Source organism: Allomuricauda sp. NFXS6 (genome assembly GCF_040148835.1).
Taxonomy (GTDB): domain Bacteria; phylum Bacteroidota; class Bacteroidia; order Flavobacteriales; family Flavobacteriaceae; genus Flagellimonas.
The window spans coordinates 229,518-287,188 of record NZ_JAGEMG010000001.1; the positions used below are offsets into that span (position 1 = coordinate 229,518).

Sequence of the window (57,671 nt, forward strand, 5' to 3'; positions counted from 1 at the left end):
CAACAGCCAACATTAGAAGTAAAACTAGAATAGAAGAAGATTTTAGCGGTAAATTGGAAGATTGCCCAACGTGGTCTTTTGACGGTTCATCTACAAAACAAGCCGAAGGAGGTTCCTCTGACTGCCTATTGAAGCCCGTTGCCATTTATCCAGACCCCGCAAGAAGAGATGGTTATTTGGTTATGACCGAGGTATTGAATCCTGATGGAACGCCACACGTGAGCAATTCCAGAGCTACCATTGATGACGAGGATGATGACTTCTGGTTTGGATTTGAGCAGGAATACTTTATTATGGACACTGCTACAGGACTGCCATTAGGATTCCCCGTTGGTGGTTATCCTGGCCCTCAAGGGCTTTACTATTGTTCCGTTGGAGGAAGAAACACCTGGGGAAGAGATCTTGTTGAAGAGCATGCCGATCTTTGTCTGGATGCTGGACTGCAGTTCGAGGGCATCAACCAAGAGGTGGCTGCCGGACAGTGGGAATTCCAATTGTTCGCCAAAGGAGCCAAAAAAGCAGGTGATGAGATTTGGGTAGCTCGTTATATGTTGCAAAGATTGACCGAGAGCTACGGATACTATATTGAGTACCATCCAAAACCTATTAAAGGAGACTGGAACGGTTCCGGTATGCACGCCAATTTCTCCAACACTTTGTTGAGAACATGTGGTTCCAAAGAAGTTTATGAAAAAGTTTGTGAGGCTTTCCGTCCTGTAACCAAAGAGCACATCTCAGTTTACGGTGAGTACAATGATGAAAGATTGACAGGGAAACACGAAACTGCTTCCATTACAGATTTCAGCTATGGTGTTTCCGATAGAGGGGCATCCATCAGAATTCCGATCCTTACCGTGGAAAAAGGATGGAAAGGATGGTTAGAAGACAGAAGACCTGCCTCTAACGCCGACCCATACAAAGTTGCGGCCGTAATCGTAAAAACGGTAAAATCCGCCGAAGTATAAAACACGTATCTAAATTAGTTGTTGATTATAGATGAAAACCGTCCCGTTCTTTGGGGCGGTTTTTATTTTACGGTAAAGTAGATGAACATCGCGTAGAAAGCCAAAAGAATCAATCCATCCCGCCAACCCAATCGCAATCCTTTTGGAAAAAATACCAAGGGTAGAATAAGAAAGGATATTCCCAGCATCCAAAAAATATCGTTGGTCAGCAAGCCTTGGTCCATAACCGTAATCGGAGTAATTATGGATGTGATTCCCAATACGGCCAACAGATTAAAAATATTGGAACCAATCAGATTTCCAAGAGAAATCGCCTTCTCTTTTTTTAACACCGCAATCACCGAAGCTGCCAATTCCGGTATACTGGTCCCTACGGATACAATGGTGATACCAATTACACGGTCACTAACGCCAAAAGATGAGGCCATGCCCACGGCACCATCAATCAAAAGTTCCGAGCCACCCCACAATGCCGTGCCCCCGATCCCCAAAAACAGGACAATTTTATATAGTGGCAGAGGGATGTCGTCTTCGGGCATTTCATCAACCACCGCCGTTTTTTGAAACCTTAACAGGTAAACCAAAAACACAAATAACAAGGACACGAGGATAATCCCTTCGTTTTGCTGAAGTTCTCCATCAAAATAAATGAAACCACAAAACAATAATGATGCAACAATCATTACCGGCCAATCCGTAGTGTAGAAACTTTTTCTAACATCAATACTGCCCAAGATTACGGTAATGGCCAAAACCAGCCCCAAATTGGCAATATTAGAACCAACCACATTGCCCAATGCCAAATCTGGAAACCCATCCAAAGCGGCTTTGATACTAACAATAAGTTCTGGAGCGGAAGTCGCGAAGGAAACAACCGTCATACCCACCACAATTTTGGGGATGTTTAATCGTAGGGACAAGGCTACCGCTGATTTTAGCAACCAATTTCCCCCGGCAATCAGAAGAATCAATCCCAAAACGATAAAAAGTAGATTTCCCAAAAAAAGTAAAATTTTGCGCAAAGATAAGGGAAGAATCACTCATCAAAGAAGGTTCCATCAAAAAGAAAAACTAAATAATTAGTTAATAAACTATAAAAATAGTTGTTTAACTAAAACAATAGTATTATGTTTGAATCAGCTAATAACAACATCATGCAAAAATTGACCAATAAGGAAGAGGAAATCATGAAAATCCTCTGGGAGCTGAAAAAAGCTTTTGTTAAGGAAATTCTGGAAGAAATCGAGGGCGAAAAACCACATTACAACACCTTGTCCACCATTGTAAGGAATCTTCAGGAAAAAGGGTTCGTAGATCATGAGGCCTTTGGCAATACCCACAGGTATTTCCCGGTGGTGAGCAAGGAACAGTACCGTAAAAAATATGTTAATGCGGCTATTGCCGATTACTATAATGATTCCTTTAAAAGTTTGGTCTCCCACTTTGCACAGGAGGAAAAAATATCCATAACGGAACTGAAAGAGATTATTGACCTAATTGAAAAGAAGAAATAATGGAACCGATATTCTTATACTTTTTGCAATCGGCACTTATATCGGGTGCATTTTTAGCGGTGTACCATATATTTTTAAAGCGTGACACCCTTTTTAAAGAGAACAGACTGTTCCTATTGTCGGGATTGGTGCTTGCTTTTGTTTTTCCATTGATCAAGATTCAAAAAACAATTGTTGTTTCACAAGCTACGCTCGTTCAAGCAGTAGAAACGAGTGAACAAATTCCCCTAAATACGACGAACCAAAGTATTTACACCCTCGAAAACATACTTTTGTCCATTTATATTGTTGTGAGTCTTTTTCTGTTTATTAGGTTTATCAGCAAGTTGGTTTCTTTGAAAAAGTTGGCCAAAAATGCTCGTAAAAGAAGGGAAACACCTTTTTTGCATATGGAAACGGAGAAGCCGATATCTCCATTTTCTTTCTTTAATTATCTTTTTTACAACCCCCGACTTTTTGAATCCAACGAACTGCATTCGGTTTTGGAACACGAAAAAGTCCATGCTCGGCAACTCCATACGTTGGATATCTTGTTGCTGGAACTGTTAAAAATCTTTTTCTGGTTCAATCCAGTATTGTGGATATATAAAAGTGCAGTAAGGCAAAACTTGGAGTATTTGGCCGATCACTTTGCCATAGCACAAGCAAAAGACAAAAAATCCTACCAATACCTGATGCTAAAGCAGGTGGTAGATACACAAGAACACACTTTAGCGAGTTCATTTTATAATTCATTAATCAAAAAACGAATAGTCATGTTAAATCAAAATCAATCAAAAAAAGTCAATGTGCTCAAAACCTTGGTGATGCTTCCTTTGTTGGGCTTGTTTTTGGCAAGTTTCAGTATTGAGGAAACGTATCTGTACAAGGATTCCGATAGCGTAGAGAGTTTAATGACCGAAGAAAATTCAGATGATAACAAAACAGTTGAGTTGACCATTGATAAAAACACTACTGATGTCGAACTGGACAAAATCAAAAAGGATTTGGGCAAGGACGACATAGATTTTAGCTACACCACCGTGAGGAACGATGACAAGGAAATTATTGAAATTTCCCTGCAATTGAGCGGAAAAAACTCCGAAGGAAAATCGTTCAGCGGTAACTACAATAGCAATTCTGACGGACCCATTGGCCCCATTACCGTGTTTTACGACGATGCAAACAATGCGGTTTCTTTTTGGAATGCTGGCAAGAGCCAAAACGTTCAAATCCATCAAATAAAGGGCAAAAGCTCTTGGACAACCGATGATAATACTGAAATCATTATTAAAGAAGGTGATGAAGAGAAAGAGGTCATCGTCAATGGAAAGCGACTGACCGAGAAAGAAATGGAAGATATCGATTTAGATAACGTTGCTTCCATTTTTGTAACAAAGGACGAGGAAGACGAAAACATTAGGCATGTGACCATCAAAAAAGTGGGGGAGAAAAAACACAAGAATGTTGTGATGATCAAAACGGATGATGAAAAAGAAATCGAAGTAAAAGAGAGTAAAAATGTTATGGTCATTAGAGATTCTGATGACGACGAAGACATTGAAGTTATTAGTGGCGATGATGACGCCAGTTACTTTTTTATAGATAATGACGGAAAGGGTGAGCCACTCTACTATATTGATGGTAAAAAATCCAAATCAAAGGACCTTAAAAAAATATCGCCCAACGATATTGAAAGCGTTAACGTATTTAAAGGTGACAAAGCGATAGAGAAATACGGAAAAAAAGCTAAAGATGGGGTTATCGAAATCACCACAAAGAAGAATGAATAATTGTAAAATTATCATTTTTGAATGGTCAATGGAACCGCCCCGAAAGGAGCGGTTCTTTTTTTCTGCAGCAACGAAAACGTCAAAATTGACCCTTTTTTAAACGAAACCTCCCTTGGTTTTCAAAAAACACTTCAAAACACCTCTATGATTCTAACATTTATATAAGTAAAAATGATTTTAATATTACAGTTTATAACTTTTTACAAGATATAAGGTTTCAGTTGAAGGAGCAATCTATTTTTTAAGATACAATCTCGTATGCAATTGCATTGTTTTTGACCTAATTAGTTGGAAGCATGACTTTTATCATTATATATTCGAAGAAACAACAAAGAGATAACAGTTTTTTCAAACCTAAAATCAATCAAAAAATGATAGCAATTGTAAAGTTCTTCATCACACTTCTTGTGCAACTCTTAACGGTTATATTTATTTAAAACCGTAAAGGGTTGCTACATTGCTATTGAGCTTAAAAGCTTGTAAACAGCTTTACCTATATTTGTACAAAAGAATGTAGTTATATGTTTTACAAGATATTGGCAAAAATCAACAAGGCGGTTCTTCCGTCGTATTCCAAAAAGGGTTTGGATTTGGCCAAAGCTTCCAAACTGCAAATGGCCATTATAGGCTGGCGCTACTACGTTACCAAAAATGCCTTGGATTAATATTGCAGCAATACCTCTTTTTGGTATTGTTTAATTTTTTCCGCCCCTTGCAAAAAGGTAAGTTCAATTAAAAAATTACATTGCACCACTTCTCCCCCAAGTTTTTCAACCAGTTTACAAACGGCCTGGGCCGTACCGCCAGTTGCCAGAACATCATCATGTACCAAAACCTTGTCGCCTTTTTCTATGGCATCTGAATGCATTTCCAAAATTCCGGTACCGTATTCCAAATCATAGGATTCAGAAACTGTATGGAAAGGCAGTTTGCCGGATTTACGAACGGTTACAAATCCTGCACCCAATTTTTCGGCCATCATCGGGGCAAAAATAAAGCCTCTACTATCCACTCCAACAACCTTATCTATTTTCATATTAGCGGTTAAACCCAACAATGCTTCGCCCGCTTTTTGGAAAGCTTTTGGATCCTTTAGCAAAGGGGTGATGTCCTTAAAAACGACCCCTGGCTTGGGGAAGTCCTCAATATCACGAATGTAGGGTGCAAAATCCATTTTTTTGTGTGCTAGGGTTTTGTGGTAAAGTTAAAAAGAAATATATTTGCAGCCCTTAAATAAGGCCGCGTGGCGCAACTGAATAGCGCATCTGATTACGGCTCAGAAGGTTGCAGGTTTGAATCCTGCCGCGGTCACTGGGCAGCAATGCCAAACAAACGGAAAACCTTACAGAATCTATAACTGTAAGGTTTTCAGCATTTTTAGAGTATCATTTAATTTGTTTTGATTTCATATCAATCGGTAACAAATCGGTCAACAAAATCCAATCGTCAATACTGTTGACCGAATGAAGCTCTAAGACACTGGTACATAGTTGATTTGACTTTCATCTTAACGTTTAACCCTACGATGACAACTATGAAAACATCATACACCTTTTCAATCCTATTTCTGTATCAACAAATCATGAGCTATCAATAATAAAGCGGAAATCTTTGTAAGAGTGACCGTAAATGGTGTAGCCTTCCCTAAAAACGATTAGATCGAGTTAGGAATCTTTTTGTTTTTTTCCGAAGTTAGTATAAAGCCCAAAGCAATAACTACGAGCAATAGCATACTCCATGGATGCCAAATCTTTTGCTTATGATGTTATTTTAGGTTTTTATCCAGTTTAGAAGGTTGTTAAATTATAGGCATCCTATCGTTTTTATGAACTTTAAAGATGCTCAACAAAATTCATGCGTTTGCCCAACACCCTGACAATAAAAATTTCCTCAACACTATCAAATTGGTAGAAAATAACATGAGCTTTATCGCTGTAATATTTTAAAGGACCGGAAATGGGCGATGCGTCTTTGGCCAATTCTGGACGTTCGGACAGTTCCTCTAGTTTTAAACTGTTCGGATTAACGGGAGGAGGTCAGTTAGTCAACTATCGTTTATTTGAACCTTTGAAACGTTTAGTACAAATAACGTTTTTAATGCCTTTGTACTATGTTATCAGCTTTTCTGCCTTTTTAGAATTTTAAAAATTCTATTATTTATGATTTCTGACAAGTTCCAATTGTAAAGTTTGGAATCAGTTGTACTGTAAAACTCGATGGTAACTGCATCAATGTCTTTGTGATATTTTGCAAAACTTTGATACCCTGGAACCCAACCTCCATGTTCGTATTCATAAATAGAAGCATATATTTCCTGTTCTCCTGGTGCAAACAATGAACCGTCGTTCAGTGCCCTCAGGAAAGTGCCCACGTCTTCAGCTGTGGCCAACATGCCATGTTCATCTTCCTTCAAATCATAAGGATGTCCTACATGGTAACCACTCATTACATCATCCATATTCACCTCACTTAATGATCCATAGGTATTATTTAGATGTAGAGGCTCTAAAATTTCTTCGCGTATAAATTGAAAATTGGGATACCCCAAAACATCATCCATTATCTTGTTGATCAGAAGGTAATTTGTATTGCAATATTCATAGTCCTCACCGGGTTCAAAGTTGGCAGGCTTGTCCAAAATCAATGCAAGACTCTCTTCATAGGATTGTGTTGGAGCTGCCCAAAAATTCGGAGCATCTGTGAAGTTGGGTATTCCACTTCTATGTTGAATCATCAACCTCAACGTAATTTTCTCTGCGTTTTCGATTTTTCCCACGAGTTCAGGTAAATAATCAGCGATGGTTTTATCTAGGGAAAGCCGTCCATCACTTACCAGTTTAGTAACGGCCACAGCATCATGTAGCTTGCTGATACTGGCAATTTTAAACAATGCGTCGGGTTTGGCGGGAATCTTGGATTCTCGGTCGTGCCAGCCTGCAGCATAAAACTGAGGTGGTTTGCCAGTTTGGTCTATATAGACAATTATTCCGTCAAACCCATGATCGATAGCTTCATCTGCTTGTTCCTGAATCGTATCAGGCAGCGGAAGTATCCATGCTTTTACCAATAGCCATGGCACAAAATAAAGTGAAATTAAGGTTCCAACCAGTAGCAAAACGCGCACCGTCCATTTGGCATTTTTATTTTTTATCATTTTTTATTCCTGAGTTACTATATCTATTTCTCTAATAATTTCATGTCCTAGTGCTGTTAATTGATTGTATTGGTCAATCATTGTATCGAATTGCCATGCTGCTAGACTAATGACATTTCTATAAGCTGGTTTGGATGTGTATTCTATGAATGCTCTGTCATATTCTGATTGAGGAGTTGCTTTTGCGTCTAAAGAATCTTTTGACATAAATGCAGAAGCTAAAATTAGTGATCTATCGAATTGAGTATCTAGATAATTCTCTTGATACACCGTGGATTCATTGTAACTTTTCTCGTTTTCAGCTATAATATCCACTAAACCGTGATATTTTGCCAAAAGCGAATCGAGTCCGGTATTGTTTATTTTACCATAATATTCTGAACTTTTTAAGGATTCGTATCCGCCAACATTCGGTTTGAAATAAAAATCGGCAAAAGCCGCACCACTTACCTTGAATAAAAAAAGATTTTCATTTTCGGTCTTATTTAAAATGCTATTCCGTGCTTTTTTACAGATATCACCAATTTGCTTTCTTCCTTTTTTCAATTCCTCTAACTGTTCGATATCTTCCGATGTATGTGTTTTTATTTTAGTCAAATATTCATTTAAAGAATCTTTATCCTTAATTGACTGATTCCAATTATTTATCTGTAACGCAATCAAAATTCCGATTACAACCAATATAATTTCTCCTAGAGCATACTTAAGGTATTGAGTTTTTTTATTGTCCAATAACAACTTATGCCTAGTTTTTCTAAATAACTTCATAGGAAGGATTCAAAATTAGCAATAACAGTTAGGTTTTTGACTCGTTGGCGGATAGTGGCCCACCATTCTTCCAAATCAATTGAAAGATAGTGAATTGCAATTAATACCAATCAGGAATTCAGTGACATTGAGTTCTACATCTTGTATTCGATTTTTCACGCGAGCGTGAAAACCTAAATCCCTTTCTTTAGTGTATAGAGTATCAATTAACTAAGTGGCTGCTGTTTCCTTGGAGCTGTTAATGGAACTTATCTTTCCGAACACTAGAAAAACCGATAGGACAAGCGTAAAAGTTGAGGTTAAGACTTGGGGTTTCAAAACTGACCAATGACTTATCAGTATTCTAATCATTTCAAAATGGACCAATTCTTGTTTGAAGTGATTTCAAACATTTAAAATTATTATCTGTATTTTGAAAGTTGAATCATCGAGAATTACTGCCAAATTAAAAGACAGTAATTCGGTCAACAGATTTGTAAGATCTTAAAATCCTTTAAATATAAGGCTTGCGGAGCGAGGTTTGAATCCTGCCTCGGTCACGAACAAACAATTCCATAAAAAAACGCCTAAGCAGTGCTTGGCGTTTTTTTATTGGGATATTTTTGTATAGAAAGAATTCAAAACTCAATACGTCAAGGTGTTATACCCCTTGGCCTGCAGTTGCAGGATTCTAACCGACCAGGTGGGTATAGGTTCCAAACCATCGAACAATTTGTCCTTTGATACCCCCAATTTTTCCATGGCCACACTGCAAATGCTTACACGTACCTTGCCCTTGTATTTTTGAAAAAAGGTTTCCAGTTCGGAACCCTTGACCAAATCGGCGACTACCTTGCCCTTAACAACAACTTCGTAATCCTCGATTTCAACTCCACTTTCAACCAAAAAATCATACATACCCAACGCTCCTTTAAAATGGCGCTCATCACTTACTCCAATGGCGAATTGTTTGGTGTTTTTTAAATCGTTCACCGTTTCGGCATTCAATTGTTCCTGCCCAATGGCATCCAGGTTGGAAAATGTAGCTACGGCAAAAAATATGATTAATGTACGTAAGGCTCTCATTATGTCAAGTTTTTTTATAATAATTCTTTAAAAGTACAACTATTGACTCGCATCTTTTACGATAATTGTTTTATACATGCTTATTGGTTTGCCATAAGTGGTAAATCCGTCCAGAACCACTTCGAATTCACCCGTAAGGTCAGAGGTGTAGAACTCAAATTGCAAATCAGGATCCTCTACCTCAACATGCGGTTCCCAAAGCAGAATTCTTCTATAATCGGGAATCTGTTGATTATCCTCATTTTCCATGATATAATCCTGTTTGAAATAGTTCTTTTTTAGCATCGGTTTTTCTATGGGCACATTAATGCCATGGGCTGGAGCATAGTCTTCAAAAAAATCGCCATCTATGGTCTTGACCAACATCATTCCCTGGTATTGCTCACCCGCCATTCTAAATTGATCTCGCACCAAACTGATGGATGCTATTTTTCTGGCATCAAATTCCTTTATTTTTTCATGATTCGGGATAAAAACACCGTCAATCAAAACTATGGCCGGAAAAACGTTGGCTTCTTCATTAAAGGTTTCAAAATCTTGGGCAATACGGATGTAATCGCTACCTGATCTGTTATTTCTATACCCTGCATAATTAAGGATTTCCACAAGCGTCTCCTGAAAGGTGGGGAAGCGGGTAAAATCGTTCAAATAGAGTGTCTCTGCCATCCCCCCTTCAAACGGGTCTATCGGGTCACCCAAAAGAACGGAGTCCGGTTTTACGGAGAAGAATTGATTTTCCAACTGGTTATGGATGCTGCGCCGTTCTATGGCATCCGTGTATTCCGGCTTTAGGTAAAATTGACCAAAGGCCAATCCAGAGACATCCAGATGAGGCACTTTTCCCAGTGAGACCTCTAAATTAGATGCATCTTCATTTATCTGTATCACGGCCCTGTCCTCCTTATAATCTTTTCTCAAATAGGTATAAAAGTTTCCGTTACTGTCGGTGGTGGCAAATTTTAACAGAAATTCCTCACTCGGTACAGAAACCACTACGTCGGCACCCTCCACCGGAGTTCCGCTGCCATCGGTCACTTTTCCAAACAATAACTCCCCACGCTGTTCCGGTAAAAATATACTGTCTCCCACCGTTTTGTCCGTATCTCCTTTTACATCCAGATAATTAGTTGCGTAGGCCATGGCATTCATCGCTGGTTGCACTTCCATTTCACTTTTCTTTTGGACTTTGATGGTATAATTGCCGTGGCCCAACTGCCCTTTGTAGTTTTTAAGGTTCACCACCACCTTCGCCCTTGTTCCAAAAACCTCTCTTTCCATTTTTAGCTGCACCACAGATGAGTCTACGGGTTGAGCAACGGACACATCTTGATTCGACACCATGGCTTCTGAATCATCGGGCAACAAGGAGGACTGATCGACCTGATAGGGGTTGATGATGACCAGATCATCTTGGAAGACCTGCTCCAGCCCATTGTTTTTCATCCATTGGGTATAACCGAGCAATTTATAGTTTCCTGAAGGCACATCGGTATTGATAAAGAAATCGCCTTGTGATTTCCCTTCTTCAAGTCGCGCCTTTTGCTCCACAATATATTCCCCTTGCTGATCGACCAAGGCCACATAACCCACAAAACTCACATTGCTTGCCCGATTGGTGCGTGCGTTGAAGCAATAAAACGCATAGTGCAAATATTCTCCCGTGAACATCAATGGGCCGGTATGGTGCAAATACACCTTTTCTTGCGGAAGGGCCTTTAGGTTTTCCAATTCCTCAAGATTGCTTATCACATATTGCGCATGGGCGTTCAAAACCGATGCTGCAAAAACCAAAAGTATTATCCATTGTTTTTTCATGAGCTGTGTTTTTTAATCTATCCAGAAATCGGGTTTTACATTGGATCCCACTACATTGCAATCCCCGCATATGGTGGGGACCACCAAATATGGACCATTACATGCAGCTAGACCCGAATTATCCTGATAGTATTCCACTAAACCTAACTTTATACGTTCAATTAACGGCTGAGGGCATGCATCGCCCCCTGATGGCGGTAATGGTCCGTCCCTTTCTGGATTTCCAAGGAGCGGGGCTACGGGATTCTCGCAATTGACGATTCCAAAATAAGGGGGAAGCGACTGATCGGGGAACAAATCATCAAAATTAAAGTACAAGCGTTGACTCACCTCTGTGCTTACGTCAAAAAAGCCCACCACAGGGACATTGCCGCTCGTGCTGTAAACGTTTCCTTCCAAACTGCCCGGTTGTACTTGACTAAAAAGCGATTCACTTTGTGAAAATGCCACTAGCTTTTCATAAAAATCAAAGGCCTGCCTGGATACGCCCCTTTGTTTGACCAAAATACTGTATCTATGGGATATGATCGGATTATCAACGCCAATAAAGCGGACCATGGTCCTTTCCGCCCTATTTCCACCAAGTCTGTTCCCGTTCAACAACACTTCTCCCGTGGAAAGGTCGGTCCTAAAACACACCTGCTCTTCCCTGGCCCTGGGCACCAATCGTACGTCGGGATACAAAATCTCCTCGATATTGCCAAGATCATCATAAATAACCTCCGTTTGATCCCGTATGATTTCAAAATCAAAAGGGGTCCAATAAGGTGCAATTATTTTATAGGTTTCCTCGTAGGCATACCTTAAAAGCTTGTCGCCATCGGTCGGGAAGGTGGAGTCCACAAAAATACCGACACCTTCGAGTCCGGAGTCGCTGACCGTTCGCTCGGCATATATATTTTCAATGGTAGAGGTCTGCGGAAGCAGCATCGCATCGGACTCATATGCTTCCCCATTGGAGGTGGACACGAACAATTGATAGGAAACATTGGGCATTGCCGCAAATGGGGCCAAGGATTCGTAGGTGCCGTCTTCGGTTTCTTCAAAGTCGTAAACCGTACCATTGCCTGCACGAATTTCGACATCTGCGCCGCTTTCGAATTGGGGTCCAAGACCGCGCTCTATTATAATGGGCGTGTTCACGTTAAAAAGTCGTTCTTCCTCCACATTTACCGTACTGTCACTTTCCACCCGTTGCATTCGGCTCAAGAAAACCTTTTGTGTGGTCTCCATATCGGTAATATTTGCCTCTACCACCAATGCGCCCACCATACTGGTATCCGAAAGTATGTCGGAGGTGGCATCAAAAGGTTCTACACAAGCAAAAGCCATCAATAAAGCGACCCAACCGTATATGTTTGTTCTGCAGCTCATTCTTCCACCCAAAAATCAGGTTCAACATTATCGCCCAACAGCGTACAGTCTCCACAAATTCTTGGAACAACTATGTAAGGACCCGGACAAGTGGCATTGGGTGCCAAGTCTTCATCATAGGGTGAATAATAAGATATGGTACCTATATTTACCCTTTCTATTACAGATTCCGGACAAGGGTTCGGTTCAGGAAATTGGGAACAATAGGATGGATGTGACTCCGGAATTGAGGTTAAATTGCAGTCGAAAGGAAAAGGTGGCAGTTCTTCCTCGGAAAAAAAATCTTCAAAATTGAAGAACAATCGCCTATCCGATACACCAACGGCATCCACATACCCCAAAACATCTTCGCTTGTACCGTCTTTTCTTTGAACGTTGGCATAAAGAGGCCCAGGTTGAATCTGGGAAAACACATTGTCCGATTGCGAAAAATCATCCAGGGTCTCGTAGAAGGAATAGGCATCGGCAGACTGCACCTGTTGTTGTACCAGAATACTGTATCGTTCTGAAATGATGAAATTGTCCTTGCCAATAAAGCGCACCATATGCTTGGAAATGTTACTCCCAGATGCACCGGAAGTACTCAATTGTTCTATTGAAGTTGATGGAACGGTATTGTAACACACCCTGTTCTCCACTTCTTTTTCCACTACCTGTAAATCGTATGTTGGCACCGGGAGGGCACAAGGGTCGTAATTGGTCAGTACAAACTCTCTGCTCGACCAGTTGGGAGAAACTATTTTATAGGTTTCTTCAAAAGTATAGCGATAAAATTGAGGGTTTCCTTGTGTTGGCTCACTGTCCACATATATGGCAACTCCTTCCACTCCGGTATCACTGACAGCTTTTTCAGCATACACATTGGTCAATTGCGACTTTCCTTGCACGCTCAATGGGTCGGAAACATATTCCCGTCCATTGCCCGTCTCGATCTCCAAGGTATAGTTTACCCCCATCTCCAAGGCAAAGGGTTGATTGGAAAGATAAGTGCCCTCATCGCCTTCGGTGAAATTGAATTCCACACCGTTGTCGCCCAGGACTCGAACCGTGGCTCCCCCTTCCATATCAACGGAATCCACAGGTCGGCTACCCAAAGGAATATAAGGGTTATACACCGTGTCCGTCTCCAAATCCAACCGCAGACTGCTCCTGCTCAAATACACTTTTTGTGTGATGAGCTCATCGGTCAGCACAGCTTCCACCACCAGGGCCGGCTCTTCTTCTTCATTGCCCAAGGTTTGAATATCCAATTCGTCCAAACATGCACCAAGAGATGTCAGGAAGATGATTCCCAAAATTAGGCGATATGTAACTTTAAGAAATTTCATCAAAACTTAAAATTATAGGTAATGGAAGGAATGGGCACCGCAAAAATGGAACTCTGCAATGCTTTGACCTCCCCATCCTCCGTTACAAAAAAGACCGAGTAAGGGTTGTTCCTGCCCAAGACATTGTACACTTGGATGGTGATAAAGCTATGGGCCAGTTTGTTCTTTTTGTGGTTTCCCTCAATATTGATTCCAAGGTCCAAGCGATAATAATCGGGTATCCTGAATTTGTTCCGATCGCTAAAGACAACGTAATCCGAATTGTTGAACCTAAAGGTTCCCACCGGATAGGTGATCGGTCTTCCGGTTTGATAGGCGAAGTTCATGGATACGCTGTACCGCCTGGTAAACTTGTAATTGGCGATGACACTCAAATCGTGCGGCTTGTCAAAATTGGATGGGAAAAACTCCCCATTGTTGATGCGTTCCTCACTGGTCTCACCGTCAAATTTATATAGGGAACGGGAATAGGTATAACTCAGCCATCCGTTCAGGTCGCCTTTGTTTTTCTTTAGAAGAAATTCCACCCCGTAGGCCTTCCCTTGTCCCTGAAGCACTTCGGTCTCCACATTTTCATTGAGCAACAGGTCGGCACCCGTCTTAAAATCGAGCACATCATCCATACGTTTGTAGTAGCCCTCCAAGCTCAATTCGAACATATTGTCATTGAGGTTTTTAAAGAAACCCAAAGTGGCCTGATAGCCTTTTTGCGGCCTGATGTTCAAATCCGAGAGCTTCCAGGTATCAATGGGCGACACCGTGGTGTTGTTGGAAAGGGTATGGATAAATTGATACGAATTGTTGAAGCTGGCCTTTACCGAAAAATCGGGGGCGAGCAAATATCTGGCAGAAATTCGTGCCTCCGGGCCTCCGTATGTTTTGATGAATTCGCCGCTGTCATAGCTTATGGTGTCCTGAACCGTGGATTCACTCTTTGGCGCCCCTTCCTGATAGGTATTCTGGGTTCCCGGGCCCATTGCGGCATAAAAAGCATAGCGTGCGCCCACATTGAGCAAAAGCTTGTCGGAAACCTTGAATTCGTCCCCGATGAACAAGGCTCCTTCCAAAGCTTGCTCACGATCTATGGAAATGGGTTCCACATTGGATGCACTTCCTTTGGGCTCAATGCTTCCCGGGTCCACCGAATAATATTTTCCGGACAGACCGTAATCAAGTGTATGGGCATCGTTCAAACGGGTGCGCAACCGGTATCTCAGTTCCGATTCATTTATGGCATAGTTCAAATCAAAATCACTGTTCCCCTCGTCATCAAAGTCAATTCCAAAATTGTAGTTGCTATTGCTTCCCGTGAGCACCCCGGTACTTTTCTCGCTCAGCTTGTGTGCCCAACGTACAGAGCCCAATCTGTTGCTGTAATTGTACAGCGAATCGGAAGTGATGCTAAAATTGTCCTTGCTGTAATAGGCCGTACCTCGGATTTCACTGTTTTCGTTGAACCTATGGTGGTATTTTATGATCCCGTCAAAGAATGAAGCTTCGCTGTTGCTCAAGGATTCCTCGTCCAGAATCTTCAATATCCAATCGGCATAGGCGCCACGTGCACCAAATATGATGGATGAGGTGTCCTTTTTTATGGGGATCTCGAGCTCCAAATTTCCCGTGACCGGGCCTATGGAGCCCTCCCCCTTGATTTTTTGGGTATCCCCATTTTTGGTTTCGATATCGAGTACCGAGGAAAGCCGCCCACCAAATTCCACGGGGGGCGCACCTTTGTAAATGTTTACTTTTTCTGTGGTAAAAGGGTTCAAGGCCTGGAAAATCCCGAAGAAATGGGTCGGGTTATAAATTACCGCATCGTCCAGCAACACCAAATTTTGGTCCGTTTTTCCACCACGAACATTGAGTCCCGTGGCTCCTTCGCCAGCCGAGGAAATTCCGGGCAAGGCCTTGGCCACCTCTAAAATATTTCGCTCGCCCAATACCAGGGGGATGTCCTTGGATTCTTCAGAGGTTATCTCTTCGTTGCCGGAAATGGCATCTTCCACATTGCGAACTGCATCTGCCTCGACTACCACTTCTTCCAATTGCTCCAAACTCTCCTGCAATTGAAGATTCAAGGTTCCATCGTTGTACATGATGACCTCACGATCCGTGTCTTGAATTCCCATGGCACTTGTTGAAAGGATGTTGTATCCCGCCGGCAGTTCCAGTTCATATGCGCCCTGCTCGTTGGTGACGGCAACACGGCCGCCAACCCTTATGGCCAAATCGGGTATGGGGGCACCTGTTTGGGCATTCACAAGGCGCCCCGACAATGTATAGGTCGGTCTCAGATTTTGCTCGTCCGCCCTTCCTATCCGCACCACGGGAAATTTTTGAGTGGTTTGGGACACTTCGTCATTATAAAATGTTGGGGGAGGCATATTTCCTTGAACTTGTACAGCATTTGTGCTTTCCAAAGTGTCTTTTGTTTGATAAAAACTAGGGGGGAGTTCATCATAGATAATCGTGTTTTGTAATAAAAACACCCGTTTCTCTTCTTCAAGAATGTAAAAATTAAATGGGGTATCGGAAAGAACGACATCCAAAATTTCGGAAACGGTAGTATCTTGAAAATTCTGTTCTACCTCAATATTTTCAATCCAATCATCGAGGTAGAAAAAAGAATAACCGGATTTGGCCTGCAATTCCTGGAAGAATTCAGCAGGAGTTTTTGAATCTGCCGAAATGCTTATCGGCGCATTTTGTGAGAATGTAAACTGTGCCATCAAAAAAAAGGCAAATAAACTTCCCTTCTTGAGAAAACAATGAAATCTTTTAAAAAGTGTCAATGGTTTATTGAATTAGCGTGTAACAATTTAACAATAATTCAATAGGTTGCTTAAATTAGCGTACTAAATATTCGTTTTTTAAACTAAAAAAAGAGAAACACTAAATTTTCGTCAACAAGAATATTAGATTGCAAAAAGAATTGTCTTTAATACAAAAACCAACTAAACCAATCTCATGAAGACGCCAAAAACCAAGACTATTTTATTTGTTGCACTGCTTTGGGGCATCTGTTCCTTCGCCCAAATAGAAAAAGCACCTCCAAGGGCCGAAGGTGATGGGCCCTGGTCGCAATTGATCATACGCGGTGTTACCGTAATCGATGGAACCCTATCTCCCCCTATCGGCCCCGTGGACATTGTAGTGGAAAACAACAGAATCGCTTCTGTGGAAGTGGTTGGTTTCCCAGGAATGGACATCAATCCGGAGCGAAGACCAAAGCTAAAACCCGGCGGAAAAGAGCTCAATGCTGAAGGTATGTACTTGCTTCCAGGATTTGTGGACACCCATGCGCACATTGGCGGCAGTTCTCAAGGCACTCCAGCAGAGTATGTGTACAAATTATGGTTGGGCCATGGCATTACCACCATTTGCGACCCAGGTTCGGGCAATGGCATCGATTGGGTACTGGACCAGAAAGAAAAAAGCAACAAAAACGAAATTACGGCTCCAAGAATACAAGCTTACACTTGGTTTGGAAGCAATTTGAACGGCGAGCGCGGAAGAGGAGATATTACCACTCCCGAAGCTGCCCGTGAATGGGTAAGGGACAATGCCAAAAAAGGTGCGGATGGCATCAAGTTTGGTGGAGGCCTACCAGAAGTGATGACAGCCGCATTGGACGAAAACAAAAAAATGGGACTGCGCTCCAAAACCCATCACGCCCAATTGTATGTAGGTAGATGGAACGTATTGCACAGTGCAAGAGCTGGACTAACCTCCATGGAGCACTGGTACGGATTGCCCGAAGCTATGTTCGATGACAGGACGGTTCAGGATTATTCTTTGGACTACAACTACCAAAATGAACAAGACCGTTTCGGCGAAGCAGGACAATTGTGGAAACAAGCCGCCAAACCATTTTCCGAAAAATGGAACGAAGTAATGGATGAACTAATTTCCCTAGATTTCTCCCTTTCACCAACAATGGTTATTTACGAGGCCAATAGAGACTTGCAAAGAGCGAGACGGGCCGAATGGCACGAAGAATACACCCTGCCTTCGCTTTGGGAATTTTACGCTCCCAGCAGACAATCGCATGGTTCCTACTGGCATTATTGGGGCACCGAACAAGAAATTGACTGGAAGGAAAACTATAAGCTTTGGATGACTTTTTTAAATGAATATAAGAATAGAGGTGGTAGAGTTACTATTGGCACAGATGCTGGGTTTATTTATCAATTGTATGGTTTTGCTTACCCAAGAGAACTGGAATTGATGCGCGAAGCAGGCTTTCATCCGTTGGAAGTGATCAAAGCGGCCACATTGAACGGAGCTGAAGCGCTTGGCCTGGATGATAAAATTGGCACCATTAAGGTAGGTAAATTGGCCGATTTTGTGATTACCGAAGAAAACCCGTTGGAAAACTTTAAATCACTATATGGGACAGGGGCAATTCAGCTTCAAAAAGACAATACTATTGAACGCGTTGGCGGTGTTAAGTACACCATTAAGGATGGTATTATTTATGATGCCAAGCAATTATTGGAAGATGTAAAGAAAATTGTAGAGGAAGCTAAGACTGAATCCAATTATGAAATTGTTCAGCCAGGAATGAAACCTTAGCAATCCATATATTGTCAATGAATCAAAATAGAGCGGCAACGTTAAAGTTGTCGCTTTTTTTAACCTGCTATTGCTCCAAGGAATCCAAAACACGTAGTGCCTCCTTCAATTCCAATTGTAGCCTTTCGTTCTCCAAAATATACTGTTCTTGCAATTGGTTCAATTTTCGCTCGAATTCATCCGCGGGAACATATTCTGGTTTCAAAAGGGTCTCATTCAAAATACTGATCAATGTGAACAAAAAACTGACCGCTACTGCTACAATAAGCCCTACAAGCATCAGTTTTTCGCGTTTTACATCAGGGGTGTTCCGCTTCAGTTGCTTCTTTTCCTCCTTGGTCATTTTTGGTGTACCCGACAATTGCCCTAAAAATGCATCCCACTTTTCCTCTTCTTTTACATAAAGATTCATAAACCCTCCCTCATCCAAGAAATCTTCTGTACTTGGCGTAGAAGCCAGCATAAAGATATCCATTCCGTTTCCACTCATTACATCCAGTAAATTGGGGTCGTACGCTTGAATTTCCTCCACCAGTTTCTGAACGTATTCCAAACTATAGTTAGGTCTCAAAAATTCATCGTAAAGGGTTTGGATCTCAAAGTAGTCGCTTCGATCCAAAGCATATTCCAAAAAACGATCTTTTAGTTCAGCCTTAAAAAATTCACTCATTTTTCAGAATGGGTGGTTAGTGGGTTGCTTTTTTGATTGTCGCGGCTAAAGTTAAAGAATTGGGGGAGGCAGATGATTCTATTCAAGGTAAAGAATTCATAAACTTTATTTTTAAAGTTTTTGGAAACAGTTTTTCCAAGGCTAATCCATGGTTAAGGTCAGCAAGCTAAACGATTTCTGCACTAAGACCCGCTTGTAATAATTTGCTGCATTTTGGCTTTAGGGCAGCATACTCACCTGTCTTTACTGTACACTTGCCTTTGTAATGCACGATCAACGAACATTGTTCCGCTTGTTCGGGGGTATGTTCACATACATGAATCAAGGTTTCTATTACGTGGTCAAAAGTGTTGACATCGTCATTAAAAAGAACTATTTCGTGCTCATTTATGTTCTCCTCTTCCAAGAGAACATCTTCCAACTCTTTTTCTTTAGTACCCATATCAAACCAAGTTTACTATATTCTAATTTACATATTTTGCCGCAATCCAGTTATTCTTCTCCAAATTTTTTACAAATTCCAAACCGTAGGCGCCACATTTTGAAGAAATTGTATCTAAATCGTCTAAATAGAATCCACTTAAAAATAAGGTTCCTCCTTTTTTAAGGCAATTGGCGTATACAGGAATATCCTCCAAAAGAATGTTTCTGTTGATATTGGCCAGAATTATATCAAACTTTTTACCCTTGAGCAAACCGCTATCACCCTGAAAGACTTTTATATCGCCGCAGTCATTTCGTTCCACATTTTCCTGGGTATTTAAAAAACACCATTCATCAATATCGATGGCTTCTGTATAGCCTGACCCCCGTTTTTTTGCCAAAATGGCCAACACGCCCGTTCCGCAGCCCATATCCAAGACCGATTTTCCTTCAAAATCATTATCCAAAATATGCTGTAGCATCATATGGGTGGTTTCGTGATGCCCTGTTCCAAAGCTCATTTTGGGTTCTATCACAATATCGTAATCTACATCGACAGCTTTATGAAATGGTGCTCGGACCATGCATTTTTCACCCACCAAAATAGGGTGGAAATTCCTTTCCCATTCCGCATTCCAGTTTTGTTGTTCAATCGCTTTGCTGGTCCAGCTTATTTCAAAATTTGGATTTTGAAACACAAAGAGGTCCTCCAAGACATCTTCTTTCCATTCGGATTTTAGGATATAGGCCAATAGCCCCGTTTCATTTTCTACAAAACTCTCAAAACCCAATTCCCCCAACTCCGCAATCAAAATGTCGGTTGCGGGTTGTAGCGGGGTTATTTTAAAATCGTATTCGAGATAAACCAAGGACATTATTAAATTGCCTTGATGATATCCGTAAAGTCGTCTGCCTTCAATGAAGCACCACCGATCAAACCACCATCAACATCAGGTTTTGAAAAAATCTCGGCTGCGTTGGCAGGTTTTACACTTCCCCCATAAAGTATGGAAACCTCATCAGCAATGGATGAATTAAATCCTTCGGCAATTGTTTTTCTAATGAACGCGTGCATTTCCTGGGCCTGCTCTGGACTTGCAGTTTCTCCTGTACCAATGGCCCAAACTGGTTCGTAGGCAAGTACTATTTTGCTCCAAGCGCTGGCATCCAATTCAAAAAGTGCATTTTTTAATTGGCTTTCCACAACGGCAAAGTGGTTGTCGGATTTTCTATCTTCCAATTCTTCACCAAAACAGAATATAATTTTCATATCCTTTTCGATGGCTGTTTTTACTTTTTTGGCCAATAATTCATCGTCTTCACCAAAGTACGCGCGTCTTTCGGAATGACCTAGTATTACAACATCCACACCCAAGCTAAGCAACATATCGGCTGAAATTTCTCCTGTGAAAGCGCCACTTTCCGCAAAATGCATGTTCTGCGCAGCAACTTGTATTTTGGAATCTTGAAGTGCCAACTTTGCGGCTTGAAGGTTCACAAACGTAGGCGCTACAATTACATCGGCATCGGTATCTGGCAGTTTGGCGGAAAGCTCGGCCAATAACTCCTCCGTTTCCTTGATGTTCTTGTTCATTTTCCAGTTTCCCGCTACAATCTTTGTTCTCATGTTCTTTGTTATTATGTTATACTGTTTGGTGTTCGGTGTTCGGTGTTTGGTGTTTGGTGTTTGGAGTAAAACATTAATCCTTTACTCTTTTGTTGAATTTTTGCCCCCTTACTTTGGTGTTTCGAAGGTAATACATAAATGCCCCTATTTGATTGGCGCAATGTTCTGTCAACTCTATAGCTCTCTGATAATCCTCATTAGATATTAACTTTTTATCAAACGAGCGATAAAATTGAGATTTTAGTTCGGCACATGAACCTTTTGAAAAACTCAAGAAATTATGAAACTCTTTATTACCTCCCCTTCCAAAGCCTTCCGCAATATTATCCATAACCGAACCGGAACTCCTCTCCACCTGATTGCGCAATGCATAGTTGCTTCCCAATTCTGTTGTCTGAAAAAAATTTTCAACCAGTTGACATAGTTCCCTGGAAATTTTCCATACTTCCAATTCTTCAAACCTATCTATCCTTCCCATATCACATTAAAACATTTTAACTGAAAAACAACAAACATCAAAACTTAAGTTCGTCAAAATCGTTATAGTGCACCTTTTGTTGGATAGTGCCTTTGTTCAGCACCAGAATAGCTGGATTGGAACGAACTATGGTCTTTAAGGTGGTCTCATCGGTAAAATAAAACTCGAAATCCAAGCCGTAGGTATTTATCAAATTACTGGCCATATCACTACTCGAAGCGGACATGCCAATGACTTTGTACCCTTTCTGTTTTGCTTCGGCGGTAACTTTGGCAACTTCCTCAAAAGCTTCGTAGTTACTTTTTGCCATGTCATAAGCTATCACCATTACCAACTTATCTTCCTCCAGTAATTCAGATGCATAGTCCTGGCCTTCTTGTTCAACGGTGAAATCGTGGATGGGAGGTTCATATCCTTCTTGGATCTCGGTTGTCTCCACATCAATAAACTCGCCATCTACCGTTGGGTAATTACCTTGCGTAATGTAAATCTGCTCCTCTCCATTCACATTGAAACGCCACGCATACTCGTAAATAGGCTGCGGCGCATTTTCGGGAACAGACATTCCTTCTTGAATATTAGTGCCAATTTTATAGGGCCTAAAATCCACCGAAGGTAAATGGGCCAAGACATGATTTGCAAACAGCATACAGGCCAACAGGGCCACGCCGCCAACAATCCAGTTGGTCTTGGGGTTGAACAGTGGGGTAATATATTTTCTACCAAAGAAAAGAATCAAAATAAATACCAACAGAATAACATCTTTGGTATAGGATTCCCACGGTGTTAGTTTGATGGCATCCCCAAAACACCCGCAATCCGTTACTTTATTAAAGTAGGCCGAATAAAAGGTAAGAAAGGTGAAGAAGACAATCATGAGCAAAAGGCTCCAAACTGTAAATTTTGGTTTAAAGCCTACAAGTAACAATACGCCCAAAATCACTTCAACAATTACTACAAAAATGGATATCCCCAGTGCCAATGGCGTTAAAAAAGTCAAATCAAGAACGCTGGGGCTAAAATATTCTTCCAGTTTAAAAGAAAATCCCATGGGGTCGTTCAATTTTATCAATCCACTGATAATGAACAGCACCCCTACTATAATTCTTGATATCCAAACTAAATATTTCATATACTATCAAAATAATTTTTTCAAGAAACAAAAAACGCCGACCTGACACGGATTCCACCAATTTTCACCAATGTATAGGAAGCCATAGACACAATATGTGATTGATGATAAACCCAACCATCTTCTTTTGTCTTTGCTCTTGTCTCTTTTCTCCTATATCCACATTGCTCTGTCATGCGCTATTATTTGGATTTTGGTGCTTGGATTTTGGAATTTTCGCTCAAATGTATGAGCGCAAAAACCGCATAATTAACCATATCCTGATAGTTGGCGTCCACACCTTCGCTCACCAAGGTAGCGCCTTGATTGTCCTCAATCTGTTTTACACGCAACAACTTTTGTAAAATTAAGTCCGTAAGTGAACTTACCCGCATATCGCGCCAAGCTTCACCATAGTCGTGATTTTTGTCCTCCATCAATTTTTTGGTGATAGCGACTTCCTCATCATAAAGGACAATGGCTTCGTCGGCATTAAGGTCTGGCTGCTCCACTACCCCTTTTTTGATTTGGATAAGTGCCATTATGGAATAGTTGATAATTCCGATAAACTCGGAACGCTCATCCTCATCCACTTTCCTCACCTCGTTCTGCTGAAGACTTCGAATGCGCTGTGCCTTTATAAAAATTTGGTCTGTTAAGGATGGTAACCGTAAGATTCGCCAAGCGGTGCCATAATCCTTTGCTTTTTTTAAAAACAATTCCCGGCAAGTCTGTATCACCGCATCGTATTGTTGGGAAGTATGGTGCATGTATTGTTGCTAATTTGCGTAAATTTCGTCCAACTTGTTTGTGCCCGAAAGCACTTTGCCAAAGATAATGAAACCCAACAAAGCAGATATTTTTTATGACCATAAACTGCAAAGGTGAACTCGTAGACCTAACATCGCCCAAAGTAATGGGCATTCTCAACCTTACTCCCGACTCTTTTTTTGATGGTGGAAAGTATAAGGATGAAAGCTCCATACTCACGCAAGTGGAATATATGCTCGACCAGGGCGCCGCTTTTATTGACATGGGTGCTTATAGTTCAAGGCCCGATGCAGACCATGTTCCAGAGGATGAAGAATTACAAAGAATGATTCCTGTAATCGACTTGATCTTGAAAAACTTTCCGGACACCTTGATTTCGGTGGACACCTTCCGAAGTAAAGTTGCCGCTGAAAGTATTGAGCATGGCGCAGCAATCATCAATGACATTGCCGCGGGGAATTTGGATAAAAATATGTTTGCCACCATTGCAAAACATCAAGTGCCTTACATTATGATGCATATGAAAGGTACACCACAATCCATGCAGAAAGAAGCTACCTATGATAACTTGATCAATGACCTGAGATTCTATTTTTCAGAAAAAATACAAGAGGCCACTTCCAAAAAAATAAACGACGTCATCATAGATCCTGGGTTTGGTTTTGCCAAAACCACGGCTCAGAATTACACCCTTTTACACCATTTGGATATGTTCCAAACCCTTGGTTTGCCCATTTTGATTGGTTTAAGCAGAAAGTCAATGGTGTATAAAATCTTGGAGTCTTCACCACAAGAAGCATTGAACGGAACAACAGCACTCCATACAGTCGCCCTTTTAAAAGGCGCCAACATTATTCGGGCCCACGATGTAAAAGAAGCGTCAGAATGTGTTAAACTTGTGGAAGCCTTAAAAGCGAACGCACTCTAATTTGAGGTTCTTCTATTTTTGCTAATTTTACAAAAACGCTGCGGTTGGATTTTTTAAACTTTCTCGAATTTAAGATTACCGATGTCATCGACATAGTCCTCGTGGCCGCATTGCTCTATTATATCTACAAACTGGTCAAGGGTACAGTGGCCATCAACATTTTTATTGGCATCGTGATTGTTTGGGCCTTATGGAAACTTACCGAATTGCTTCAAATGAAAATGATCAGTAGTATGGTGGGCGGTTTCATGAACATTGGTTTGATAGCCTTGATCATCGTTTTTCAGCAAGAGATTCGAAAGTTTTTGCTGATGGTCGGCTCCACCAACTTTGCATCCAAGCGTAATATTTTCAAGCATTTTAAATTTCTGAGGCAAGAAGCCATTTCCACTAGCACGGATGTGGAAGCCATTATCGGGGCCTGCGAACGTATGGGCACTTCTAAAACGGGAGCACTGATTGTAATAGAACGAAACAACTCCATGGATTTTGTGAAATCAACAGGGGACTCCATGAACATAAAGGTTACCCAACCCATATTGGAAAGCATCTTCTTTAAAAATAGTCCCTTGCACGATGGTGCCATTGTGATTCAGGATAATTTTATTACCGCAACACGAGTCATTCTTCCTGTCTCCAACGATCGTAACATTCCCCTACGTTTTGGGTTACGCCATAGAGCCGCCGTAGGCATTACCGAAAAAACCGATGCACTTTGCTTGGTAGTGAGTGAAGAGACGGGATCCATCTCTTACATTAAAAATGGTGAGTTTATTCCTTTCAAAGGAAGGGACGAGTTGGTAAAACGTATTAAAAAGGATTTGGAGCAATGACCTGCAAAAATTGTGACGCAAGACTTCGAACAGATTTTCTTTATTGTCCAGCTTGTGGCGCAAAAGTGATTCGCAACAGAATTACCGTTAAAAATCTGTGGGTCGATTTCTTGGAAAGATATTTCAACCTCGACAATACTTTTATAAGAACCTTTGTCCATTTGTTCACCAAACCCGAAGTGGTCATCGAGGGCTATCTGCAAGGGATTCGCAGAAAATACCTGAACCCCATTAGCTATATTGGAATTGCATTGACCCTTTCAGGAATTATCGTGTTTCTGATGGCCAAATCCATTGATTTTATGCAATTCGATGTTTTCGACACAGGTGCCCAAACCGTTTATCAAGAAAAGCTTATGGGCTTTATCCTGGATTATCAGGCTTTAATTTTCTTGGTTTACATCCCTTTAATGGCCATATCCGGCTGGTTATGTTTTGATGAAAAGAAATACAATTTTGCAGAGCGAATGATCATATTTATGTATGCTCTTGCCCATTTTAGCCTTTTTATCTTTATTCCGTCGGTATTATTACTTCTCATCATTCCAGAGCACTATATTACATTTTCTTTGATTGCTTCTTTGAGCATGATAGTGTATTCTACCTATGTAATAATTAGAATCTCCGGCTCAAAAGGTAAAGCCCTTATAGGTCGGTTATTTGTGTTCTATGTGATTTTGTTTATTCTTTATTTGTTCACTTCAGTACTGATACCTGTGATTATGCTATTGACAGGAGAAATCACCCTACAAGACTTGGTACCTCCTCAAAACTAAAATTTAAAGTCATCAAGCAACCTCCTCGGCCAAGAACTGGGCGTTGTAGAGATCGTTGTAGTAACCGCCTTTTTCGAGTAGTTCCTTGTGAGTTCCGGTTTCAATGATTTTACCCGCATCCATCACAATGATTTTATCTGCTTTTTTGATAGTGGCCAAACGGTGTGCGATTATGATCGAGGTCCTGCCTTCGGTAATCTTGTCCGTAGCCTGTTGAATCAACATCTCGGAATAGGTGTCCACGGAAGAGGTGGCCTCGTCCAAAATCAAAATACTTGGATTGCTTACATAGGCCCGCAAAAAGGCAATCAATTGGCGCTGACCGCTGGAGAGCATGGCTCCGCGCTCTTTCACATTGTATTGGTAACCCCCAGGCAAAGTTGAAATAAATTCGTGCACCCCGATTTGCTTGGCCGCGGCTTCGATTTCTTCAGTAGTAATAGACTCATCACGAAGTGAAATATTATTTGCAATAGTATCGGCAAACAAGAAGACATCTTGCAATACAATGGCGATATGGGAACGGAGTGATCTTAAAGTATAGTCGTCCAAACAAACACCATCCACCAAAATTTCTCCTGAATTGATTTCGTAGAATCGGTTGAGCAAGTTGATTATGGTTGACTTCCCGGCCCCAGTAGCACCCACAATGGCAACAGTTTCGCCTGCATTTACATTAAATGAGATTCCGTGTAGCACTTCTTCATCGGGTACGTAGCCAAAACGGACGTCCTTAAATTCAATATCTCCTTTCACGTCTTTTTTCTCGACCGTTCCGTTATCATCAATATGGCTATCGGTATCCAAAATTTTGAAGACACGGTTAGCCGCCACCATGCCCATTTGCAAGGTGTTGAACTTATCGGCAATCTGACGCAGTGGTCGGAAAAGCAAGTCCATCAAGAAAAAGAAGGCCACAATGGCCCCTTTGTTGTCCATCCCTACATTCTGAATGTTCTGAATCACGCCAAAATATACCACCAACCCAATACCAATGGAGTTGGATATTTCAGCAATGGGGAAAAATATAGAGTTGTACCAAACGGTCTTTAACCAGGCATTTTGATGTTTTTCGTTGATGACCCGGAACTTTTCCTTTTCAATTTCCTCACGGTTGAAGAGTTGCACAATCTTCATTCCCGCAATACGCTCCTGCACAAAGGAATTTAGGTTGGATACTTGGGCCCTCACCTCCACAAAAGCTACTTTCATAGCTTGCTGAAAGAGACGCGTAGCAATCAAAATAACGGGTAGAATAGCAAATACGATCAATGCCAATTTCCAATTAATGACCACCATAATGATGGCTGCTGACAGCATTTTAAGGGCATCGGCAACGATCATAAAAAATCCTTGGCTAAAAATTTCCCCGATTCGTTGCATATCAGCAACCGCTCTAGTGACCAAAACTCCTATGGAAGAATTGTCGAAATAGGTCATTTTAAAGCTGGTCATCTTTTCAAAAAGATTGATTCGAATATCCCGAATCACCGATTCTCCCAATAGGTTCGCATAATAGTTGAACAACAATTGCGTAGTAACCTGACCAAGTAGAAAGGCCAACATCAACAACACATTATTGAGCAATTGTCCTGAATCCTTACTCTCTAAAGATTCATTGATAATGGTTTTTACCAATAACGGAATCCCAATGGCAAATGCTGCGGACAAGACAGCCACAATGGCTACCAACCAAAAAATGCCCCTATAGGGTCTGGTTCGTGAAAAAACCCGTTTGAACAATCGAAAATCAAACGCTTTTCCTACATCATCCTTTTTGTTCATCAAAAATTTCTTTTGGATATAAAACCTTGGTCAAATATAATCCTTTTGCGGGGACGGAGGCGCCTGCCTCTCCCCTATCTTTACTTGCAATGACTTGATGGATGTCCTCGGGAGGCATTTTCCCTATCCCCACATCCAACAATGTGCCTACTACGGCGCGAACCATATTTCGCAAAAATCGGTCTGCGGTGATGGTGAACATCCACTTGTTATGATCAATTTCCCAGCGAGCTTCGCGAACATCACAATTGTATGTCTTTACATCGGTGTTGGATTTGGAAAAACATTCAAAGTCAATGTATTCCAATAAAATTTTGGACGCTTTGTTCATAGCATCCACATCCAAAGGATGTTTTACAAAATGGGCATGATCAAAAAGAAATGGGTCCTTTTCCTTAACCAACCAATACTCGTAGGTACGTTCCAAGGCATCAAACCGCGCGTGCGCACAAGCAGCAACTGGATGGATTCCTTGTATCGCAATATCATCGGGCAAAAAGGCATTCAATCGGTACACCAAATCGGCAATATCGGTGATGGGATCAACATCAAAATGACCGAACATTTGCCTTGCATGCACACCGGCATCTGTTCTTCCCGCCCCTACCACTTCCACTTTTTCACGCAGCAATGTGGACAGGGCCCTTTCCAAAAACTCTTGCACGGTTATGGCATTGGGTTGGTTCTGCCATCCGTGGTATGCTTTTCCGAAATAAGAAAATTGGATAAAATATCTCAATGGGATCACTTACTTTTAGGTCGATAAAGATAATTCAATACTTTCCAACACAAATTCAACCTTTGGTTTTTAGCATATTTTTAGCGAAATGACAAAAATTTTATTGCTTTCCGACACGCACGGACACATGGACAAAACCATTTTAAAATATGCCGCACAGGCTGATGAAATTTGGCACGCAGGCGATATTGGAAGCTTATCCGTCACAGACCAATTGGAAGCTCTAAAGCCTGTTCGGGGGGTCCACGGCAATATTGATGACCATGTGGTTCAAAAGGAGTTTCCAGAAAACAACCGATTTATGTGCGAAGGGGTCGATGTTTGGATCACGCACATTGGCGGTTACCCCAACCGATACGATGTTCGTGTGCGGGAAGAAATCCGAAACAACCCACCCAAACTTTTTATTTGTGGCCATTCCCATATTTTAAAAGTGATGAACGACAAAAAGCTCAAGCTTTTGCACATGAACCCAGGTGCCTGCGGCAAACACGGCTTCCATCAAGTGCGCACTATGCTACGTTTTGTTATTGATGGCGACAAGATTTCCGACTTGGAAGTAGTGGAACTTGGAAAACGATAAAAAATGAAAAACTATTTGCTTATACTGGCAATCATATTTGGAGCTTGTAACGGTACAACTTCTAAAAAAGATGCTGTTCCATTCCAACCCGAACAAGATTCAGTTTCACTTTATATTTTAGGTACCGTTCAAGATGGGGGCAGTCCACATATAGGATGCCAAAAATCGTGTTGCTCCGAACTGTTCAAAAACCCTGACAACACTCGAAAGGTTGTTTCCTTAGGTGTTGTGGACCATAAAAATGATAAAAGCTTTCTTTTTGAGGCTACTCCGGATATGCCATCACAGTTGAAACTTTTAAAGGAACATGCACAGGGCAGCAAAGAAACTCCCGATGGTATTTTTATGACCCATGCGCACATTGGCCACTATGCCGGTTTAATGTATTTGGGCCGAGAATCTCTGGGTGGCAAAAACATACCTGTTTACGCCATGCCACGAATGAAGATGTTCTTGGAAACTAATGGGCCGTGGGAGCAACTGGTAGAATTAAACAATATTGATATTCTCCCAATTCAGCATGAAACCAAGGTCGAACTTACCCCAAACCTTACAGTAATCCCCTTTACGGTACCGCACCGGGATGAATATTCGGAAACTGTCGGCTATAAAATTATCGGACCCAATAAATCGGCTTTGTTTATTCCTGATATTGATAAATGGTCCAAATGGGAGAAGGATATTGTAACGGAAATACAAAATGTGGATTTTGCATTTTTGGATGCCACATTTTTTGATGGTCCGGAAATCAACACAAGAAATATTGCTGAAATTCCCCATCCGTTTGTGTCCGAAAGCATGGATTTGTTTCAAAACCTCCCTCAAACTGAAAAATCCAAAGTGCATTTTATCCACTTTAACCACACGAACGCACTTTTAAATCAAACTAGTGATTCCTACCAAAAAGTTCTGGACGCCGGTTTCAATGTATCGGCTTTCAACCAACAATTCAATTTGTAGGCCAGTAAACATAAAAACCCCGGCCGAAGCCAGGGTTTTTTCGCACTAATACTACTAAGATGTTAGGTTCAACGTAAGCGATCAACAGATTTTACAAGATCTTCATCCTTTTTGATAGCCCTGTTGGCCAGGACCAGAAAAACGATAGAAAATACAGGAATCAGCATCCCAATACCCTTCTCAGAAACTATAGTTTCTCCGGATAAGCTTAGCGATCGATAAACGAAAAATCCTAGTAAAAAAAGGTTCAATATCATATTCAATCTGTTTACCACAAATTGATTTTGTCTTTTCTTGTACAATACAATCGACACCACGGCCAATACCGTTACCACATAAAAAACGAGGCTTACGAGTACTTCATCTTGGGCAAATACTTCTTTTCCGCCTACTTCCACCCATAGATTCAGAAAAAACGGAAGTATGCCAGAAACTAGGCCCACTATCAGCAAATAAAACGTTTGTATCCGTTGAATCATTGTGCAAATTGATTTGGAATCGCAAAAATAGGCGTCTTTTTGATAAATTAAGGCTTATTCTTAAAAAATAATTTGTAATATTGTCTTGTTATTATCAAGCACCTACCTCGGAATTCTTTTCTCCAGTAGTATCCAAAGATAACTTTACTTCATATTTAGAATCACAAGTTTAACTTATTTCATTACTTAATGTTCGAGATTTCAGATCTAAAAGCTAAAAAGCTTCCTGAGTTGCAAGAAATTGCTAAGGGTCTTAATGTTCCCAAATTCAAATCATTAAAAAAGCTGGACCTGGTATATCAAATACTGGATCTTCAAGCATCCAACCCTAAGGCTGTCGCAGAAACTGTTACATCAACCGCGGACGAAAAACCAGCTCCAAAGCCCAGAAAACCCAGAGCTCCGCGCCCTAAGGCCACAGAGTCAAAAAGCACAGATGGCGACGCTCCTAAAAAAGCGCCTCAAAAAAGGGAGCCCAGAAGCAAAAAAGACGACTCCAAACCACAAGGAAGACCTCAAAAAAAGGACAACAAGCCACAGGACAACAAGTCGCAAGACAATAAGTCCCATAGCAACAACAGTCCTCAAAAGAGCCAAAACAACAACAGGAGAAACAATCAACACAACAAGCCCCAGCACGACAAAAAGAACAGCAATTATGACAAGGACTTGAGAAATAGGTACAAAGAGCCTGAATTTGAGTTCGACAGCATTATTGAGAGTGAAGGTGTACTGGACATTATGCAGGATGGTTATGGGTTTCTAAGATCTTCCGATTACAACTACCTGTCTTCTCCCGATGATATTTATGTATCCCAATCACAAATTCGATTGTTCGGACTTAAGTCCGGGGATACGATTTTAGGAAATATTAGACCTCCAAAAGAGGGTGAAAAATATTTCCCACTGATCAAAGTGAACAAAATCAATGGACTGGACCCGCAAGTGGTTCGGGACAGGGTAGCTTTTGAGCACCTTACCCCATTGTTTCCAAAGGAAAAGTTCAAATTGGCGGAAAAACAAAGCACAATTTCCACAAGAATCATGGACTTGTTCTCCCCTATCGGGAAAGGACAAAGGGGAATGATCGTTTCCCAACCCAAAACAGGTAAGACCATGTTGTTGAAGGATATTGCCAATGCCATCGCTGCCAACCACCCGGAGGTTTACCAAATCATTCTTTTGATCGATGAACGTCCAGAGGAGGTTACCGATATGCAACGTAATGTACGTGGTGAAGTAGTCGCTTCCACTTTTGATAAAGAAGCCACTGAGCACGTGAGGGTTGCAAATATTGTTCTTGACAAGGCAAAACGATTGGTGGAATGTGGTCATGATGTAGTGATTCTGTTGGATTCCATTACCCGTTTGGCCCGTGCCTACAACACTGTACAGCCAGCTTCTGGTAAGGTATTGAGTGGTGGTGTGGATGCCAATGCGCTACACAAGCCAAAACGTTTCTTTGGTGCGGCACGTAACATTGAAAATGGGGGGTCACTTTCCATCATTGCTACGGCATTGACCGAGACTGGATCTAAAATGGACGAAGTTATCTTTGAGGAATTCAAGGGTACTGGTAACATGGAACTTCAGTTGGACAGAAGGATTTCCAACAGAAGAATTTTCCCTGCCATCGACCTTATTTCTTCCTCAACACGAAGAGACGATTTGTTATTGGATGAAAATACCATTCAACGTATGTGGATCATGCGCAAATATCTTGCGGATATGAACCCGATTGAAGCAATGGAGTTTATGGAGCAACGTATAAAGCAGACCAAAAACAACGAGGAATTTTTGCTCACAATGAACGAGTAAAAACCCACAACCCTCTACACAATAAGATTACAGGCCCTTCAAATTTTTTGAAGGGCTTTTTGTTGAGTCATTTTACAGAAAAGGCATATCTTTATTTCGGTTTCCCCAAAACTGAACTTTAAATACCTTAACTATGAAAAACTACCGAAAGACTGCAATTGCCTTTATTGGAGTCTCTTTTTTGCTTATTGGAGCTTGCCAACAAGGACCAAAAAAAGAAGAACCGACCAAACCCGAGCAGGAAGAAGTATTGCCGCCTGAAGGCATTATTTCTTTGGAAGAGTCCAAATCCCTGTATGACAATTATACCAAAAACCGTGTTGGTATGATAGAGGAATATGAAGCGGAACGCAGTCCTGACAAAAAACACATACCCGCCCGTTTTACATCTTTTACCTATGGACAAATGAAGGACTATATGGCCTACGTTGAACAAGAAGCTGAAGAAGCAGGGGTCAAAGTAGCCTCTCTCCGTTTATATTTTGCCAACTATCCGGACAAACCCGATTTTCCTGATGGCAAAAAAGTAGTGCACCCCAGACAGAATTCCATTTTTATTGTACCCACTACCATAATGGATGGCGAAGAACGTGGTTTCTATATAGATGCAGATGGAAATGCAAAACCTATTAAAGGGGTTGTTGGCAGCTCAGAAACGGGAGAGAACGGCGAACCCAACACCTCACAAGCTAGTTTTGCTCCAAGTTTTTTTCAAAGCGGCAGCAAAAGCTTGAATCTTAACCATGGTACTTCCGGACCTCCACCGTACACAGATTTCTAATATTAGGGCTCTATGCCAGAAGATCTTATCAGAATTTTAAAGGATCATTTTTATATACCAATTTATTTTTTGACTTGGTTAATATCGGTTATTAGATATAAAAGGTTTTATGACACGCCTTTAAAATATCTACCGATGCTAATAATCTATACCTTTTTTACCGAGGTATTGGGTTATTTTATTAAGTATAGCAATGAATTCCTATTCTTCTCTGACTCAAGATATGCATGGCATAATGTAATTATTTTTAATATTTATCAAATAGTTTTCTTTCTCTTCTTTTTTGAGGTATATCGAAAAGTTTCGCTAAAAGAGCTAAACAAAAAACTGATTCGTTATTTGAGTATAATTTGTTTGGCATCATATATTGTAAATGCCATAGTTTACAATCCGTTACACAATCAAATGACCTATGCCCACATTATAGGTTCATTAATGATGTTATTTATATTGGGATCGTATTTCAGGGAAAAATACTTAGAGAAAATACCGCATTCTCTAAAATACAACCTGATGTTTTGGGTCAGTGCTGGTTTAACGATTTTTTACTCATTCTTTCCAATAATATTGATTATTTATCTACTTGATCTTAACATTGGAATTCAAATTTATTTTAGGCCATTGTTGCTTACTGCTATTGTTTTAATGTACATTCTGATAATTATTGGTTTAATTGTTGGAAAGCGAAAGGCTTTTCGATAGCCAACATCCTCCTAAAAAGTAAGCCTCCCTTTTGGGGAGGTTTTTTTTGCTATTTTTATCAACCCAATAAAAGTTGGGACCATACTGCTAGTGTGAGCGGTTACCACGCAACAATGGAGGAGTTTTATAATTTTATTTCCAGTCACTACATTTTGCCATTCTACTTCCTTGTTTGGATTGCAGCTATGGCACGCTATCGCACTTATTTCGATACTCCCTTAAAATTTTTCCCCATTTATTTAATGTATACCTTTTTAACGGAGTTGTTAGGGTATTTTATAAAATTCTATGATGAGTTTCAGGTGGTCAGTGATAACCAATATGATTGGTACAATGTGATTGTTTATAACATCTATTCCGTAATCACTTTTTCCTTCTTCTACTATATCTATTGGCAAGTGGTAAAACAAAAAAAACATAAAGATTGGATTAAAATCGGGGCCGTGGTAAGTTTATCCAGTTATATCATTAGCCTATTTTTTCAAGACCCGTTTTATTCCAACCTTTACTATGCGGACCTTGTTGCATCCATGATACTATTGTGGAACATATACCTTTATTTTAAAGAAATAAAAACAGAATCTTCTCCTTACCCCTTAAAACATAACCTGATGTTCTGGACGAGCTTGGGATTGGTCATTTTCCATTTGATTTTTCCATTTCTCCATATCATCGGCTACGAAGCCCCGGAAATTTGGATAGAGTACCGTTTAAGACGCGTATTGAAGATATTGATCCTTCTTATGTACGGTGGCTTTTTAATTGGTGTACTGGCCCACAGAAGGAAAGCTTTCCGGTGAAAAACCAAAACCTCTCAAAAATAAAAACGCCTCCAAATTGGAGGCGTTTTTAATATTGTAAAGTAATAAAAATTACTTTGCTGCAACTTGAGTCATCAACTTGCTCTTAAGGTTTGCCGCCTTATTGTTATGAATGATGTTTTTCTTGGCCAATTTATCAATCATACCAACTACAGTGGGCAACAAAGCTTCGGCAGCTTTTTTGTCTTCCTCGCTACGTAACTTTTTAATGGCATTACGCACAGTTTTATGCTGATACCTGTTACGCAAACGTACTGATTCGTTTCTTCTGATTCTCTTTAATGCTGACTTATGGTTTGCCATTGCTTAAATTTAATTCTTTCTAAATATTTTCTTTGTAGCCCGTAGGGGAATCGAACCCCTGTTACCAGGATGAAAACCTGGCGTCCTAACCCCTAGACGAACGGGCCATTATTTCAATTTCAAAATTTTAAGCTACAAAGTTAGCTTTTTTAGCTTAAAACTCTTCTTCGTAGCCCGTAGGGGAATCGAACCCCTGTTACCAGGATGAAAACCTGGCGTCCTAACCCCTAGACGAACGGGCCGTATGGTTGCATAATTGCGGATGCAAAAATACAACTATTTTTAAGTCTTGCAACAGTAATTATTATTTTTTGCACCCTCTCTAGTAGGCCTTTGCAAACAACACCCGCTGAACAGATGATTTTCCTGTCACTATACACCTTCCTTCTTCCTTTTCCGCATCCAAGGGAATACAGCGAATTGTAGCCTTGGTCTCATCTTTTATCCTATCCTCGGTCTCCGCAGTTCCATCCCAATGCGCAGACACAAATCCACCTTTTTCTTTGATCACTTTTTTAAACTCATCATAGGAATTAACCTCGGTAATATGATTTTTCCTATAATCCAGTGCTTTATTAAAGATGTTTTCTTGAATCTCATCCATTAGAGACACTACTTTATCCACCACCTCATCGGCTTTTACAATTTCCTTGGTCAAGGTATCTCTTCGCGCCACTTCAAAAGTTCCATTGGCCAAATCCCGTTGACCTACCGCCAAACGTACCGGAACACCTTTCAATTCATATTCATTGAACTTAAAACCAGGTTTGTGTGTATCTCGGGTATCATATTTTACGGTAACCCCCTTATCACGTAATTCCTTCACCAACGGCTCCACTTTTTCCGAAATGGCATCCAATTGATCCAGTCCTTTATATATAGGAACAATTACTACTTGAATTGGCGCTAATTTAGGAGGCAGTACCAAGCCGTTATCATCGCTATGAGTCATTACCAAGGCTCCCATCAATCTGGTGGACACTCCCCAAGAGGTGGCCCAAACAAATTCTTGCTTACCTTCTTTGCTGGCAAACTTTACATCAAAAGCTTTAGCGAAATTCTGACCTAAAAAGTGCGAGGTACCCGCTTGCAAGGCCTTTCCATCTTGCATCAAGGCTTCTATACAATAGGTTTCCTCTGCCCCTGCGAATCGCTCACTCTCCGTTTTGGTTCCCTTTATCACCGGAACACCCATATATTTTTCAGCAAATTCGGCATAAATGTTCATCATGAGCTCGGCTTCTTCCATTGCCTCTTCTTTGGTGGTGTGCGCGGTGTGACCCTCTTGCCATAAAAACTCTGTGGTCCTTAAAAAAAGGCGCGTTCTCATCTCCCATCGCACTACGTTGGCCCACTGATTTATTTTAAGTGGCAAGTCACGATAAGATTGTACCCATTTTCTAAACGTATCCCAAATTATGGTTTCGGATGTTGGACGGACAATAAGCTCTTCTTCCAACTTGGCATCTTCATCCACTACTATTCCACTGCCATCTTCAGCATTCTTTAATCGATAATGGGTGACAACCGCACATTCCTTGGCAAAACCTTCCACGTGGCTCGCTTCCTTGCTCAGATAGGATTTTGGGATAAATAACGGGAAATATGCATTTTCGTGGCCGGTTTCCTTGAACATTCTATCCAATTGCCCCTGCATCTTTTCCCATATGGCGTATCCGTAGGGTTTGATCACCATACATCCCCTAACCCCTGAGTTTTCAGCCAAATCCGACTTTACAACTAGTTCGTTATACCATTTGGAATAATCTTCTGCTCTGCTCGTTAAATTTTTACCCATGTATTGAAGTTTGGCACAAAACTTGTGTCTTTAGTAGTGAAATGATTGGGTAAAACTAATTATTTTTAGTATGTTCAACAATAAAAATTGCGCCATGTTACAGTCTTTACTCCATAAAAAATTACGAACCCCTTCCATATTGATGGTCACTGCCCTCTTTATGGCTTCTTGTGGTTCCTATCAGCAAGCCTCTTATTATGATGACGGCATCTATTCTTCCAATAACCGTGTTGTCGGTGTTGAAAAGAAAAACGCCCAAGCTGTCAGAATAGAAGAGCAAGAAAATAATATCTACGGAGACTATTTTGGTGACAAAGCAAGCGAATATGGTGAAATTTTGGACAGTGAAGTTTTTACCGATGTCGATAGTTATTCGAGTCAAACGCAAAACGATACGATTCCTTATGGCGAACAAACCGATTACTTCGCCTATAATAACAATTACACTGGCAACCCTGGTTGGGGAGACAATCCCACCAACGTTTCTATCAACGTCTATGATAATAGCTGGGGCTGGGGCGCTTGGAACGATCCTTGGTTATGGAATACTGGCTGGGGCTGGGGTGGATATTACGGCTGGGGCTGGAACAACCCCTGGAGATTTAACCGTTGGGGCTGGAATGCTGGCTGGGGCTGGAATACCGGATGGGGTTGGAACGCCGGATGGGGCTGGGCTGGTGCTGGCTTCGGATGGGGTGGATACTACGGCTGGGGTGGCTACTACGGTGGTTACTGGAACCGTCCCTACTACAACAGAGGTTATTATGGTGGAGGTTACGCCTACATGAGAGGACGTAGAGGTTATTCTTCCCGCATACCAGGAACCACACTTTCGTCTAGAAACAGTGGATACACCAGTAGGTTTAGAAATAACAGTGGACGTTCCAACAACAACGTTTCCCGTAGCAATAATTTGGCCAGCAGAAGCTCAAGAGGCTATAACAATAGGTCAAACGTTAGAAGGTCTGTAAGCGCAGACGCCGTTGCCAGAAATAGAAATTACAGAACTAGCAGAAGTACTAGAACTTCTCCAAATTATAGCGGAAGTTCCAGAAGCAGCCGCTCATATGGCACCACGCCTTCCACAAGAAGCAGTAGAAGCTACAATAGAAGCAGTTCTTCTTCCAGAAGTTATTCACCGAGCAGTAGAAGTTACAACCGTTCTTCCAGTGGATCAAGTTCTAGAGGGTACCGCAGCAGTGGTTCTTCAAGAAGCAGCAGATCTAGCGGCAGCTATAGAAGTTCAGGAAGCAGCTCTCGAAGCTCAGGGGTAAGTAGGTCTTCAGGAGCATCACGATCCTCAGGTGTCAGCAGATCGTCTGGGGGGTCACGTTCTTCCGGGGGGTCACGTTCTTCGGGAGGTAGTAGAGGTGGTCGTGGCGGCGGTAGACCATAATTCCCACAAACTATTTTGATAAACAAAAATCATAAGAAATGAAAAGAATCTCAACTTTCATAATGGTATTGGCATGCACTTTCGCTAGCGCACAGACCATTGATGACGTATTGCGCTACAGTACGGAAAACCTGCAAGGGACCGCAAGGTTTCAAGCTATGGGCGGTGCATTTGGAGCCTTGGGCGGCGACTTGTCTGCCTTAAACATAAACCCGGCAGGATCTGCGGTATTCAGTTTTAGCGAGATAGGATTCACGCTTTCCAATTACCATAGAAACAACGATGCCCTATACGGCAATACCATAAGCAACACCACCTCAAACTCTTTGGATTTTAACCAAGCGGGCGGGGTGTTCGTATTCAACTCATCGACCGATAGCCCTTGGAAGAAAATTGCATTGGCTTTCAATTATGATTTGGTACAAAATTATGACAACGAATTTATCGCAAGAGGCAACACACCTGTGGGAATTGACAATTATTTCCTCAATTTTGCCCAAGGAGAGCCATTGGGGCCATTGCGCACCCAAGAGGGAGAATTTATCGAAGATGCCTATCTCGATATTGGAGCCAGCCTGGGGTACTCGGCACAACAAGCGTTTCTTGGTTTTCAGGCTGGGATAATCGAGCCTGTTGAAGACGATGATGCAAACACCTCATATTTTTCCAATGCACAATATGGAAACGTTAACCAACGCTATCTGCAGAACACTTCCGGATACAACAGCAAGTTCACCTTCAATTTTGCCACGCAATATGAGGACAACCTGTACATCGGTGCTTCCTTAAACTTCCATAATGTGTTGTACGATAAAGTCACATACTTGGACGAAGATGGTTATGACATCGACTCCCCTATCCAGTTTGCATCTTTTGACAACTTATTACATACAGAAGGCTATGGTTTTTCATTTAGCTTAGGAGCCATTGCCAAAGTAAACCAAGCAATTCGTTTAGGAGGCAGCTACCAGTCACCAACGTGGTATACGTTGACCGATGACACATCTCAGCGCATCAATTCCAATTTGGCCGTTTCCGATATAGACTTTATCAACTTTGGCATTGTTAACCTATATGATGAATACCGCATAAAAACACCCGGAAAGTATACCGGAAGCTTGGCGCTGGTATTTGGAAAGGAAGGTCTTATCAGTTTAGATTATTCTTACCAAGATATGTCCAAAGCAGAGCTTAGGCCTACCGGCGACCCAAATTTCGCTTCAGAAAATGATTTTATAGGAAGTACACTTGGCGCTGTAAACTCCTTTCGCCTTGGAGGAGAATACCGCATAGAGCAAGTTAGCCTAAGAGCTGGTTACCGCTATGAAGAAAGCCCCTATGCCAACAGTGATTTTGTTGGCGACCTTAACGGATTTTCCGCAGGTATCGGATATAATTTTGGAGCAAGTCGATTGGATTTGGCCTACAGCAGAACGGAACAGGACACGAATTCCTACTTTTTTGATGGAGGTATTGACAGTGCAGCACTTGTAAATAGAAGAAATACCAATATAGCGTTGGGATATACCCTAAAGTTCTAGAATAATACTTAATAAGAGAAGGCTACCTAAAATGTAGTTTCGTCAACCTGAACTTGTTTCAGGTTCTCATAATAAACGTGATGAGATTCTGAAAATGAACTCAGAATGACGTATTCAATAAAGAAATAGCACGAAGGCTGGAAGAAATTCCGGCCTTTTTTTTAGCGAACAAGTGAAAAGTGTCTTCGAACCGACTTGGCGACCATCACCCCCTCATTGTCACGTTCATATTCCAATCGGAACCAATAATCGGAAGACGGCATGTTCCGCCCGTTGAAAGTACCATCCCATCCAACATTCACATCGATTTGCTTTAATAGTTTACCAAAGCGATCAAAAATATAGACCATTGGGTTCACAAGTTCCTCAACACCATAAACCATCCAATTATCGTGGACACCATCGTTGTTCGGAGTAAAGAACTTGGGATAACCTACGACCAAGAATTCAATAGGTTCTGTGGTACCACAACCATTTTTATCATTGATCACTACCGTATTTATTCCAGGAGGAACATCTCGAAAAACAGGATCGTCCTGAAATTCACCCCCATTTATAGCGTATTCGTAGTTGCCATCACCCAATGGAACTATCTCAACATTGTACGGGTCGGTTTGGTCGCTGTTCACAAAATCATCAATAACCCGAACTTCATCCAATTCCGGTACTCCGTAAAACGTAATCAATATATCATCTGATATAGTAGTCCCAAATGTTGATTCGATGGTGACACGATAACGCCCTGAATTTGGACTTGATACCGTTAACTCGGTTTGACCAGCCCCAGTGGCCAAAACCGATTCGTAAGTACCATCGTCATCCGCGTCCAACTCCCATGTAATATTTGCAATACTTGGTCCTACAGGTGAATTCAATGCACTGAGCACAATATCCGGATCCCCCTCGCAGGCCACAATATCAAACCCTAAAAACTCATCACGGAGGGTACAATCCAAGGCATTATCTTGATCTTCATCTACAGAAGTACCAGTAAAAGTCAACATAAAGGACTCAGGTTCATCATCAAAGTTGGTATTGTAGTTATTAATGTAGAGATAGTAGATTTCTCCCTGTCTTACATTCAACCATTCATCATAAGTGTTCTGACTTCCTTTTACAAAAGGAGCTCCCTCTCGACCATCAATGGGATTGACACCTATACCTGTGTAGTTGGTTTCATTATACTCGTAATTACATCGAATGGGCTGAGCACTTCCATCCCCAATTATCGTACAAAAATTTTCGTTGGAAGTTTCATCAAAAGGGCCGTACAGCGCAAAATCCCACTCTGCGGTAACAGGGCCTCCAGCATTTACGGGCAATGCTTCAATATCAAAACCAATTTGACCATCCGTACCTGCTCGAAACACATACCACTCTGTATTGTTCTCAATATTGGCCGAGCTCACACTTCCCTTTTCCAAACAACCTGTTTGGGTGATTACCTCTGGATCAAAATCGTCAATATCGCCACTACCATCAGTGGTTCCCAAAATGGGCGCATCGGCACAAACAGGAATTGCTGTTCTACAATCTGGGGAGTTTTGTGCGCTAACTACTTGGAATAGAAAAAAGCAACAGATAGCGCTAAATAGAGCTCTCATAGAATTTTGGGGCTATTGGTTATGCTACTTATAACCATTATAACTCTCGAATTCCAGGTTTTAGTATGTGTTCATCGAAGAAATTTGCACATAATCGACCAACGGACAACTGCTTACCGCCTTAATGAAAAATGACTCTGTAAATATTTGGCAAAGGTTCGGTTGCCATCATTATCAACATAGGATAACTTGAACCAGTAATCAGTGGATGGCAAAGGTTTTCCCTGAAAACTTCCGTCCCATCCAGAATCAAACTCGGTCATTTGTTTGATAAGTTTTCCGTAGCGATCATAAATCGTAACAATCGGTGAGTCTAAGGTGGAAAGACCTTCAATTTGCCAAGTTTCGTTCAGTACATCACCATTGGGTGAAAATATGGCCAGATATCCTACCACCACAATATCTTCCTCGACCACACCACAACCATAGAGATCTCGCATGCTCACTGTATGCACTCCCGGAGGAACACTGCTAAAAACATTGCTGTTTTGATAATCGCCGCCATCCAAACTATATTCATACACACCATTGTTTTCCATATTGATGGTTACCGTATTGTTGGCACTCATATCTTTGACATCAATACTTGAAATCATCGGCATTGTGGAAACTTCCACAAATACCGTTCTGCTGGCTTCGCAAACCATTCCGTTGGATTGATTGGTTACCGTCAAAGTATATTCTCCTGCTTCGGAAACCATAATGGACGGTGCTTGTTCCCCCGTACTCCATTGATAGGTATAGCTTGTATCGGGTTGGGTTTCGCCAATTTCCAAACTTCCCACAGCCTCACATAGCACCGCTTGTTCATCAAAACGCAACACTGGGGTTTCAATGACATTCAAAGCAAAGCTTTGGGAGGCATCATAACATTCGGGATTTGCCAAAGAGGTGGTTCGGACGTAAAACGTTTCGGAAGCGCCAGTCAACATATATTGTTTTTCCAAAGGATGAACCCCTGCATCTGCATCGGTTTGTGTACTGTGGTAACTGACCACAAAATCATCTGGGTCCATACCTCCTAATGATTCGATATTCTTACTGTTCAAATCAAAGGTCATATCAACCTCATAACAAAAAGTTTCATCCGAAACTGTTCCTGTAATCGGCACCTCATTAAAACCAACTTGCACATCGCTAACAATACGTTCTGCGGATGTAGCTACCACGACACGGTATTGCCCAGAATTTTGAACGTTTTGTGTTGCCCCATTGGCGCCCGAAATCAATTGATAACCACTTCCTGTATCGCGGTACCACTCGTAACTGATTGCTCCTGAAGTAGTAGCATCCAAAACCACATTATCTCCCTCACAGGCAGCTATTGGTGGCCCCAACAAGTTGCTTACTATGGAACAATCCAAAGCATTATTCGGATAGTCTACCCAAATATTTCCCGTAAACTGAATGGAAAACCCTGAATTTAAGTTGCTGAAATTATTGATAAAAAGGTAGTAGTCCTCGCCTGCTTCCACTTGAAGCCAATCCTCGTAGTGCACCGAATCCTCATTGCCCGTAGGGTCTTCCCCTACTCCGATAAAACTGGTGTTTTCGCTATTATCAAAAAAATTGCAGCGAACAGGTTCCCCTAAATTGCTACAATCACTCGAACGGTAAAGCGCAAAATCCCAATCTTCGTTACTGTTGTGACCAATATTAAAGCCCAACTGACCTGCCTCTGCGGTCGTGAATCTATACCATGCCGAATTTGATTCAATGGCACCCGTAGTAGTCTGTTCCAAACACCCGCTGGAAGCTGCACCATTAAAATCATCGGCACCCAAACCATTGGTTCCGCCATTGATGGGTGTATTACTGCATATGGGAATTGCATCCGCACAATCTTGAGCAACCTGCGTTTGCGCAGTCTGCCAAAATAAAAGTAATAATAAGGTCGTTGCGAAAGCTCTAAACATAAAAGACTGTAGGTTTGGGCATTATAAAAGTACCGTGCTATCTGCCTTAACAATAATTTATGTTGTCAAACCCTTGATACCAGATGTTAAATCGGTCATTAATGTATATCTTTGCTCACTTTAAGCAATAGCTATGAAACTAGAGCAGGCATTGGAAGAACAATATGAAGAAAGAGGAAACGACCACGTAGGTTCCTCATCGGATACACCATTAAGAGAGGATGCTTTTGTATTGAGCGACGAAGAAAAAATCGAAAGAATACAGAAAAGTGTCAGGGAAATTATGCTTACCCTAGGCCTCGATTTGGATGACGACAGTTTAAAGGGTACCCCAAAACGAGTAGCCAAAATGTATGTACAGGAAATTTTTGGCGGATTGCATCCTGATAGAAAACCAAAATCGTCCACTTTTGACAATAAGTACAAGTACGGCGAAATGTTGGTGGAAAAAAACATTGTGGTTTACTCTACCTGCGAGCACCACTTGCTACCTATTGTAGGACGGGCGCACATCGCCTACATTTCCAACGGAACTGTGGTTGGCCTTTCCAAAATGAACCGCGTTGTGGATTATTTCGCCAAGCGACCTCAGGTTCAGGAACGCATGAACATCCAGATTGTAAAAGAGCTTCAAAAAGTATTGGGCACAGAAGATGTTGCCTGTGTTATCGATGCCAAACACCTTTGTGTAAATTCCAGAGGAATACGCGATATTGATAGTAGTACCGTAACAGCAGAATATGGCGGAAAGTTTAAAGAAGAAGCCACACGAAGAGAGTTTTTGGACTACATCAACTTGGATACCGAATTTTAAACACCAACCGTTTAAATGCAATTGTACAAAAACCAAACCTTACGAATCCATAATTCACTTACTGGAAAAAAAGACGTATTCGAACCCATAAACGAAGGCCACGTAGGCATGTATGTCTGCGGCCCCACCGTTTATAGCAATGTGCACTTGGGCAATTGCCGAACCTTTATGTCTTTTGATATGATATTTCGTTACTTCAAACATTTGGGGTACAAAGTGCGCTATGTTCGCAACATTACAGATGCGGGGCACTTGGAAAATGATGCGGATGAAGGTGAGGACAAAATTGCAAAAAAAGCTAAACTGGAACAAATTGAGCCTATGGAAGTGGTTCAGCGTTACACCGTTGACTTTCACAACACCCTCCAATTGTTCAATTTATTGCCACCCAGTATAGAGCCTACGGCCACAGGTCATATTATAGAGCAGATTGAGATCATCAAGGAGATTCTTGAAAAAGGATTGGCCTACGAAGCAAACGGTTCGGTTTATTTTGATGTGGTCAAGTTCAACGAAGACCACGATTACGGTAAGTTGAGCGGTAGAAAGTTGGAAGATATGATTACCAACACTCGCGAACTTACCGCACAAGATGAAAAAAGAAACCCACAGGATTTCGCACTTTGGAAAAAAGCGGAACCCCAACATATTATGCGCTGGCCTTCCCCGTGGGGAGACGGATTCCCAGGATGGCATTTGGAATGTACAGCCATGAGCACCAAATATTTGGGCGAGACTTTCGACATTCACGGAGGAGGAATGGATCTTAAGTTCCCGCACCACGAATGTGAAATAGCACAAGCGGAAGCCAGTACCGGAAAATCACCCGTAAACTACTGGATGCACGCCAACATGCTGACCTTGAACGGTAGAAAAATGTCCAAATCCACGGACAACAATATTTACCCTGCCGAGATTTTTAGTGGGAACAACAATATTTTGAGCAAACCCTACTCACCATCCGTGGTTCGGTTTTTTATGATGCAGGCACACTACACTAGTATTTTGGACCTTAGTGATGAAGCCTTGCAAGCCTCCGAAAAAGGATACAACCGCTTGATGGATGCTCTCGAAAGTATTGACAATCTCAAAACAGGCAACAAATCAGATTTTGATGTAACAGCTTGGAAGCAGAAATGCTACGATGCCATGAACGACGACTTCAACACACCGATTTTGATTGCGCAGTTGTTCGAGGCCGTGAAACACATCAACCTGATCAAAGAGGACAAAAAAAGCATCACAGCCGACGATAAGGAATTGTTGGCCGATACCTTAAATGCCTTTGTTTACGATGTTCTTGGCATTGAAAATCAATCCATGACAAAAGATGATTCCAATACACTCAATGGAGTGATGGAATTATTGATCGATATCAGAAACGAAGCTCGAGCCAAAAAGGACTTTGCAACTTCTGACAAGATTAGAGATCAATTGGTTGACCTGGGCATTCAAATAAAAGATGGGAAGGACGGAACTACGTTCAGCATCAATTAATTTATCAACGTTCCTATCAAGAAGCTGTCTTGTGGAACTTTAATGTACTGAAAAGATGAAAAAAATATTGATAGCGCCATTTGTACTATTGGTCAAGTTTTATCAATATTTCATCTCCCCTATGTTTCCATCAAGCTGTCGTTACTCCCCCACCTGCTCGCAATACACTTTGGAAGCTTTAAAAAAGCACGGACTCTTCAAAGGAGGATGGCTCTCCATCAAAAGAATAGTCAGTTGTAACCCTTGGGGAGGAAGCGGTTATGATCCCGTTCCCTGAAAATTGAACTTTAATTAACACCCTGCAACCATTGAAAGTAGTTATATTAGTCCCAAAATTTATTTAAATGTACTTCCTAGGATTTGACTGGAACCCCGAAGGAACCCTTTTTAAACTGGGTTTTTTGCAAATAAAATATTATAATCTACTATGGATTGCTGCCTTTGTTCTCGGCTGGTTCATTATGAAGAAAATCTTCTTGAACGAAAAGAAATCCATGGAAAAACTGGATTCCCTTTTCATTTATACCGTGGTCTCCATTATGTTGGGGGCCCGTTTGGGACACGTTTTCTTTTATGACTGGGACTATTACAAAGAGCATTTGGCGGAAATTCTGTTGCCCATTCGCGAAAGTGCCGACAGTTCACTTTTTGGTATCATAAATGGATATGAATTTACAGGGTTTACTGGATTGGCAAGCCATGGAGCGACCATAGCCGCTATTATTGGTATTTGGTTGTACACCAGAAAATGGAAAGACATCAAAATGCTCTGGTTGTTGGACAGACTGGTAATTCCATCTGCCATCGGAGCAGCTTTTGTAAGGTTTGGTAATTTTTTCAATTCAGAGATCAATGGAGAAGTGGTGGACAAATCCTATTTTTTGGCCACACGGTTTATCCGCGATTCAGACGATATGCCCGCGTATCAAGCTATGGCACTCACCAACGAACAAACACCGAACGCGGCTTACAAAGCCATACAGCACAATCCGGAATTCTCCGAAATTTTACAGTCCATCCCATACCGTCATCCAGCACAATTGTACGAAGCCATTTGCTACATTTTTATATTTATCGTTTTATACCTTTTGTATTGGAAAACCGACTGGAAAAACAAACCTGGGTTCCTTTTCGGCCTTTTCATGTTGCTATTGTTCGTGGTCCGGTTCTTCGTGGAGTTCTTTAAAAAGAGTCAAGGTGGTTTTGAGGATGCGTTGGGAATGACGCTCTCTACAGGGCAATGGTTAAGTATCCCTATGATATTTATCGGAATATATTTTATGATGAAACCTGAACCCATAGAACTTTAACGTATGGCAAGAGTCGGCCAAATATTGGTTTTCATTTTTCTAGCTTTTTTATCTTGTAAAAATGATGCTAAACGGGAAATAAAAACAGAGTCCATTTCCTTTACCAAAGAAGGGGAACTCGCTATTATTGCTACCGAAACAGATACCATAAAGGCCAATTTTGATATAGAGATTGCCGAAAACGAGTACGAAACCCAGACAGGACTTATGTACAGAAAATCCATGAAAAAGGATAGAGGAATGCTTTTTATTCAGCCCACAGAGTCCTTACAGTATTTTTATATGAAGAATACCGAAATTCCTTTGGATATCATTTACATCAATACGGGAATGAAGATTGTCAGCTTCCAAAAGAACGCACAACCATTCAATGAAAATAGCCTGCCCTCCAATGTCCCTGCAAAATATGTGTTGGAAATCAATGCGGGACTTTCGGACCAATTGGGACTGCAAGTTGGAGACAGTATCTCGTTTTCCAGAAATTAAAATGTCAAAATTTCTATTGCACAACCAAACTTCGGAACGGTTGCTTTTTCGCAAACTGAAAGCATCGGATTTTGATGATTGGCTGCCCTTCTACCGCAATCCAAAATCAACACAATATTGGGAAGGCTTGCCCAAAGATCCCGTTGAAGCTTGCAAAGCTCAATTTGATAGGGTTTTTGAGCGCTACGAAAACAATTTGGGTGGTATGAACGGCCTGATTTCAAAAGAATCGGGAGAATTGGTCGGCATCTGCGGCCTGCTCGTACAAACCGTGGACAATATTACTGAATTGGAAATTGGCTATTCTGTACTTCCAAAATATTGGCGACAGGGCTTCGCATTCGAAGCCGCTCAAAATTGCAAAGAGTTCGCTTTCGAAAACAACTTTGCAGATTCCTTGATTTCCATCATCCATGTGGATAATGTTCCATCTCAAAAAGTGGCACAAAAAAACGGTATGTACTTGGACAAAACCACTACCTACAAGAATAATCCCGTACATATTTTTAGGGTGAATCAAGGATAATCGTAATTTTGGGACTATACCTTTTTACCCCATGAAGCTACCCAAGAGCTACGCCATCCTTACACAAAACAACTCCAATACCGATCAACTGGTTCATAATTTGCTCAAAAATCGACCCGTTGATGGATTAAATGAGCTTCAAACGCTGCGCGGACTGCTTTTTTCTCGTTCGGAAATCAATCGATATATGGATGAAGAAGATCGCCACGACATCAAAATATTGACCAAGGGAAGGAAACAACCTTTAAAAACCATGAGCAGCGGGGAACAAAAAAAAGCGTTGCTCAATTATTTATTGGAACAAGACCCGGATTTTCTGGTTTTGGTCAATCCGTTTGACAATTTGGATGTTGCCACGCAACACAAGTTGAAAGAACAGCTTTCGGACATTGCATCGAACAAGGTTCTGGTACAATTGATGGGTAGGTTGGACGATATTTTACCTAATACAACAGACTATTTCAAACTTGATGGAGACAATCTGCATCCCTATGAATCTTCAGATTCTTTTTGGGCAGAAAATAAAATGGAATCCATCAATTTTAATGGAGCTATTCCACCACCGCTGGCTCCAGTTGAAGTGGAAAATATCGAATTGGTCAGTTTTAAAAAGGTATCCGTAAGTTTTGATGGCCGTCAAGTCTTGAATCAAATCGATTGGACCATCAAAAAAGGGGAGTTCTGGCAATTGATCGGTCCCAATGGCAGTGGTAAATCCACCCTCCTATCGATGATTACCGGAGATAGCCATAAAGGTTACGGACAGCACCTGACCATTTTTGGACAAAAAAAAGGAAGTGGTGAAAGTGTTTGGGACCTCAAACAAAAAATAGGGTACTACGCTCCTGCCATTACCGACAAATTTCGAGGATATCACAGTCTGGAAAATATGATCATCTCCGGGCTCCACGACTCCATTGGGCTTTATGTACAACCTACGGACCGTGAAAAGCAATTGGCCAACCAATGGCTTGAGCTTTTACAACTAAACGATAGAAAAAACGATCACTTTCGCGACCTAAGTACCGGTAATAAGCGTTTGGTTATGATGGCGCGCTCCATGGTAAAACATCCACCATTACTTATTTTGGATGAACCTACGGCAGGGTTGGATGATACCAGTGCGAATCTTTTTGTGTCCTTGGTAAACAAAATCGCCAAAGAAAGCGAAACCGCTATCATTTTTGTATCCCATCGTAAAGAGCCAGAGCTAGCTCCAGAGCATATTTTTGAACTACATCCGTTGGAAAAAGGCTCCACAGGCATCACTTCCAAATCATAAACGTTTCACAAACAAACACTTAACCCACCCATTCATTTTTTTGTTATCTTATAGGGAATTCAATCATTAACTTTCCCTTAAATGCAAAAAATAAATGTTAAGCCAGGTGCCAAGCTTGTAGATTACAAGGCATATGGCTCCCTCTACTCTTCTGTTCTGGATTTTACGGAACAGGCCAAAGCCCCTATTGAATCCCTTAAAGGTAGAACCATTTGGATGATCAACTCCACAGCCATAGGTGGCGGTGTTGCTGAAATGCTCCCCAGTCAAATGCGAATATTGCGGGAACTGGGCGTATCCATTGAATGGCTCGTTATAGAAGCAAAAAAAGATGCCTTTTTTGATTTGACCAAACGTATCCACAACGCTATTCACGGAAGCGGTAACGGAATTTTCACAGAAAATGACCGAAAAATCTACGAGGAAGTCAACCGAAACAATCTTCCCCAAGCTCTGGAACTCATCAATGATGGTGATATAGTGGTGGTCCACGATCCACAACCAATGCCATTGGCGGCCATGATCAAGAAAGAAAAGAAGGTTTCCATTATTTGGAGGTGCCATATAGGGCTGGAAGATGATACGGAAATAACAGATGCTGTTTGGAAGTTTTTGGAGCCGTATACCAACGATTACGACCATTTTGTATTCAGCCTTCCTGCTTACGTTCCAAAGCCTTTAAAAAACAGAGTTTCCATTATACCACCGGCCATTGACCCCTTGAGTCACAAAAACCGTGAACTTCAATTGCACAAGTGTATTGGTATTTTGTATCAATCCGGTGTTTTGGATGACCATAAGGCCATTTTGTACCATCGATATGAGCATTTGGTGAGAAAGGTAATGCCCGATGGCTCTTTTGATGTGTTGGACGTTGGTCAAAACTTGGACTTGATTTATCGCCCCATCGTGACAGAAATCTCAAGATGGGACCGACTTAAGGGTTTCAAGGAATTGATGGAAGCCTTTATTCAAATGAAATTGGACAATAGGAAAAATGGTGACCCTAAAAGTCTAGGGTACAAACGCATTGAAATGACACTTTTGGTATTGGGCGGACCAGATCCAGCTTTTGTATCCGACGACCCAGAGGGCAAAGAGGTGCTAAAAGAACTTACGGAAACTTATAAAAAAGTGGACAGCAGCATGCAAAATGATATTGCCATCTTATTGCTACCACTGGACAATCCAAAGGAAAATGCTTTGATTGTGAATGCACTCCAGCGTACATCCAGTATTATTGTTCAAAACTCCATTCAAGAAGGATTTGGACTCACTGCCACAGAGGCGATGTGGAAAAGAAAGCCCGTTCTAGTTTCCAACGCCGCTGGACTTAAACTTCAGGTGGTCCACAACAACACGGGACAAATAAATCCCGACCCCACAGATATTGAAGGTTTATCCAAGACCTTGGCCTATATGCTCAACCACCCCAAAGAAAGGGATAAATGGGGCTTTAACGGTCAGCTTCGGGTAATTCAGAACTTCACCTTGTTCAGCCAATTGCTATCGTGGTTGGAAACATTATCGACCAACAAAACATAATTATAAAAAAGAAAGGTCCTCAAAGTGAGGACCTTTATTATAAAGTGTAATAAAAAAACGAAAAACTATGCTCCTGTAGCAGCAGCAATTTTCTTCTTTAATGAATCGAACATTACCGGTGTTGCGATAAATACGGAGGAGTATGTACCCACAATTACACCAATGATCATTGCGAACATAAATCCTCTTAAGCTTTCACCTCCAAAGGTAAAGATGGCCAACAACACAATCAATGTGGTAAGGGACGTATTCAACGTTCGGCTCAAAGTACTGTTTAAGGCATCGTTGATGTTTTCACCACCTTTAAACCCTTTGAGAAGGGTGATTTCACGGATACGGTCGAATACTACCACCGTATCGTTCAGGGAATAACCGATTACCGTTAGAATGGCCGCTATAAAAGCTTGGTCAATTTCCATATTGAAAGGCATAATACTTCCGGTTAAGGAGAAGATACCCAATACGATCATAACATCGTGGAATACAGCGACTACGGCACCCAAAGAGAATTGCCATTTTCTAAATCGCAATAAAATGTAAAGGAAAACTACCGCCAACGATGCAATAATGGCCAATACGGCTCCCTTTTTAATATCATCTGCAATGGTCGGTCCTACCTTACGGTATTTCAACACTCCCAATTCTTCTGCTGTACCTCCTGGCTTAAAGTCATCATAAGTGGTACCATCAGGGAAATATTTTTGAAGATTTGTGAACATTTCGTTCAAAATCTCCGTGTCTACCTCGGGCCCATTTTCTTCAAACCTATAATTGGTGGTAATTATTATTTGATTGGCAGTACCAAATGTTTTTGCATTGGTTCCACTTCCAAATTCTTCGTTCAAATCAGCAGCGATCTCAGATGGATTTACTGCTTTTTCAAATCGTACTTGATAGGAACGTCCACCAACAAAATCCACCCCTTGTTGAAGTTTGAGGGTTGATAATGAGATTACACTCACTATGATCAAAATACCGGAAACAATGTATGATACTTTACGCTTTGACAAGAAGTCGATACTCAAATTAGTGAACAGATTCTTGGTGATTGCTGTGCTGAAATCCAATCTGCGTCCTTTCTTGTTGGTGTAGGCATTGACCATCAATCGAGTGACGAAAATTGCTGTAAACAAGGAAGTTACGATACCAATCATCAATGTAGTGGCAAAACCTTTAATAGGCCCTGACCCAAATATAAATAAGATGATCGCGGTTAGTCCCGTTGTAATGTTGGCATCCAAAATGGAAGACAAAGCATTTCCAAAACCATCGGCAATGGCTTGTGCCTTTCCTTTACCACGCGCCAATTCTTCTTTAATCCTTTCAAAAATAAGTACGTTGGCATCCACCGACATACCTATGGTCAGCACAATACCAGCAATACCTGGCAAGGTCAACACAGCTCCTAAGCTGGTCAATACACCAAAAATCAAAAGTATGTTGAACAATAGGGCGATATCAGCAAATACTCCTGCTCTACCGTAGTAGAAAATCATCCATATCAATACAAACAACATCGCTATCGCGAAGGACATAAATCCACTATCTATAGCTTCTTGTCCCAAGGATGGGCCTACTACGAATGAATCAATGATTTCCGCGGAGGCAGGTAATTTACCTGCGCGCAATACGTTGGCTATATCCTTTGTTTCGTTTACCGTAAATGTACCTGTAATTTCAGAACGTCCTCCGGAAATAGGTCCCGAGGAAACACCTGGAGCAGTATACACCTTATTATCCAGTACAATGGCAATCCCTGTTTGGTTATTGTAGGCATCCCCTGTCAACTCTTCCCACTCCTTTGCACCACGCGTGTTCATCGTCATGCTAACGGCTGGTTTGTTGAACTGGTCAAAGGTATCCTGTGCATCGGAAACTACGTCTCCACTTATTCTTGGAACACCATCCCTATTGGATTTCAAGGCGTATAGATCGGCAACTTCGGAATCCTTTGCTGGACGCTCCCATAGAAATCTGGTAAATTGAACATCGTTGGGTAACAATCTTTTGATTTCCGGCATTCTCAAATACTCGCCAAGTTCAGCGGTATCCGCAACCATAGCACGTGCAATGGCGTGACTACCTGGATTGGCTGGAAGCAACTTGCCCAATAGTGGGTTTGCCTCCTGGGTCATGTCCAAAGAGTCCTGGGATACATCAGAAAGCAAGGAATCAATTTCGGATTCAGGTTTGGAAACCTCTTCTTCCGTAGCTTGTGGCTCCAAGATATCTTTTAAACGCTCGTTGGCGTTCACCAAAAAATTACCAAGACTTTGATTGCTCTGGGGATACGTTTCCCAAAATTCCAATTGTGCTGTACTGGACAACAGTTCCTGGGCACGGTTGATATCCTTGGCACCCGGAAGCTCTACTAAAATTCTTCCTGAGTTTCCTTCTCTTTGAATATTTGGCTGGGTCACCCCAAAACCATCGATACGCTCACGAAGTACCTCAAATGCAGAAACAATGGATTCATCAATTTTTCTTCTGATGATGGGTTTTACCTCATCATCCGTCATTTGAAAATTGATGTCATCGCTAAGCCCTTTGTTTGCGAAAATATCCGGGGAGGCCAATTTGGTCTCACCTTTAATATTATCAAAAGCTTCGAAAAAAAGCTCCAAATACGTGTCATCGCTATTGGTTGATGCTTCATCCGCGTCGGCCAAGGCCTTGTTGAAAACTGGGTTTGTGGTATTGTTGGCCAGTCCTTTCAAAATATCCTTTACGGAAATCTGCAAGGTTACATTGATCCCTCCTTTAAGGTCCAATCCCTTGTTCAACTCTTTTGTCTTGGCATCCTCATAGCTCGTAAAGCCCAAAACAGTGTTGTCACTGATGGAATCCAAATACGATGCCTCTAAAGCTTCACGCTTTGCAACATAATCTTCCTCAGCTTCCGAAATTTGGCTAACTGCGTATGCTTCAGCATCATTCTCCAACTTGTTAGTGATGAAAGTATAGGATAACTGATAGATGCTCACCAAGCCAAAAAGGATCGCGAAAAGCCTTATAAGTCCTTTATTCTGCATTGATTGTTAATTTTTTAGAAGTTTTCTTAAACAGCGTGCAAATATATCATTTCCGATAAGATTTGACAATAGAAATTGATGTAATTGCAATTACAGTTGACGGTTATGCTGTTAAAATGAAAATTGTCATTCCGGACAAACCCCGAAATTTCCATACAAATTGATGATCAATCTCTTAAAGGGTGAGGTCCGAAATGACAATTTAGTTGGTTATTGTTGCTATATTTTAAACGTCCAACAACCCGTTGGTTTTCTTAACCCCTTCGGCACTTTCCTGCATTTTGGCTTTTTCAGCATCGGACAATTCAATCTCAACGATTTTCTCAATTCCGTTTTTGCCCAAGATTACCGGAACTCCGATACAAATATCATCTAAATCGTACTCACCTTCCAAAAGTGTGGAACACGGGAACATTTTCTTTTGGTCGCAAGCAATAGCCTGTACCAGTCCAGATACAGCGGCTCCTGGCGCGTACCAAGCACTGGTTCCCAACAAGCCTGTCAAGGTGGCTCCACCTACTTTGGTTTCTTCCACTACCCAATTCATTTTATCTTCGGACAAGAATTCGGAAACTTTTACGCTATTCCTGGTAGCGTGGTTGATAAGCGGCACCATTCCTTTATCACTGTGTCCCCCGATTACCATACCATCCACATCAGAAATTGGTGCTTCCAAGGCTTGAGCCAATCTATACTTAAAACGGGCACTATCCAATGCACCTCCCATACCGATAATTTTGTTCTTTGGCAGTCCAGTGGACTTGTGCACCAAATAGGTCATCGTATCCATAGGATTGCTCACTACGATAATAGTTACATCTGGAGAGTGCTCGATTAGACTCGTTGCTACGGTTTTTACAATTCCAGCATTGATTCCGATCAATTCCTCACGGGTCATACCCGGTTTACGGGGTATTCCGGAAGTAATCACTGCGATATCACTACCCGCAGTTTTACTATAATCGCTGGTGCTACCCGTGATTTTGGTATCAAATCCGTTCAAGGAGGCCGTCTGCATCAAATCCATGGCTTTTCCTTCGGCATATCCTTCTTTGATATCCAATAAAACAACTTCTGCTGCAAAATTTTTCATCGCTATGTATTCAGCACAGCTTGCTCCTACTGCGCCTGCTCCAACTACGGTAATTTTCATTTGTATAGATTTAAATTTTAGTCTTCAAAAATAATGCATTTAAGGCAGAAAAAAGCTGAGTTTTACCAGTTTTAGCGGCCCAATTCCTTATAAATGGACAAAGTTAATGTCCTTTTTGCCCTAGATAAAAACAAGCTTCCACAAGTCCGAGAGCAGTAAAACAAATATTTTATGTTTTTTGCGCAATAGTTTCCTATCAACCTACGTTCTAATAGTCCCAAATTTAACGTAACCTACTTGACCTATGAAAAAGCTCTTTTCATTGTTGTCCATTGTTGGCATAATTGCCATAAGCAACTGTACTAGCGTACCCGAAAACCATGACCCCATTCTGGGCATCTGGGCAAAGACCGAATCTTCCAATATAGAGGGCAAAAGCTCAAGTACCGTTCGTGAAGAATGGATTTTTAACGATGTTTACCTTGGTAGGTACCAGAGATACTCCAACTCCGAATTAATTTTTTATACCGATTTTAAATGGTCCCAAGAAAATGGAACCTACTCCATTACGTATGGCGACCCTCAAGTAAACGACATTACCGTTAGTTTGGAAGAAGCAAAAGAACCAGAGATATTGACCTTGGATAATGGCTCGGTCTTCGCCACCAGGGAATGACCCGAAGACTACATATATGAAAATAGGAGGCCCCAGAACAGGGGCCTTCTTTATTTTGGTTGATTGATTTGGTCTTTTTCCACTATCTGAATCCGAAGTTGATACCAAAGGTAAAGGTGCTGAATTCGGAAATGTTGTATTCCGCATTGATTCTAAAGAAGCCCAGTTTCAATTTTGTACCCAAGTTTGCAGAAACTCCACTTGCATTTTGAGAAACCGAAAAAGGATCAACGACAGTTTCTGAAAAGAAAGGTCCGTTGGCCTCGTATGTACCTAAAAAGTCTATGTCAGATTTACCGGTGATATAGCCAATTCCACCATAAAAGTTGATGACCGGAATGTTTCTGGTAGACACCACAGTACTAAAATTCCATGTATTAAAGGATGCCTCTACGCGTTGGTCACTGCCATCAATAATTGATAGTTCCGTAAAATCATATTCTCCGTTCAAATTGGTATATCCAATTACCGCAGAAATAGCAACGGGCAAAATTTTATCCGCTGGCAACATCTTGGTGAAATCGTATTGCAATCCCGCACCAAAAAGTCCGATTTTGGCATCATCAAATTTGAGCTTAGGCAAGAAACGAGCCTTTACTTCCAAACCTTTTACCAATCCCACACTAGCCTGTATATATCCTGAGGGGACAAAGTTGAAATCTTCGGCGGATAAACCGGTAGGCAACTCAAATTCCTCACGGAAAAGACCGCTGTCGTCTTCAACAAAAGCTTCCACTCCTTCAATATCCCCTAATCCAGTAGCCACCAATCTGGCCTGTCCGGGATTTTCTACAAAATCCAAATTTTCATAATCCGCAGGATCTAATAAAAATGCCTTTTTATCATCTTTATTTTTGAATCCGGTCGAGTTTAGAATTACAGAAATCTCGAAGCCCCCCAAAGGTTTGGCATCAGCGGTATTGTACCATCCATTGGAAATTCCATAAATGGAGGCTTCAGAAACCGGTGCCAAATAGGAATTGGCAAATTGTTCTGCATCTTCCACTCCGGCCACCAAAATACTGTTCAAGCCTTGAGCTTTTGCGTAGGTTACCGCGATCAATGCCAGTAATAAAGTTATCTTTTTCATAATATGAGGTTTTCACCAAAACTAAAAAACTCGCCCTTTTGGGGCGAGTTTTTGTTGTGAAACACCTGTAATCTATGCATCAATATTCGCGTAGACGGCATTTTTCTCTATAAATTCACGTCTTGGTGGCACTTCGTCACCCATTAACATAGAGAATATTCGGTCTGATTCCGTTGCATTGTCAATTTTTACCTGACGCAATTTTCTAAAATCCGGATTCATGGTCGTATCCCAAAGCTGCTCGGCATTCATCTCCCCAAGACCTTTGTATCGTTGGATACTTGCGCCACCGTTCATTTCCGCATTGATTGCATCACGCTCTTTGTCGTTCCAAGCATATCGCTTTTTGGACCCCTTCTTCAATAAATATAATGGAGGGGTGGCAATATATACGTGACCGCCTTCTATCAACTCCCGCATATATCGGAAGAAAAACGTTAAAATCAAGGTTTCAATGTGACTACCATCGACATCGGCATCACACATGATGACCACTTTATGGTAGCGAAGTTTATCCAAGTTCAATGCTTTACTGTCCTCTTCGGTACCAATGGTAACACCAAGGGCGGTATAAATATTTTTGATTTCTTCGTTTTCAAAAACCTTGTGTTGCATGGCTTTTTCAACGTTCAAGATTTTACCCCGCAATGGAAGTATGGCCTGGAAATTTCTGTCCCTGCCCTGTTTAGCAGTTCCCCCTGCGGAATCTCCCTCTACCAAGAACACTTCGCATTTGGTAGGGTCTTGCTCGGAACAGTCGGAAAGCTTCCCTGGTAATCCACCAACACTCATAGGGTTCTTACGCTGGACCATTTCACGAGCCTTTGCAGCGGCGTGCCTGGCCTGTGCAGCAAGTTTTACCTTCTCCACAATCTGCTTGGCATCATCGGGGTGCTCCTCTAAATAAATGGTCAACATTTCGGAAACGGCCTGGCTCACCGCACTGGTCACCTCGCGGTTACCCAATTTGGTTTTGGTCTGCCCTTCGAATTGCGGCTCGGCAACTTTTACGGAAACAATCGCGGTCAATCCTTCACGAAAATCATCTCCTGATATCTCGAATTTCAATTTATCCAACATACCGGAATTATCGGCATATTTCTTTAACGTTGATGTTAATCCCCGTCTAAAACCGGATAGGTGGGTA

General features: G+C 41.4%; 51 protein-coding genes and 3 tRNA genes (2 of these 54 cut by a window edge). 25 read left to right on the forward strand and 29 right to left on the reverse strand.

All coding sequences use genetic code 11. From position 1 onward, the window contains the following. Window positions 1–965 carry the 3' portion of a glutamine synthetase beta-grasp domain-containing protein gene (locus J4E06_RS01085; protein WP_349522201.1) on the forward strand. Its footprint begins 46 nt before the window's first position, so only the last 965 of its 1,011 coding nucleotides appear in the window; its start codon lies beyond the left edge, outside the window; the stop codon is at window positions 963–965. A 62-nt stretch (window positions 966–1,027) separates the two neighbouring features. Here J4E06_RS01085 and J4E06_RS01090 read toward each other — a convergent pair whose 3' ends face one another. Then, on the reverse strand, window positions 1,028–1,966 hold the full coding sequence (locus tag J4E06_RS01090; RefSeq protein ID WP_349522202.1) for a calcium/sodium antiporter: 939 nt from the start codon (window positions 1,964–1,966) through the stop codon (window positions 1,028–1,030). 153 nt (window positions 1,967–2,119) lie between these two features. Between J4E06_RS01090 and J4E06_RS01095 the strand changes: the two genes are divergently transcribed. From J4E06_RS01095 to J4E06_RS01105, 3 genes are all read left to right on the forward strand, one after another. Then, a complete protein-coding gene (locus J4E06_RS01095) occupies window positions 2,120–2,479 on the forward strand; it encodes a BlaI/MecI/CopY family transcriptional regulator (protein WP_349522603.1) in 360 nt (119 codons plus the stop codon). Continuing rightward, a complete protein-coding gene (locus tag J4E06_RS01100; protein ID WP_349522203.1) occupies window positions 2,479–4,251 on the forward strand; it encodes a M56 family metallopeptidase in 1,773 nt (590 codons plus the stop codon). Before J4E06_RS01095 ends, J4E06_RS01100 begins: the two co-directional genes overlap by 1 nt. Before the next feature lie 521 nt (window positions 4,252–4,772). Further along, window positions 4,773–4,916 (forward strand): hypothetical protein, encoded by a 144-nt coding sequence (locus J4E06_RS01105; protein WP_062787399.1) that lies wholly within the window; start codon window positions 4,773–4,775, stop codon window positions 4,914–4,916. Here the strand turns inward: J4E06_RS01105 and J4E06_RS01110 are convergent. Then, a complete protein-coding gene (locus J4E06_RS01110) occupies window positions 4,913–5,425 on the reverse strand; it encodes an adenine phosphoribosyltransferase (RefSeq protein WP_349522204.1) in 513 nt (170 codons plus the stop codon). The genes J4E06_RS01105 and J4E06_RS01110 overlap by 4 nt on opposite strands. 63 nt (window positions 5,426–5,488) lie before the next feature. Between J4E06_RS01110 and J4E06_RS01115 the strand changes: the two genes are divergently transcribed. After that, window positions 5,489–5,562 (forward strand) — tRNA-Arg (locus J4E06_RS01115). Between the two features lie 805 nt (window positions 5,563–6,367). Here the strand turns inward: J4E06_RS01115 and J4E06_RS01120 are convergent. The 7 genes from J4E06_RS01120 to J4E06_RS01150 form a co-directional block, all read right to left on the reverse strand. After that, window positions 6,368–7,405 carry a serine hydrolase domain-containing protein gene (locus J4E06_RS01120; protein WP_349522205.1) on the reverse strand — a complete coding sequence of 346 codons (1,038 nt, stop codon included), beginning with the start codon at window positions 7,403–7,405 and terminating at the stop codon, window positions 6,368–6,370. Window positions 7,406–7,408: 3 nt separating this feature from the next. Then, window positions 7,409–8,173: a DUF6090 family protein gene (locus J4E06_RS01125; protein WP_349522206.1), complete on the reverse strand. Its 765-nt coding sequence runs from the start codon at window positions 8,171–8,173 to the stop codon at window positions 7,409–7,411. A gap of 624 nt (window positions 8,174–8,797) precedes the next feature. Next, window positions 8,798–9,238, reverse strand: coding sequence for a hypothetical protein (locus J4E06_RS01130; protein WP_349522207.1), 441 nt, complete (start codon window positions 9,236–9,238; stop codon window positions 8,798–8,800). Between the two features lie 39 nt (window positions 9,239–9,277). After that, entirely contained in the window at window positions 9,278–11,053 is a 1,776-nt protein-coding gene (locus J4E06_RS01135) for an Ig-like domain-containing protein (protein WP_349522208.1), read from the reverse strand. Between the two features lie 12 nt (window positions 11,054–11,065). Beyond that, window positions 11,066–12,427: a DUF4249 domain-containing protein gene (locus tag J4E06_RS01140; RefSeq protein WP_349522209.1), complete on the reverse strand. Its 1,362-nt coding sequence runs from the start codon at window positions 12,425–12,427 to the stop codon at window positions 11,066–11,068. Next, entirely contained in the window at window positions 12,424–13,755 is a 1,332-nt protein-coding gene (locus J4E06_RS01145; RefSeq protein WP_349522210.1) for a DUF4249 domain-containing protein, read from the reverse strand. The genes J4E06_RS01140 and J4E06_RS01145 overlap by 4 nt, the downstream gene beginning before the upstream one ends. Continuing rightward, window positions 13,755–16,484 (reverse strand): TonB-dependent receptor, encoded by a 2,730-nt coding sequence (locus tag J4E06_RS01150; RefSeq protein ID WP_349522211.1) that lies wholly within the window; start codon window positions 16,482–16,484, stop codon window positions 13,755–13,757. Before J4E06_RS01150 ends, J4E06_RS01145 begins: the two co-directional genes overlap by 1 nt. A 238-nt stretch (window positions 16,485–16,722) precedes the next feature. Here J4E06_RS01150 and J4E06_RS01155 point away from each other — a divergent pair, with 238 nt between their 5' ends. Beyond that, the gene (locus J4E06_RS01155; protein ID WP_349522212.1) at window positions 16,723–18,330 is read left to right on the forward strand and encodes an amidohydrolase family protein; all 1,608 of its coding nucleotides are present in this window, start codon (window positions 16,723–16,725) and stop codon (window positions 18,328–18,330) included. A gap of 67 nt (window positions 18,331–18,397) precedes the next feature. Here the strand turns inward: J4E06_RS01155 and J4E06_RS01160 are convergent, their stop codons facing one another. The 7 genes from J4E06_RS01160 to J4E06_RS01190 form a co-directional block, all read right to left on the reverse strand. Beyond that, complete coding sequence (locus J4E06_RS01160) at window positions 18,398–19,000, reverse strand: hypothetical protein (RefSeq protein ID WP_349522213.1); 603 nt, start codon at window positions 18,998–19,000, stop codon at window positions 18,398–18,400. A gap of 166 nt (window positions 19,001–19,166) precedes the next feature. After that, window positions 19,167–19,442, reverse strand: coding sequence for an ATP-dependent Clp protease adaptor ClpS (locus J4E06_RS01165; protein ID WP_349522214.1), 276 nt, complete (start codon window positions 19,440–19,442; stop codon window positions 19,167–19,169). Window positions 19,443–19,464: 22 nt separating this feature from the next. Then, window positions 19,465–20,298, reverse strand: a complete 834-nt coding sequence (gene prmA, locus J4E06_RS01170) for a 50S ribosomal protein L11 methyltransferase (protein ID WP_349522215.1) — start codon at window positions 20,296–20,298, stop codon at window positions 19,465–19,467. A 2-nt stretch (window positions 20,299–20,300) separates the two neighbouring features. Beyond that, on the reverse strand, window positions 20,301–21,050 hold the full coding sequence (gene tpiA / locus J4E06_RS01175; protein WP_349522216.1) for a triose-phosphate isomerase: 750 nt from the start codon (window positions 21,048–21,050) through the stop codon (window positions 20,301–20,303). Between the two features lie 73 nt (window positions 21,051–21,123). Next, window positions 21,124–21,528, reverse strand: a complete 405-nt coding sequence (locus J4E06_RS01180; RefSeq protein ID WP_349522217.1) for a four helix bundle protein — start codon at window positions 21,526–21,528, stop codon at window positions 21,124–21,126. Between the two features lie 37 nt (window positions 21,529–21,565). Next, window positions 21,566–22,660 carry a BT_3928 family protein gene (locus tag J4E06_RS01185; RefSeq protein WP_349522218.1) on the reverse strand — a complete coding sequence of 365 codons (1,095 nt, stop codon included), beginning with the start codon at window positions 22,658–22,660 and terminating at the stop codon, window positions 21,566–21,568. A gap of 182 nt (window positions 22,661–22,842) precedes the next feature. After that, complete coding sequence (locus J4E06_RS01190; RefSeq protein WP_349522219.1) at window positions 22,843–23,409, reverse strand: DUF1599 domain-containing protein; 567 nt, start codon at window positions 23,407–23,409, stop codon at window positions 22,843–22,845. 95 nt (window positions 23,410–23,504) lie between these two features. Here J4E06_RS01190 and folP point away from each other — a divergent pair, with 95 nt between their 5' ends. From folP to J4E06_RS01205, 3 genes are all read left to right on the forward strand, one after another. Then, a complete protein-coding gene (gene folP / locus J4E06_RS01195; protein ID WP_349522220.1) occupies window positions 23,505–24,338 on the forward strand; it encodes a dihydropteroate synthase in 834 nt (277 codons plus the stop codon). Window positions 24,339–24,382: 44 nt separating this feature from the next. Next, on the forward strand, window positions 24,383–25,171 hold the full coding sequence (gene cdaA / locus J4E06_RS01200; RefSeq protein WP_349522221.1) for a diadenylate cyclase CdaA: 789 nt from the start codon (window positions 24,383–24,385) through the stop codon (window positions 25,169–25,171). Between the two features lie 65 nt (window positions 25,172–25,236). Continuing rightward, a complete protein-coding gene (locus J4E06_RS01205) occupies window positions 25,237–25,947 on the forward strand; it encodes a DUF3667 domain-containing protein (protein ID WP_349522222.1) in 711 nt (236 codons plus the stop codon). Between the two features lie 12 nt (window positions 25,948–25,959). On the opposite strand, the gene J4E06_RS01210 is transcribed toward J4E06_RS01205, so the two are convergent. Next, entirely contained in the window at window positions 25,960–27,732 is a 1,773-nt protein-coding gene (locus J4E06_RS01210; RefSeq protein WP_349522223.1) for an ABC transporter ATP-binding protein, read from the reverse strand. Next, the gene (gene truA / locus J4E06_RS01215) at window positions 27,716–28,471 is read right to left on the reverse strand and encodes a tRNA pseudouridine(38-40) synthase TruA (protein ID WP_349522224.1); all 756 of its coding nucleotides are present in this window, start codon (window positions 28,469–28,471) and stop codon (window positions 27,716–27,718) included. The genes J4E06_RS01210 and truA overlap by 17 nt, the downstream gene beginning before the upstream one ends. Window positions 28,472–28,559: 88 nt before the next feature. Between truA and J4E06_RS01220 the strand changes: the two genes are divergently transcribed. Together J4E06_RS01220 and J4E06_RS01225 are read left to right on the forward strand one after the other, a co-directional pair. Beyond that, window positions 28,560–29,054 carry a metallophosphoesterase family protein gene (locus J4E06_RS01220; protein ID WP_349522225.1) on the forward strand — a complete coding sequence of 165 codons (495 nt, stop codon included), beginning with the start codon at window positions 28,560–28,562 and terminating at the stop codon, window positions 29,052–29,054. A 3-nt stretch (window positions 29,055–29,057) separates the two neighbouring features. Beyond that, window positions 29,058–30,014 (forward strand): MBL fold metallo-hydrolase, encoded by a 957-nt coding sequence (locus J4E06_RS01225; RefSeq protein WP_349522226.1) that lies wholly within the window; start codon window positions 29,058–29,060, stop codon window positions 30,012–30,014. Between the two features lie 68 nt (window positions 30,015–30,082). Here J4E06_RS01225 and J4E06_RS01230 read toward each other — a convergent pair whose 3' ends face one another. Continuing rightward, entirely contained in the window at window positions 30,083–30,493 is a 411-nt protein-coding gene (locus tag J4E06_RS01230; protein WP_349522227.1) for a DUF4293 domain-containing protein, read from the reverse strand. Window positions 30,494–30,682: 189 nt separating this feature from the next. Between J4E06_RS01230 and rho the strand changes: the two genes are divergently transcribed. From rho to J4E06_RS01245, 3 genes are all read left to right on the forward strand, one after another. Continuing rightward, the gene (rho, locus tag J4E06_RS01235) at window positions 30,683–32,311 is read left to right on the forward strand and encodes a transcription termination factor Rho (protein ID WP_349522228.1); all 1,629 of its coding nucleotides are present in this window, start codon (window positions 30,683–30,685) and stop codon (window positions 32,309–32,311) included. Between the two features lie 133 nt (window positions 32,312–32,444). Further along, complete coding sequence (locus J4E06_RS01240; protein WP_349522229.1) at window positions 32,445–33,092, forward strand: TolB-like 6-bladed beta-propeller domain-containing protein; 648 nt, start codon at window positions 32,445–32,447, stop codon at window positions 33,090–33,092. Window positions 33,093–33,886: 794 nt separating this feature from the next. Beyond that, on the forward strand, window positions 33,887–34,594 hold the full coding sequence (locus J4E06_RS01245) for a hypothetical protein (protein ID WP_349522230.1): 708 nt from the start codon (window positions 33,887–33,889) through the stop codon (window positions 34,592–34,594). Window positions 34,595–34,666: 72 nt separating this feature from the next. Here the strand turns inward: J4E06_RS01245 and rpsT are convergent, their stop codons facing one another. The 4 genes from rpsT to proS form a co-directional block, all read right to left on the reverse strand. Further along, complete coding sequence (gene rpsT / locus J4E06_RS01250; RefSeq protein ID WP_349522231.1) at window positions 34,667–34,918, reverse strand: 30S ribosomal protein S20; 252 nt, start codon at window positions 34,916–34,918, stop codon at window positions 34,667–34,669. Between the two features lie 35 nt (window positions 34,919–34,953). Continuing rightward, window positions 34,954–35,025 (reverse strand) — tRNA-Glu (locus J4E06_RS01255). Window positions 35,026–35,088: 63 nt separating this feature from the next. Continuing rightward, a tRNA-Glu gene (locus J4E06_RS01260) sits at window positions 35,089–35,160 on the reverse strand. An 80-nt stretch (window positions 35,161–35,240) separates the two neighbouring features. Beyond that, complete coding sequence (gene proS, locus J4E06_RS01265) at window positions 35,241–36,716, reverse strand: proline--tRNA ligase (RefSeq protein WP_349522232.1); 1,476 nt, start codon at window positions 36,714–36,716, stop codon at window positions 35,241–35,243. A gap of 94 nt (window positions 36,717–36,810) precedes the next feature. Here proS and J4E06_RS01270 point away from each other — a divergent pair, with 94 nt between their 5' ends. Next, on the forward strand, window positions 36,811–38,112 hold the full coding sequence (locus J4E06_RS01270; protein ID WP_349522233.1) for a hypothetical protein: 1,302 nt from the start codon (window positions 36,811–36,813) through the stop codon (window positions 38,110–38,112). A 38-nt stretch (window positions 38,113–38,150) separates the two neighbouring features. Next, entirely contained in the window at window positions 38,151–39,653 is a 1,503-nt protein-coding gene (locus J4E06_RS01275; RefSeq protein ID WP_349522234.1) for an outer membrane protein transport protein, read from the forward strand. Window positions 39,654–39,814: 161 nt separating this feature from the next. On the opposite strand, the gene J4E06_RS01280 is transcribed toward J4E06_RS01275, so the two are convergent. Continuing rightward, on the reverse strand, window positions 39,815–41,257 hold the full coding sequence (locus J4E06_RS01280; protein WP_349522235.1) for a T9SS type B sorting domain-containing protein: 1,443 nt from the start codon (window positions 41,255–41,257) through the stop codon (window positions 39,815–39,817). A 113-nt stretch (window positions 41,258–41,370) separates the two neighbouring features. Then, complete coding sequence (locus J4E06_RS01285; RefSeq protein ID WP_349522236.1) at window positions 41,371–43,173, reverse strand: T9SS type B sorting domain-containing protein; 1,803 nt, start codon at window positions 43,171–43,173, stop codon at window positions 41,371–41,373. Between the two features lie 133 nt (window positions 43,174–43,306). Between J4E06_RS01285 and folE the strand changes: the two genes are divergently transcribed. From folE to J4E06_RS01325, 8 genes are all read left to right on the forward strand, one after another. Continuing rightward, the gene (folE, locus tag J4E06_RS01290) at window positions 43,307–43,987 is read left to right on the forward strand and encodes a GTP cyclohydrolase I FolE (RefSeq protein ID WP_349522237.1); all 681 of its coding nucleotides are present in this window, start codon (window positions 43,307–43,309) and stop codon (window positions 43,985–43,987) included. A 15-nt stretch (window positions 43,988–44,002) separates the two neighbouring features. Continuing rightward, window positions 44,003–45,484, forward strand: coding sequence for a cysteine--tRNA ligase (gene cysS, locus J4E06_RS01295; protein WP_349522238.1), 1,482 nt, complete (start codon window positions 44,003–44,005; stop codon window positions 45,482–45,484). Between the two features lie 55 nt (window positions 45,485–45,539). Next, the gene (gene yidD / locus J4E06_RS01300; protein ID WP_293168977.1) at window positions 45,540–45,761 is read left to right on the forward strand and encodes a membrane protein insertion efficiency factor YidD; all 222 of its coding nucleotides are present in this window, start codon (window positions 45,540–45,542) and stop codon (window positions 45,759–45,761) included. 67 nt (window positions 45,762–45,828) lie between these two features. Further along, window positions 45,829–46,794 carry a prolipoprotein diacylglyceryl transferase gene (lgt, locus tag J4E06_RS01305; RefSeq protein WP_349522239.1) on the forward strand — a complete coding sequence of 322 codons (966 nt, stop codon included), beginning with the start codon at window positions 45,829–45,831 and terminating at the stop codon, window positions 46,792–46,794. Between the two features lie 3 nt (window positions 46,795–46,797). Further along, a complete protein-coding gene (locus J4E06_RS01310; protein WP_349522240.1) occupies window positions 46,798–47,280 on the forward strand; it encodes a DUF192 domain-containing protein in 483 nt (160 codons plus the stop codon). A gap of 1 nt (window position 47,281) precedes the next feature. Then, a complete protein-coding gene (locus J4E06_RS01315; RefSeq protein WP_349522241.1) occupies window positions 47,282–47,806 on the forward strand; it encodes a GNAT family N-acetyltransferase in 525 nt (174 codons plus the stop codon). A gap of 31 nt (window positions 47,807–47,837) precedes the next feature. Beyond that, complete coding sequence (locus J4E06_RS01320) at window positions 47,838–49,088, forward strand: ATP-binding cassette domain-containing protein (RefSeq protein WP_349522242.1); 1,251 nt, start codon at window positions 47,838–47,840, stop codon at window positions 49,086–49,088. Window positions 49,089–49,169: 81 nt separating this feature from the next. Next, complete coding sequence (locus tag J4E06_RS01325) at window positions 49,170–50,633, forward strand: glycosyltransferase (RefSeq protein WP_349522243.1); 1,464 nt, start codon at window positions 49,170–49,172, stop codon at window positions 50,631–50,633. 65 nt (window positions 50,634–50,698) lie between these two features. Here J4E06_RS01325 and secDF read toward each other — a convergent pair whose 3' ends face one another. Then, window positions 50,699–53,665, reverse strand: coding sequence for a protein translocase subunit SecDF (gene secDF / locus J4E06_RS01330; RefSeq protein ID WP_349522244.1), 2,967 nt, complete (start codon window positions 53,663–53,665; stop codon window positions 50,699–50,701). Window positions 53,666–53,891: 226 nt separating this feature from the next. Continuing rightward, window positions 53,892–54,818 carry a malate dehydrogenase gene (gene mdh, locus J4E06_RS01335; RefSeq protein ID WP_349522245.1) on the reverse strand — a complete coding sequence of 309 codons (927 nt, stop codon included), beginning with the start codon at window positions 54,816–54,818 and terminating at the stop codon, window positions 53,892–53,894. 244 nt (window positions 54,819–55,062) lie between these two features. Between mdh and J4E06_RS01340 the strand changes: the two genes are divergently transcribed. Then, entirely contained in the window at window positions 55,063–55,434 is a 372-nt protein-coding gene (locus J4E06_RS01340; protein WP_349522246.1) for a hypothetical protein, read from the forward strand. Window positions 55,435–55,516: 82 nt separating this feature from the next. Here J4E06_RS01340 and J4E06_RS01345 read toward each other — a convergent pair whose 3' ends face one another. Both J4E06_RS01345 and gyrB read right to left on the reverse strand, forming a co-directional pair. Next, window positions 55,517–56,524 carry a DUF6588 family protein gene (locus tag J4E06_RS01345; protein WP_349522247.1) on the reverse strand — a complete coding sequence of 336 codons (1,008 nt, stop codon included), beginning with the start codon at window positions 56,522–56,524 and terminating at the stop codon, window positions 55,517–55,519. Window positions 56,525–56,596: 72 nt separating this feature from the next. Continuing rightward, window positions 56,597–57,671: the 3' portion of a DNA topoisomerase (ATP-hydrolyzing) subunit B gene (gene gyrB / locus J4E06_RS01350; protein ID WP_349522248.1), read on the reverse strand. Its footprint extends 866 nt past the window's final position; 1,075 of the gene's 1,941 nt are visible here — the last part of the coding sequence; the start codon falls outside the window, past its right edge; the stop codon is at window positions 56,597–56,599.

Bases quoted from the DNA above. Each gene is read 5' to 3' on its own strand.
- J4E06_RS01280 (WP_349522235.1), bottom strand. From the start codon at position 41,257: ATGAGAGCTCTATTTAGCGCTATCTGTTGCTTTTTTCTATTCCAAGTA.
- folE (WP_349522237.1), top strand. From the start codon at position 43,307: ATGAAACTAGAGCAGGCATTGGAAGAACAATATGAAGAAAGAGGAAAC.
- rpsT (WP_349522231.1), bottom strand. From the start codon at position 34,918: ATGGCAAACCATAAGTCAGCATTAAAGAGAATCAGAAGAAACGAATCA.
- J4E06_RS01225 (WP_349522226.1), top strand. From the start codon at position 29,058: ATGAAAAACTATTTGCTTATACTGGCAATCATATTTGGAGCTTGTAAC.
- J4E06_RS01185 (WP_349522218.1), bottom strand. From the start codon at position 22,660: ATGAAATATTTAGTTTGGATATCAAGAATTATAGTAGGGGTGCTGTTC.
- secDF (WP_349522244.1), bottom strand. From the start codon at position 53,665: ATGCAGAATAAAGGACTTATAAGGCTTTTCGCGATCCTTTTTGGCTTG.
- tpiA (WP_349522216.1), bottom strand. From the start codon at position 21,050: ATGAGAACAAAGATTGTAGCGGGAAACTGGAAAATGAACAAGAACATC.
- J4E06_RS01320 (WP_349522242.1), top strand. From the start codon at position 47,838: ATGAAGCTACCCAAGAGCTACGCCATCCTTACACAAAACAACTCCAAT.
- lgt (WP_349522239.1), top strand. From the start codon at position 45,829: ATGTACTTCCTAGGATTTGACTGGAACCCCGAAGGAACCCTTTTTAAA.
- J4E06_RS01095 (WP_349522603.1), top strand. From the start codon at position 2,120: ATGCAAAAATTGACCAATAAGGAAGAGGAAATCATGAAAATCCTCTGG.
- J4E06_RS01135 (WP_349522208.1), bottom strand. From the start codon at position 11,053: ATGAAAAAACAATGGATAATACTTTTGGTTTTTGCAGCATCGGTTTTG.
- cysS (WP_349522238.1), top strand. From the start codon at position 44,003: ATGCAATTGTACAAAAACCAAACCTTACGAATCCATAATTCACTTACT.
- J4E06_RS01210 (WP_349522223.1), bottom strand. From the start codon at position 27,732: ATGAACAAAAAGGATGATGTAGGAAAAGCGTTTGATTTTCGATTGTTC.
- J4E06_RS01270 (WP_349522233.1), top strand. From the start codon at position 36,811: ATGTTACAGTCTTTACTCCATAAAAAATTACGAACCCCTTCCATATTG.
- J4E06_RS01275 (WP_349522234.1), top strand. From the start codon at position 38,151: ATGAAAAGAATCTCAACTTTCATAATGGTATTGGCATGCACTTTCGCT.
- J4E06_RS01150 (WP_349522211.1), bottom strand. From the start codon at position 16,484: ATGGCACAGTTTACATTCTCACAAAATGCGCCGATAAGCATTTCGGCA.
- J4E06_RS01110 (WP_349522204.1), bottom strand. From the start codon at position 5,425: ATGGATTTTGCACCCTACATTCGTGATATTGAGGACTTCCCCAAGCCA.
- prmA (WP_349522215.1), bottom strand. From the start codon at position 20,298: ATGTCCTTGGTTTATCTCGAATACGATTTTAAAATAACCCCGCTACAA.
- J4E06_RS01240 (WP_349522229.1), top strand. From the start codon at position 32,445: ATGAAAAACTACCGAAAGACTGCAATTGCCTTTATTGGAGTCTCTTTT.
- mdh (WP_349522245.1), bottom strand. From the start codon at position 54,818: ATGAAAATTACCGTAGTTGGAGCAGGCGCAGTAGGAGCAAGCTGTGCT.
- J4E06_RS01220 (WP_349522225.1), top strand. From the start codon at position 28,560: ATGACAAAAATTTTATTGCTTTCCGACACGCACGGACACATGGACAAA.
- J4E06_RS01120 (WP_349522205.1), bottom strand. From the start codon at position 7,405: ATGATAAAAAATAAAAATGCCAAATGGACGGTGCGCGTTTTGCTACTG.
- J4E06_RS01160 (WP_349522213.1), bottom strand. From the start codon at position 19,000: ATGAGTGAATTTTTTAAGGCTGAACTAAAAGATCGTTTTTTGGAATAT.
- J4E06_RS01345 (WP_349522247.1), bottom strand. From the start codon at position 56,524: ATGAAAAAGATAACTTTATTACTGGCATTGATCGCGGTAACCTACGCA.
- J4E06_RS01315 (WP_349522241.1), top strand. From the start codon at position 47,282: ATGTCAAAATTTCTATTGCACAACCAAACTTCGGAACGGTTGCTTTTT.
- J4E06_RS01310 (WP_349522240.1), top strand. From the start codon at position 46,798: ATGGCAAGAGTCGGCCAAATATTGGTTTTCATTTTTCTAGCTTTTTTA.
- J4E06_RS01155 (WP_349522212.1), top strand. From the start codon at position 16,723: ATGAAGACGCCAAAAACCAAGACTATTTTATTTGTTGCACTGCTTTGG.
- J4E06_RS01180 (WP_349522217.1), bottom strand. From the start codon at position 21,528: ATGGGAAGGATAGATAGGTTTGAAGAATTGGAAGTATGGAAAATTTCC.
- J4E06_RS01125 (WP_349522206.1), bottom strand. From the start codon at position 8,173: ATGAAGTTATTTAGAAAAACTAGGCATAAGTTGTTATTGGACAATAAA.
- J4E06_RS01130 (WP_349522207.1), bottom strand. From the start codon at position 9,238: ATGAGAGCCTTACGTACATTAATCATATTTTTTGCCGTAGCTACATTT.
- J4E06_RS01285 (WP_349522236.1), bottom strand. From the start codon at position 43,173: ATGTTTAGAGCTTTCGCAACGACCTTATTATTACTTTTATTTTGGCAG.
- J4E06_RS01140 (WP_349522209.1), bottom strand. From the start codon at position 12,427: ATGAGCTGCAGAACAAACATATACGGTTGGGTCGCTTTATTGATGGCT.
- J4E06_RS01230 (WP_349522227.1), bottom strand. From the start codon at position 30,493: ATGATTCAACGGATACAAACGTTTTATTTGCTGATAGTGGGCCTAGTT.
- J4E06_RS01145 (WP_349522210.1), bottom strand. From the start codon at position 13,755: ATGAAATTTCTTAAAGTTACATATCGCCTAATTTTGGGAATCATCTTC.
- J4E06_RS01105 (WP_062787399.1), top strand. From the start codon at position 4,773: ATGTTTTACAAGATATTGGCAAAAATCAACAAGGCGGTTCTTCCGTCG.
- rho (WP_349522228.1), top strand. From the start codon at position 30,683: ATGTTCGAGATTTCAGATCTAAAAGCTAAAAAGCTTCCTGAGTTGCAA.
- J4E06_RS01340 (WP_349522246.1), top strand. From the start codon at position 55,063: ATGAAAAAGCTCTTTTCATTGTTGTCCATTGTTGGCATAATTGCCATA.
- J4E06_RS01190 (WP_349522219.1), bottom strand. From the start codon at position 23,409: ATGCACCATACTTCCCAACAATACGATGCGGTGATACAGACTTGCCGG.
- J4E06_RS01325 (WP_349522243.1), top strand. From the start codon at position 49,170: ATGCAAAAAATAAATGTTAAGCCAGGTGCCAAGCTTGTAGATTACAAG.
- folP (WP_349522220.1), top strand. From the start codon at position 23,505: ATGACCATAAACTGCAAAGGTGAACTCGTAGACCTAACATCGCCCAAA.
- J4E06_RS01165 (WP_349522214.1), bottom strand. From the start codon at position 19,442: ATGGGTACTAAAGAAAAAGAGTTGGAAGATGTTCTCTTGGAAGAGGAG.
- J4E06_RS01100 (WP_349522203.1), top strand. From the start codon at position 2,479: ATGGAACCGATATTCTTATACTTTTTGCAATCGGCACTTATATCGGGT.
- proS (WP_349522232.1), bottom strand. From the start codon at position 36,716: ATGGGTAAAAATTTAACGAGCAGAGCAGAAGATTATTCCAAATGGTAT.
- yidD (WP_293168977.1), top strand. From the start codon at position 45,540: ATGAAAAAAATATTGATAGCGCCATTTGTACTATTGGTCAAGTTTTAT.